Below are 56,824 nucleotides of genomic sequence, written 5' to 3' on the forward strand. Positions count from 1 at the left end.
GTGGTCACGGTCATCGCCTGCCGCAACATGTGGTTGCTGGCGCACGAGAAGCTCAAGGGCATGCTGGACGACGTGGGCGCGCGCCTGATCGACAACGTGGTGCTGACCGATCCCGGCCCCACGCTCGCCACCTTCTTCACCACGCCGGCCTGGCTGATCTGGGGCCGCAAGCGCGGCTTCTGGGGCATGCCCGACGCGGGGCTCAGCGCCGAACAGATCCGCGGCAGCGGTCGCTTCGGCCGCGCGCTTCGCGATGCGCTGCACGCCGGCCTCGAACGCGGCACACGGCCGCTGCTGGCCGGCCTGGGCGCGGTGCGCGCCGATGCCCGGCTGCTCGTCAGCGAGAAGGCCGGCACCCGCAGCTTCTACCTGTGGGGCAAGCTCATCATGGCGGCCGGCCGCCCCGGCGCATGGCAGCGCAAGCCGCTGCTGCTGCTGTACGTGCTGTTCCTGCTGGTACTGATCATCACGGTAGTGCCCGTGAGCCTCACGCTCCAGGCGCTGCTGCGGCCTTTGTTCCGGGGGTGGCTGACTAGAATGACCGCCGAGTTCGAGTGCCCGTCGGGCTCCGCCACGGACCGCTCCCATCTCTATGACGACTGATGTCTTCCTGACCCGTACCGCCGCCTTCCTGCCCTTTTCCCCGGTCGGCAACGACGACATCGAAGACGTGCTCGGCCGCATCGGCGGCAAGGCTTCGCGCGCGCGGCGGCTCATTCTTCGCAGCAACGGCATCCAGTCGCGCCACTACGCCATCGACCGCGCCACCGGCGAACTGGCCATGACCAACGCGCAGCTCACCGCCTCGGCCATCCGCGCGCTGGGCGACGACGTGGGGCCCGTCGACTGCCTTGCCACCGGCACCTCGCTGCCCGACCAGCTCATGCCCAACCATGCGGTGATGGTGCACGGCGAACTCGGCTGGCCGCGCCTCGAAGTGGTGGCCTGCGCGGGCATCTGCCTTGCCGGCGCAACGGCGCTGAAGCATGCGTGGCTGTCGGTGCGCGCGGGCGACGCGCGGCGTGCGGTGGCCACCGGTTCGGAGCTGGCCTCGGCCGTGATGCGGGGTTCGCGCTTCGAGGCCGAGCTGGAGCACAAGCTCGAAGCGCTCGAGGCCCGGCCCGAGCTGGCCTTCGAGAAAGACTTCCTGCGCTGGATGCTGTCCGACGGCGCCGGCGCGGTGCTGCTGGAGCGCGAGCCGCGCGGGCCGCTGTCGCTGCGCATCGACTGGATCGACCTGTCGTCGGCCGCGAACGAACTGCCGGTGTGCATGTACGCAGGCGCCGAGAAAAACGCCGAAGGCGGCCTCGACGGCTGGGCCCGAAAGTCGCCCGAAGACTGGCAGCGCGAGTCGACCTTCGCCGTCAAGCAGGACGTGCGCCTGCTCAACGACAACATCGTGCGCGCCACGCTGGGCGAGCCGCTCGCGGCCATCATCGAGCGGCGCGGGCTGAAGTCGGCGGACATCGACTGGTTCCTGCCGCATCTCTCATCGCACTATTTCGTCGAACCGGTGAGCCAGTGCCTCGAGTCGCTGGGCCTGCACATTCCGCGCGAGCGCTGGTTCAGCAACCTCGCGAGCAAGGGCAACACGGGCTCGGCGTCGCCTTACATCATGCTCGACGAACTGTTCCGCTCGGGCCGCATCAAGCGCGGGCAGAAGCTCTTGATGTTCGTGCCCGAAAGCGGTCGCTTCTCCAGCGGCTTCATCTACATGGAGGCGGTGTAGCCATGGACCTCGACGCGGTACCGCAGGAGGGCAATGCGACCCTCGACGGCCATTCCAAGCTGATGTACGCGCGCGACGCGCAGGGCCGCGTCGTCACCGCCACCTCGCGCGGCTGGGAGGCCGAAGAGATCGTCACCAGCCACGCCGTCGACGTGCTCGTCGAACAGGCGCAGGCCGCAAGGGAACGCGTGAAGGCGGGCCAGGCCTCGCCGCTCGAATACTGGATGTACGAGCGCCGCATGGACGTGGCGCTGCTCTCGCAGACCAGCGGCTTCTGGCAGTGGCGCGTGCGGCGCCACCTTCAGCCGCGCCATTTCGCCGCGCTGTCCGAAGCGCAACTCGCACGCTACAGCGAAGCGCTGGGGCTGCCCGTTTCCACTCTGCAAGGCCTGCCGTGAAGTTCCAACACCAACAGGCGGCGCACTGCGAGAGCGGCGTCATCTCCAGCCTGATGCGCCACCACGGCGCGCCGATGAGCGAGAGCATGGCGCTGGGGCTTTCATCGGCGCTGTCGTTCGCGTACCTGCCGTTCATCAAGCTGTCGGGCCTGCCGCTCATTTCGTACCGCATGCCGCCCAAGGCCATCATCAAAGGCCTGCTGGCGCCGATGGCCGCACGCTTTCGCTTCGAGACCTTCCGCAGCCCCGAGGCCGGCCAGCAGCGGCTCGACGCCTTGCTCGCCGACGGCCAGCTGGTGGGACTGCAGACTTCGGTGTATTGGCTGCCGTACTTCCCGCCGAACATGCGCTTTCACTTCAACGCGCACAACCTGCTGGTCTACGGCAAGGACGGCGACGACTACCTGATCAGCGACCCCGTTTTCGAGGAGCCCGTGCGCTGCGCCAGCAGCGACCTGGCTCGCGCGCGATTCGCCAAGGGCGTGCTCGCGCCCAAGGGGCTCATGTACTACCCGCAGGCCATCGACCGCAAGGCGGTCGACGCGGCCAGCGTCGTCAAGGCCATCCGCAAGACGGTGCGCAACATGCTCGCCCCGATTCCGATCGTCGGCGTGCGCGGCATGCGCACGCTGGCCAGGCGCATGCAGGCGCTGTCGCCGACCGACCCGCGCAGCGTCGACTTCATCGGCCACGTGGTGCGCATGCAGGAAGAAATCGGCACGGGCGGGGCGGGCTTCCGCTTCATCTACGCGGGCTTCCTGCAAGAGGCCGCGCACCTGCTCGACAAGCCGCAACTGCAGCAGATGTCGGAGCGGCTGATCGCCATCGGCGACGGTTGGCGCGCCTTCGCACTCAAGGCCGCGCGCATGGTGAAGGGGCGCGAGGCGGTGGACCCCGCAGCGCTTGCCGCGAAGCTGCGTGAGCAGGCGCAGCAGGAAGAAAGCTTCTTCCGCGATCTCAAGGCTGCCGTCGCCTGATGACTCCTTTGGTTTCGAGTCGTTCGGGGTGCGATCACGTCGACGGGGTACCTTGCTCCGCGAATGTCCCCCGCCCTTCGGGCTCCTCCTTTATTTCGCTGCGCAAGGCACCCCGCCGACGTGATCGTTCGACAAGGCGTCGGTATATCGGCCGTACACCAGCGGCGTGCCTTGTGCACAGGGCATCGGGTGCTCCCCGCAGCGAAATAAAGGAGGAGGCCGCAGGCCGGGGGACATTCGCGGAGGGGAGTACCCGATGGCCTGTGCACATGCCCCGAACAACACGCAGATGGCAAACCGATGCTAGAGCTGAAGAGCCTCAGCTACCGGTATCCGCATGCCGACGCGGCCGCACTGGCCGACGTATCGCTCGCAGTGCCGAGAGCTTGCGTGCTCGGTCTTCTGGGCCCGAACGGCGCAGGCAAGACCACGCTCATCTCGCACCTGTCGGGCGCGCTGGCCGTGCAGTCGGGCGAGATCCGGATCGACGGTCAACCGCTGCAGCAGCTGCGTGCAAGGACGCCAACAAGGATTGCCGTCGCGCCTCAGGAGCATGCCTTCTATCCCATGCTGACCGTGGCCGAGAACCTCGCATGCTTCGCAGCGGCGGGTGGCCTGTCGGGCGCGAAGAAGAAGGAGCGCATCGCCGCCTGCACGGAGTTTGCGCAACTCGAACAGTTCTCTGGCGTGCGCGCTGAAAGACTCTCCGGTGGCCTCAAGCGGCGCCTCAACCTCGCCATTGCGTTGCTGCCCGAACCCGAGCTGATGCTCTTCGACGAGCCCACCGTCGGTGTCGATCCGCAGTCGCGCGCCTTCATCCTCGACGCCATCAAGAGCCTCGCGCAGCAGGGCGCGGCGGTGATCTACGCCTCGCACTACATGGAAGAGATCGAGGCGATTGCCGATCGCGTCGTCATCCTCGACCGGGGCCATGTGCTGCGCGAAGGCGCGCTCGACGAGCTGCTCTCGAAGAGCGCGATGCTGCTCACGCTCGCGGCCGACGGGCTCGATGCGGGCATGCTCTCGCGCTTCGGCACGGTGGAAGAGGGCGGCGTGCACTGGCGCATCCACCTGGACAGAGGCATCGGCCCCGGCCCCGTGCTGGCATCGCTGGAAGCGCAGGGCATCGAGGTGCGCCACGCCGAGTTCGGCCGCCATGACCTGGAGCAGCTCTTCATGGCGCTCACCCATCGCTCGCTGCGCGACTGACCGGCGTTCCCATGCTCCTCGCGCTCATCAGGAAAGAACTGCTCGCCCTCGTGCGCGACATGCACGGGTTGGCCGCGCTGTTCGTGATGCCGATGGTCTTCATCGTGCTGATGTCGCTCACGCTGAAAGACATCTACCGCCCGCCGCTCGCCGAGCTGGCCTATGCCATCGACATGCGCGACACCGCCACGCCGGCGCAGTGGCTCAAGCAGCTCTGGCAGCGCAACCACGGCACGCCGCAGCCGCTGGGCGACGACTGGCAGGCGCGGCTGCGCAACGGCTCGCTCAAGTACGTGATCGTGATGGAGCCGGGGCTGTCGCAAGAGCTGGAGTCGGCCGCGCTCTCGACCCAGGCGCGCATCCACCTGCTGACCGAGCCCGGCATCGACGCCAACCTGTTCAACGCGCTGCGCGCCGAACTGGTCGGTGCGTCGGGCGAGCTCAAGGCGCGGCTCGCGCTGGCGGTGCCCGGCACGGCCAGCCCGGCGCCCGATGCGTCGATCCAGGCGATGGTGCGCGCCGAGCGCTTCTCCGCCGCTGGGCCCCGCCCGACCTCGGTGCAGCAGAACGTGCCTGCATGGCTGGTCTTCGGCATGTTCTTCGTGGTCGCGTCGCTGTCCAGCCTGTTCGTGCAGGAGCGCAGTTCGGGCGCGCTCGGCCGGCTGCAGAGCCTGGGCGTCTCGCGCTTCACGCTGCTGGCGTCCAAGGCCTTGCCCTACCTTGGCGTGAACGCGCTGCAGGCGGTCCTCATGCTGGCGGCCGGCATCTGGTTCATGCCGCTGATCGGCGGCGACGCGCTGTCGCTCGCGGGCATCCACTGGGGCGCGCTGCTGTTGTCGCTCGGGGCGGTGAGCCTGGCGGCGGTCAGCTTGTCTCTCGCGCTGGCCTGCCTGGTGCGCAGCCATGCACAGGCGGCCACCATCGGGCCGATGGTCAACGTGCTGATGGCGGCTGCCGGCGGCATCATGGTGCCCAAGTTCGTGATGCCGGGCTTCATGCAGCGGCTGGTCGAGATCTCGCCGATGAACTGGGGGCTCGAGGCCCTGCTCACCGTGCTGCTGCGCGGCGGCAGCGTGGCCGACGCGCTGCCGCAGATCGGCCGGCTGGCCGTGTTCGCGGCGATGATGTTCCTCATCGCCGTATTTCTGTTTCGCAGGCGCGCACCATGAGCACCATGAGCACCCTTGACACCGTCACCCCTGAATTCATTGACAGCCTCAAGGCCATGGTGCTCGAAGCCGTCGAGAAGACGACGCCCTCGGGCGGCCTCGGCGACGACGAGCCGCTGTTCGGCCCCGAGGCGCGGCTCGACCTCGACTCGCTCGATGCGCTACAGGTGTCGATGGCGATCCAGCAGCGCTTCGGCGTGCGCATGCCCGACAGCAAGGAGACGCGCCGGGCGCTCACGTCCATCGCGCATCTGGCGCAGCATCTCGCTCAAGCGGGCAAGGCATGAGCCAGGTCTTCCTGGCCGGCGTCGGGCTGGCCTGCGCGCTGGGGGAAGACATGCCGCGCGCACTGGCTTCCTTGGGGCGCGGCGATGTGCCGCCGGTGCCGGTGTCCATTGCCGATGACGTGTGCTGGCCCGTGCATGCGCTGCCGCAGGCGGAGGGCGACTGGACCGAGCGCCTGCGCCGCACCGTGTGCAACGTGGCCGCGAAGACCGGCGACTGGGGTGCGCGCACCGCGCCGCTGTTCGTGGCCTCGTCGTCGCTCGACATCGGGTTCATGGAACACATGGAAGCGTCCCGGCGGCTCGGCGGCGATCTGCAGGACTTCGCCGATATCGTGGCCGGTGCGCTGGACTGGCAAGGACCGGTGTTCACGGTGTCGACCGCCTGCACATCGTCGCTGAATGCTGTGCTGACGGCCTGCGACATGATCCGCGGCGGCGAGGCGCAAGAGGCGCTGGTGATCGGCGCCGAACTGGACAACCGCTTCACCGTCGCCGGCTTCGGCGCGATGCAACTGCTGGCGCCCGATCGCGCAAGGCCCTTCGGCGCCGGACGCAAGGGGCTGGTGCTCGGCGAGGCGGTGGCTGCGCTGCGGCTGCAGTCGCGCGCCGCGCGCTGGCAGCTCATGGGCGGTGCCAACGTGGTCGACGGGCGCAACCCCTCTGGCACCGAAGCCAGCGCGGTGCTTGCGATGTGCCACGGCGCGCTGGCGCAGAGCGGCCTGCGGCCGGCCGACATCGACCTCGTCAAGGTGCAGGCCGCCGGCAGCCCGGTCAACGACGCGATCGAGGTGGAGGCGCTCAAGCAGGTGTTCGATCCGCTGCCGCCGCTGGTGTCGCTCAAGTCGGTGATCGGCCACACGCTGGGCGCCGCGGGAGCGGCCGAACTGGCGCTGCTGGTGGGCTGCATCGAAGGCGGTGCGTGGCCGGTGGTGGACTATCCGCTCGACGAGACGCTCGGCATCTCGCTGTGCGCGCACGCGCCGCGGAGGCTGCGCCACATGCTGCTCAATCTGGTGGGCTTCGGCGGCGGTCATGCCTCGCTGGTGCTGAAGGACTGCTCGGCATGACGGCTTGGCGCACCGCTGCGCACTTCCTCGCGCATCCGCCGCCGCAGGAGTGGCGCGACGACCTCGCGCGGCGCATCGGCCGTCGTCCGCGCCGCGTCGGCTTGTGGACGGAGCTTGCGATGTACGGCGCGCGCTGCTGCCTGGACGCGGCCGGCGAGACCGCGCTGCCTGCCGATGCCCGCCTGCGCGTGGCCAGCCTGCGCGGCGCACGGGAGGCCACGCAGGCGGGGCTTTCGCAGCTCGACACGGGCATGCCGATGCCTTTCACCTTCATGCAGAGCCAGCCCGCGCTGATGCTGGCCGAGGTCGGGCGGTGCCTGGAATGGCAAGGCGATGCGAGCTTCATGCTGTGCCGCGATCCGCAGCGCCTGCTGGCGTTGTCGAAGCTGGGCGCGTCAAGCGGCGGCCTGCTGTTGGGCACCGTCGAAGAAGCGCACGGGGGCGAGCCGCCGCGTACCGAATGGTGGCGGCTGATGCCGGCCTGAGGCCGCGGGTCAGCCCGAGATCGAGCGCTGCAGGTTGATGCGTGCCTGCGCCTCGAGCTGCGCATGCATGCGCGGCGTGGCGTAGATGGCCTTGCGATCGAGAAAGCGCTGCAGGATGGCGCGCCGGCGCGGCAGGCGCACTTCCTCTGGCACGAAGCCGTATTCGGCGTGCACCTGGCGCTCGTATTCGTCGAAGCGCTCGCGCCCGGCACCCAGGATCGACAGGTCGATGTCGATCAGCAGTTCGGCGTCGCGGCCTTCGGGCACCGCGTCGTGGCGCGTGGCCATGACGAGCGCGTGCACGCGTTCGGCCGCTTGCGCGTCGACGCCAGCAGCCAGCAAGGCCTGCCGCGCCCAGTCGGCGCTGCGTGCTTCGTTGTCGTGTGCATGCACGTCGTAGATCGCGTCGTGGAACCACAGCGCGAGGGCGACTTCCGCGGGGTGTTCTGCCAGCGCCTGTTCGCGCTCGAACCACGCGAGGCATTCGCCCAGGTGCTGCATCGTGTGATAGTGGCGCTGGGGTTCGGCGTAGCGCCGCTGCAGCTCGGCGCACAGCGCCTCGTCGGGTGCCGCCACGCCCAGCGCATGCCAGGCCGCGTTCCAGTTCGCTCGCAGTGCCTCGGGCGACATGGTGCCTATTGCTCCATTGCGGCCTTGACCTCTTGCCCGAGGTCGAGCACGGACATGGCGTAGTAGCTGCTCCAGTTGTAGCGCGTGATCACATAGAAGTTGCGCGTGCCGGCCACGTAAGTGGGCGGTGCGTCGGCGCCGTTCTGCAGCTCGACCAGCGCGAGCAGGCCCTTGTGGCGGATGCCGTCGCCCTCGGGCACCGCGCCCGCGGCCACGAAGCTGTCGGCGCTGAAGGTCGGCAGGATGTCTGGCGCCAGCAGCAGCGCCTTCTGCAGCCGCGCTTCCTCGAAGTGCACCGGAAAGATGGCGGGCATGCCCGGCTGCCAGCCGAAGGCCTTGAAGTAGCTGGCCACGGAGCCGATCACGTCGGCCGGGTTGTTGACCAGGTCGATGCGGCCGTCGCCGTCGAAGTCGACCGCGTACTTGGCGATGCTGCTGGGCATGAACTGCGGCATGCCCATGGCGCCGGCGTAGCTGCCCAGCGGGGTCAGCGGATCGTCGGCGGTGCGGCTCTCGGTGCTCAGGAAGCTCTCAAGCTCGCCGCGGAAGAAGGCCTCGCGCTCGGCCGCTCGCGGGTGTCCCTGGGGAAAATCGAAGGACAGCGTGGCCAGCGCGTCGATCACGCGGAAGCTGCCCATGTTGCGGCCGTAGATGGTTTCCACGCCGATGATGCCGACGATGATTTCCGGCGGCACGCCGTACACCTGCTGGGCGCGCGCCAGCGTGTCGGCATTGGCGCGCCAGAAGCGCACGCCGGCCGCGATGCGCACCGGGTCGATGAAGCGGCTGCGATAGGTCTGCCAGTTCTTCACGGTGCCCACCGGGCCCGGCAGCATGAGCCGCGGCACGTTGGGCAGGAAGCGGGCGCTGCCGATGGTGGCGCGAACCCATTCGCGGTCCAGGCCCCGGCGGGCCGCCACTTCGTCGGCGAACTGCATGGCGTCGTCGCGCGTGGCGTAGGGCGTGCTGCCGCGCACCGGATTGACCGCGGCGGCGGCACGGCCGCTGGAGGACTTCTGTGCTGCAGCCCCCGTGGACCATGCGCAGCAGGCGGCGAGAAGAGCGGCTGCCGCGGCGGCGCGGGACGGCGTGGGGAGAAAGAATCGCATGGGTCGATTGTGCCGCCCGCCCGCACGGACCCCTTTCAGGGACACATGTGGTTTCAGCCGCGCGGGTTCGCGGCGGGCCAGGCGAGGCGCCGGAATTCGGCGCGCAGGGTGGAAAGGGAATCCGGCGTGGCCGGTGCGTAGCGTTGTGCCTCCAGCTTCAGCAGCCAGTCGCGCACCGCCTGCGCGGCGGGGCCGAAGCGCGCGTCGGCGGCCTGGGCCATCTGGCGCGGCGGCGCGGTGTCGGGCAGCTGCAGGCCGGCCCTGGCGAGCCGCGCGCGGGCCTGGCCCAGCAGGCGCAGCCACGGGTCGTGGCGGTTGCGCTCCCACAGCGTCCAGGCGGCGCCGGCAAGGCTCGCGCCCACCAGCAGATAGAGCAGCACATAGGCGAGGTCTTCCAGGCTCGGCGCCTCGAAGCCGATGTTCTTCAGCAGGTTCAGCTGGCGGCTCTGCGTGTAGTTGAGCACCCACTGGTTCCAGCCGTTGTTCACCGCCTCCCAGGCGGCGCGGATGTTCTGCGCGAGCGTGGGGCTCATCGCGCCGATGGCGCCCGCGAACAGCCCCGGCTGCGGCACCAGCCGCTGGAACTGGCCGATGCGGCCCGGCGCGACGGAACCCGTGGGATCGACGCGCACCCAGCCCGTGCCTTCCTGCCAGACCTCGGCCCAGGCATGCGCGTCGCTCTGGCGAATGATCCAGTAGTTGTCGACCGTGTTGAGGTCGCCGCCCTGGTAGCCGGTGACGATGCGCGACGGCACGCCCAGGTTGCGCATCAGCACCACGAAGGCCGAGGCGATGTGTTCGCAGAAGCCTTCCTTGCGGTCGAACCAGAACTCGTCGGCGGTGTTGTCGCCGTACACGCCGGGCTCCAGCGTGTAGCTGTAGCCGCCGGTGCGCAGCCGTGCGAGCGCGGCCTGCACGAAAGCCGGCGTATCGGCACCGGCCAGCGCGGGGTCGGCGCGCATCTCGGCGGCCAGTGCGGCGGTGCGCGGATTGGTGCCGGGCGGCAGCGCCAGGTAGGCCTGCAGCTGGCCGCCCGCGCGCTTGAGCGGGCCGCTGTGGAACTGCGTGTAGCTCTCGGCGCGGTAGCGCACCAGGTCGTTGAGCGGCCGGTTCGCCAGCCATTGCAGGTCGGGCGTGCCCGTCACCTCGAAGCCCGGAGCCTCGGGCGCGCGCGGCGCGGCATCGAGCGTCAGCAGCAGCGGGCGGTTGCTGGGCTCGAGCGTGACCTCGTAGCGCACCGGCTCGCCGCTCACGCGCAGGTTCGGCGTCCACTGGGTGCCGCGCGCCCATGACGGCAGCGCGGTCCATTCGCGGCCGTCGAACTGCGCGAGCACCGGGCCGCGGAAGTAGAGCTGGCTTTGCGGCGGCACCTTGCCGGTCTCGAAGCGCACCCGCGCGGCGATGCTGTCGTCCAGCGCCAGTTCGGCGATGGTGCCGACACGCATGACGTTCGACAGGCCGCTGCGTCCCACCATGGCGTCGCTGGGAGTGCCCCACAGCGGCGCGAAGCGCGGGAACAGCAAGAACAGCGCGAGCATGATCGGCGCGCCGGCCAGCGACATCCAGCCGGCGGTGCGCGCGGCCTGCCACAGCGGCGGCCGGCCTACCGGCATGTGCGCGTTGACCAGCGCGGTGAACAGGCCCAGCAGCGCGAGCAGCATGGTGAACGCGGTCAGCAGCGACTGCGAATAGAAGAAGTTCGTGAGCATCGCGAAGAAGCCCAGGAAGAAGATGACGAAGGCGTCGCGCCGGGCGCGCAGCTCCAGCGTCTTCAGCGCCAGCAGGATCACGATGAGCGTGACGCCCGCGTCGCGGCCCAGCAGCGTGCGGTGCGTGGCGAAGGTGGCGGCCAGCGTGAGCGCCAGCAGCGCGGCGCGCCACCATCTGCCTGGCAGCGGGCGTGCCTGCACCGCGAGCATCCCGCGCCACAGCAGCACCATGGCCGTGATGGCGGTGCACCACCAGGGAATGTTCTCGACCTGCGGCAGCACGATCAGCGCGATCACCGCGAGCAGGAACAGCGTGTCCCGGGCATCGCGGGGCAGGGTGGCCAGACGCGTCATGAGCTTGTTCATGGTCGTGGTCCCTCGTTCAGCACAGGGCCAGGGCTTCGAGGCAGGCGCGCCGGTGCGCCTCGCCCTGCGAGGGTTTCACCACCCGGCCCGCCACGCGCATGCCGTAGTCCACGCCCAGCCGGTCGGCCATCAGCACCCAGGCGCACAGTCGCGAGATGCGGGCTTCGGCGTCGGGGAGGCCGGCGGACTGGGCGTCGAGCCAGAGTTCCTCGCGCTGCGTCTGCTGGGTGTCGCGGCTCACCAGGTCTTCTGAGCCGGCGGCCTGGGCGCGCGCGGCCTTCTTCCAGACCACGAGCTTCAGCGGGTCGCCGCGCCGGTAGGCGCGCACGCCGTCGTATTCGCCGGAGCCGGCGGCGCGCAATGCGGCCGACGCGGCGGCCGGGCCGGACAGCGGCTCGCCCGGCGGCAGCGGCGGCGGATGGGCTTCGGGCGTGGGGTAGACCAGCATCCGCGCCGCCGGCCGCCACACCGTCCACACGCGGAAGGTGCCGAGCGGAAAGCGCGTCTCGGCGGTGAGCGGCGGCACCGGGTGCAGGCCGCGCCGCTCGGGCTGGAACGCGATCTCGACGGTGGCGGTGCCTTCGGCCGGCACGTCGGTCCAGGCCCACTGGCCGCTGCCGCGCACCGCCATGCCGATGCCGTAGCGAACGCTGCGCCGCGTGTTGTGCAGCACCACCTTGAAGACGGCCGCCGCGCCCGCGTAGTGCGCATCGGGCGCCACCATGTGCATCGACAGCCCGCGCAGCGTGCCGTGGCATACGTGCATGCCCACCGCCACGCTGCCGGCCAGCAGGAAGGTCAGCAGGTAGCCCAGGTTGAGCTGGTAGTTGATCGACGCGACCAGCAGCACCAGCAGCGTGGCGGCCAGCGTCCAGCCGGCCCGCGTGGGCACGATGTAGACGTTGCGCTGGGTCAGCTCCAGCGTGTCCGACGGCGGCCGGCGCGACAGGAACCAGCCGTCGATGCGCGAGCGCAGGCTCACGGCAAGGGCACAGCGGCGATCATGGCGCGCACCTGCTCGACGGCGCCCCGGCCCGCGTCGCCCACCGGCGTGAGGCGGTGCGCGATGGTCTGCGGCAGCACGGCCTGCACGTCGTCCGGCGCGACGTAGTTGCGGTTGGCCAGCAGCGCCTGCGCCTTGGCCGCGCGCAGCACGGCGATGCCGGCGCGCGGCGACAGGCCCTGCAGGAACCAGCGGCCCGAGCGGGTGGCGGCGATCAGGTCCTGCACGTAGTTCAGCAGCGGGTCGGCCGCATGCACCTGCTGCACGCGCTGCTGGATGGCGGTCAGCTCGCCGGCGGTCAGCAGGGCGGGCAGGCTGGCCAGCATTTCGCGGCGGTCGGTGCCCGCGAGCAGCTGGCGTTCGGCCGCGCGGTCGGGGTAGCCGAGCGAGATGCGCATCAGGAAGCGGTCGAGCTGCGACTCGGGCAGCGCGAAGGTGCCGAGCTGGTCCTGCGGGTTCTGTGTGGCGATCACGAAGAAGGGCGTGGGCAGCGGGCGGGTCTCGCCCTCGACCGTGACCTGCTTTTCTTCCATCGCCTCGAGCAGCGCGCTCTGCGTCTTGGGGCTGGCGCGGTTGATTTCGTCGGCCAGCAGCACCTGCGCGAAGATCGGCCCGGGGTGGAACACGAAAGCCTGCTGCCCCCGGTCGTAGATGGCCACGCCCGACAGGTCGCCCGGCATCAGGTCGGCGGTGAACTGCACGCGCGAGAACTGCAGGCCGAATGTGTGCGACAGCGCATGGGCGAGGGTGGTCTTGCCGACCCCCGGCACGTCTTCGATCAGCAGGTGGCCGCCCGCCAGCAGGCAGGCCACGCAGTCGCGCACCTGGGCCTCTTTGCCCACGATCACCGTGTTAAGCTGACTTAACAAAGTGGCTAGCTTTGCAGCAACGTCCATATTTGTATCCATATGCAAACGATACCGTAAGACCATGCGGCCCCATGCCGCGTGAGGTCTACACGCGAGAGACATGGGCAAGACAGGCTACTTCACACATCGCGACTTCTGGAAGCACGACATGGGCGGCGGCCATCCCGAATGCCCGGGCCGCCTGGATGCCATCGAAGACCGCCTGCTGCTGACCGGCGTGGGCGACGCGCTCGAGCACCGCGACGTGCCGCTGGCCACGCTGCAGCAGCTCACCCGGGCGCACAGCGCCGCGCACGTCGAGCATCTCGAGGAACTGCACCAGCGCCTGGTGGCCGACGAGCCCGCCGGCGGCCCCGACCATGCGCAGGTCGACCCCGACACCGTGCTCACCCGCTTCACCCTGCTGGCCGCGCGCCGTGCCGCCGGGGCCGCCATTGCCGCCACCGACGCGGTGGTGGCCGGCGAGCTGGAAAACGCCTTCTGCTCGGTGCGCCCGCCCGGCCACCATGCCTGCCGGGACCAGGCAATGGGCTTCTGCTTCTTCAACAACATCGCCATTGCCGCGCGGCACGCCATCGAGGTGCACGGCATCCAGCGCGTGGCCATCGTCGATTTCGACGTGCACCACGGCAACGGCACCGAGAACATCCTCTCGAACGATCCGCGCGTGCTGATGGTCGGCTTCTTCCAGCACCCGTTCTATCCGTACAGCGGCACCGACCATCCGGCGCCGAACATGCTGAACATGCCGATCCCGGCCTACACCAAGGGCATGGACGTGCGCGAGATGATCGAGGCCGTGTGGATGCCGCGGCTGGAGGAATTCAAGCCGCAGATGATCTTCATCAGCGCGGGCTTCGACGCCCATCGCGAAGACGACCTGGGGCAGCTCGGGCTCAACGAGAACGACTTCGCCTGGATCACCGGGCGCGTGCACGACGTGGCCCGGCGCCACGCCAAGGGCCGCATCGTCTCGATGCTCGAAGGCGGCTACAACCTCGACGCCCTGGCGCGCAGCGTGGAAGCCCACATCCGCGTGCTGGCCGACCTGTAGTGCAGGCGGCGCCAGCGGCGCCCATGTTTTTTTGAACCGATGAATTTCAACGACTTCACCCAACGCCTGAGCCAGGTCGATGCACGCGGCATCGGCATCGAACTGGCCGTGCTGGTGGCCTGCGTCGCGCTGGCCTGGGGCGTGTGCAAATGGTTCGGGCGCGACCAGCCCAAGGACTCGATCTGGTTCGGCGAACGCACCTTCGACGGCGTGCTGTTCCCGCTGCTCGCGCTGGTGCTCACCGACCTTGCCCGGCGCGTGGTGGGCGATTTCCAGACCGTGCTGGTGCTGCGCATCGCGGTGTCGATGTTCCTGTCGCTGGCGGTGATCCGGCTCTTCGCGCGCGTGCTGCGCGCGGTGTTCCCGGCCTCCAACATGGTGCGGCTGCTGGAGCGCACGGTGTCGTGGCTGGCCTGGATCGCGGCGGTGCTGTGGATCGTCGGCCTGCTGCCGCCGGTGCTGGCCGAGCTCGACGACATCACCCTGGCCTTCGGCAAGACGCGCGTGAGCCTGCAGACCATCATCCAGGGCGCGCTGTCGGCCGGGCTGGTGATGATGATCGCGCTGTGGATTTCGAGCACGGTCGAGAAGCGCATCCTGCGCGAGGCCGTCACCGACCTGTCGATGCGCAAGGTGGCGTCGAACGCAGTGCGCGCCTTCCTGCTGCTGATCGGCATGCTGTTCGCGCTGTCGGCGGTGGGGGTGGACCTGACGGCGCTGTCGGTGCTGGGCGGCGCGCTCGGCGTGGGGCTGGGTTTCGGGCTGCAGAAGCTGGCGTCCAACTACGTGAGCGGCTTCGTGATTCTGCTGGAGCGCTCGATCCGCATCGGCGACAACGTGAAGGTCGACACCTTCGAAGGCCGCATCACCGACATCAAGACGCGCTACACGCTCATTCGCGCGGGCAACGGGCGCGAGGCCATCGTGCCGAACGAATCGCTCATCACCAGCCGGGTGGAGAACCTCTCGCTGGCCGACCGCAAGTTCAACATCACGACCACCATCGTGGTGGGCTACGAGAGCGACGTGGCGCAGGTGCAGTCCATCCTGTGCGAGGCGGCCAAGGCCCAGTCGCGCGTGATGAGCGACCCCGCGCCGGTGGCCTTTCTCATGAACTTCGCGCCCGACGGGCTGGAGTTCACGCTCAACTTCTGGGTGGCCGATCCCGACAAGGGCAAGGACAACCTGCGCTCGGCCATCAACATCGCGATCCTCGACGGCCTGCGCGGCGCGGGCATCGACATTCCCTATCCGCAGCGCGTGGTGCGGGTGGAGTCGCTCCCGGCCGGCACGGTCCCCGCGGGCGAGCCCGCGGAAAAGTAGGCCCCGGCGCGCTATTCCAGCGTGGCCAGCACCTCGTCGAGCCGCTCGACCAGCAGGTCGGCGTGTTGGCGCTCGAATACCAGCGGCGGCCTGATCTTGAGCACGTTGGCCTGCGGCCCGGTCGCGCTCAGCAGCACCTGCCGCTGCCGCAGCCCGTTGACCACCTTGGCGGCCTGCGCCGTGGCGGGCGCGCGCGTCGCGCGGTCGGCCACGAGTTCCAGCCCGATGAAGAGCCCCGCGCCGCGCACCTCGCCGACCAGCGCATGGCGCTGGCCGAGCGCGGCCAGGCGCTCGCGCAGGTAGCCGCCGACATTCAGTGCGTTGTCCTGCAGGCCGTTCTGCTGGATCACGTCGAGCACGGCGGAGGCAGCCGCCATCGAGACCGGGTTGCCGCCGAAGGTGTTGAAGTAGCGGCTGGCCTGGCCGAAGGCCTTCATGACCTCCGGCCGCACCGCCAGGCCCGCGACCGGGTGGCCGTTGCCCATGGGCTTGCCCATGCTCACCATGTCGGGCACCACGCCGTGGCGCATGAAGCCCCAGAAGGCCTCGCCCGTGCGGCCGAAACCGGGCTGCACCTCGTCGGCGATGAACACGCCGCCGGCCGCATGGATCGCTTCCACCGCCTCGCGCAGGAAGCCGGCCGGCGCCGTGAACACGCCGTCGCTGGAGAACACCGTGTCCACGAGCAGCGCGGCGGGCGCGATGCCGTGCGCCTTCAGGTCGGCGATGGCCGCGCGCACGCCGTCGGCGAAGCGTTTGCCCGTCTCTGCATCTCCTCCCTCTGGCGCATCCACCAGCCGCACATGATCGCCCAGGCGCACGTACTGCCCCAGCGAGGGCGAGGCGCAGGCGATGGCCGAGGTCACGCCGTGGTACGCGAAGCGCGTGACGATGAGGCCGGTGCCGCCGGTGTGCGCCGTGGCGATGCGCATGGCCAGGTCGTTGGCCTCGCTGCCGGTGCAGGTGAAGGTCGCATGGCCCAGCTCGGGCGGCATCGTGGCCAGCAGCCGCTCCGCGTAGTCGAGGATGCCTTCGTGCAGATAGCGCGTGTGCGTGTTGAGCACGGACGCCTGGCGCGCGATGGCCTCGACCACCTCGGGCCGCGCATGGCCCAGCGGCACCACGTTGTTGTAGGCGTCCAGCCAGGGCGTGCCGGCGGCGTCGTAGAGCCAGACGCCTTCGCCGCGCACGGGGTGGAAAGGCTCGTCGTAGAAGAGCCGGTAGGCCGGCCCGAGCAGGCGGGCGCGGCGCTCGAGCAGCTCGGCGGTGTGTTTCTCAGTCATGGATCGGTTCCGTTGGTTCCGTGCGTTCCGTGGCTTGGCAGGCGGCCCGGATGGCTTCCTGCACCTGGTTGGGTGTCAGCGCGGCGCAGGCCTGCAGCCGCGCCCAGGAAACAGCGTTGTTGCGCATGAGATAGGCGGCGTTGCCGGGCTGGCGAGCCGCGCGCCAGCCGCTGATGGCGACCACCATCGCCAGCCGTGCGCGCACCAGGTCGAGCAGCGCGTGGGTTTCGCCGTCGGTCAGCGGCGAGACGGCGTGATATTCGGCCGCGAAGCGCGCGATCGTCGCCAGCGCGTCGCCCTGCTCGTCGATGTGGTACGAGGCCGCGACGGCGAGGTCGTCCACGAGCGGCGCATGCACCATGTCGCCGAAGTCGAGGATGCCGGCCACGCGCGCCGGTTCGTCAGGCTCCACCAGCAGGTTGTAGAGATTGAAGTCGTTGTGGATGGGCTGGCGGCGCAGCAGGGCCAGCCGCGGCTTGGTGCGCTGCACGAAGCCGTCGAGCGCGGCCTCGGCCAGTGCGCGGCGGGCAGGGTCGGCCACGTGTACCAGCAGGGCGCGCACGCGGTCGGCGCGCTGGATGTCCCAGGGCAGTTCGCGGGCCCCGGCGGGGTGTTCGAAGCCGGCCAGCGCGAGGTCCAGCCGCGCGAGCATGCGGGCGACGCAGGTGCGCTGCGCCGCCGAGCGCGGCGCCTGCGGCATGGGCGTGCCCTCGAGGTAGCTGAACAGGCGCGCCACGCGCGTGCGGCCCTCGGCGTCCTCGATCTGCACCGAGGCCGCGCCGTCGCGGTCCGGCAGCAGGCGCTGCACCGGCAGGCCGGGGTCGGTGCGTGCCAGGTGCAGCAGCGCCTGGGTCTGGAAGTCGGCGACCAGCGGATCTTCGTCCGGGTGCGAGAGCTTGAGCATGCAGCGCGCGCCGCCGTCGTCCGGCTCCAGCAGGAAGTTGGCGTCGCGTTCGCCCGTGAGCGGCTTGAGCCTGCCTTGCTTGCCGTACAGGCGCTGCAGCAGGTCGGCGGCCCAGCCGGTTTCGACGGGGGCGGGCGGCGCGGTCAGCACCGCGGCCTCGGGCAGGGCCGCGCGGATGGCATCGTCGAGTTCCTGCGTCATCACGCCGCCTTCTCGAAGCCGCCGAGCGCGCTGGCCAGGTTGAGGCCCAGGTCCTCCGACAGGTAGCCGCCTTCCTGCACCAGCACCGTGGGCAGCCCCAGGCGCGCGATTTCGCCGAGGATGCGGCCGAAGCCCGGCGTGCTCACGGCCAGCGCCTGGTAGGGGTCGTTCTCGTGCGCGTCCAAGCCAAGGGCCACGACCAGCGCGCCGGGCGCGAAGGCGCGGATGGTGGCGTTCGCCGTCGCCAGCGCGGCGAGGAAGCCCTCGTCCTGCGTGCCGCGCGCCAGCGGCAGGTTCAGGTTGTAGCCCAGGCCTTCGCCTTCGCCGGTCTCGTGCGCATGGCCCGTGAAGAAGGGCGTGCAGAAATGCGGGTCGCCGTGCAGCGAGATCGTCAGCACGTCCTTGCGGCGCCAGAAGATGCCCTGCGTGCCGTTGCCGTGGTGCACGTCGATGTCGAGGATCGCCACTCGGTCGTGCCGGCCGCGCAGGTGCTGGGCCGCGATTGCCGCATTGTTGAGGTAGGTGAAGCCGTTAGCGCGGTCGGCATAGGCGTGGTGGCCGGGCGGCCGGCACAGCGCATAGGCCGCGCGTTCCCCGTCGAGCACGAGCTGCGCGGCATGCGTGGCCACGTGGGCAGACCACGTCGCGGCATGCCAGGTGTGGCGCCCGATGGAGCAGGCCATGTCGCCCATGTGGTAGCCGGCCTGGCCCACGAGGCTGTCGGGGTAGGTGAAGGGCTGGCCCGGGAACGGATGCACGTTGGGCATGACTTCCTCGGAGGCGCCTTCGAGCTGCTGCCAGCGTTCCCAGGCGGTTTCCAGGAAGCGCAGGTACTGCGGCGTGTGGATGGCGGCGCGCGGGCCCGGGCCGTGGTCCTGGGGCGCGACGATGTCGTGGCCCTGCGCGCGCGCGGCGTTCAGCAGCAGCGTGCCCCGCTCGGGCTGCTCGTTGCTGCGCTTCATGCGTCCGCGCACGATGAACTGCTGCGGGTCGTGGCCTGTGTGCTGGTCGCTGTAGATGACTTTCATGTCGGGCTTTCAGTATTGGGGTTCGACGGTCCAGCTGATCGGGATCTCCGCGACGCTGGCCGAGGCCGGCAGCTCGAGCACGGTCCGCGCGATGCGGGCCACGTCCTCTGGCCGCGTGGCCTGCCGCTGCTGCTCGGGCGGCAGGGCGGCTGCCATGTCGGTGGCGACGAAGCCGGGGCACAGCGCGGTGCAGCGCACGCTCGATTCGGCGCCGCAGTGCCGGATGCCGTGCGCCAGCGACAGCACCGCCGCCTTGCTCAGCGCATAGAGCGAGGCATCGGCCGTGCGCACCCGCTTGGCGGCGAGCGAGGCCATCACCAGCACCTTGCCTTCGTCGGCCGCCAGCAGGTGCGTCCAGGCCTTGCGCGTGAGCCGCAACGGTGACTTGACGTTGACCTCGAGCAGGCGGTCGACCTCCGCGTCGTCCGCATAGACGACCGAGCGGGTGCTGAGGATGCCGGCGTTGTGCACCAGCGCATCGATGCCGCCGAAATCGCGCACGGTCGCGGCCACCCAGTCGGTCTCGCTGCGCGCGTCCTCGGCGTCGAAGCGGTAGGTGCGCACCTGCGCCGGGTCGTGGCCGTCGAAGGCATCGGTGGCTGCGCGCGTGCCCACGCTCACGCGCCAGCCATGCGCGAGCAGTTCGCGCACGATGGCCAGGCCGATGCCGCGGTTGCCCCCGCTGACCATGGCGACGCGGGGCGCGGCCTTCATCTCATGCCTTGGAGAAGAGGCCGCGGACGTGCGCCTTGGCGGTTTCGAGGTGGTAGCGCAGCGCGTGCTGCGCGGCGTCGACGTCGCGCGCTGCCATGGCCTTGGCGATGGGCCTGTGCGTCTCGGCCAGCGCCTTCAGGTCGCCATAGCTGTCTTCGCTGAGCGCGAGGAACATGCGCACCTCGGTCTGCATGTTGTCGAACAGGCGGTGGAGATAGTGGTTGCCCGACAGCGCGCTGATGGCGAAGTGGAAATCCAGGTCGAGCGCCACGCGTTCGGGCGATGACAGGATCTCCGCGCGTTCCACCATGTCGTCCACGCGCGCGTCGAGCTGGGCCAGCTCGGCATCGGTGGCGTGCGTGCAGGCCAGCGAGGCGCCCAGCAGTTCGAGCTGGATGCGCACCTCGTACAGGTCTGTGACCTGCTTGGGCGAAACCGTGCGCACCGCGAAGCCGTGGCGCGGGCGCGATATCAGCAGGCCCAGGCTTTCCAGCCGGCGCGCGGCTTCCCGCACGGGCGCGCGGCTCACGCCCATCTGCCGGGCCATCTCGGCCTCGACGATGCGCTCGCCGGGCGCGATGCGGCCCGACAGGATGGCTTGCTGCAACTGCGCCTCCACCACGCCGACCAGGTCTGGCACCTGGATCGACGAGAAAGCGGGAGGGGTGGCGGCTTCGGTGCGGCTGATGGTCATCTGAATTCCTTGTCTCGATCTCTTGTGCGTATCATGCCGGCCGCCTGGGCGCTGCCGCCGCCGGCGCGCGCCAGATACACGCCCGCCACGGCGATCAGCGCCATGCCCGCCAGGGCCGTCGCATCGGGCGGGCGCTGGAACCACAGCGTGCTGATCAGCACTGCCAGCAGCAGCTGCACGTAGTTCAGCGGTGCCAGCGTGGCCGCGCCGACGCGGCGGAACGCGGCCAGCAGCAACAGCTGGGCGCTCCCGCTGACCGCGCCGCCGGCCACCAGCAAGGCCATTTCCGGCCAGGGCGGCAGCGTGACGTGCGGCATGAACAGCACGGGCAGGTTCGTGATGACCAGGCAGGCCAGCGCCATGTGCGCGAACTGCACCGGCGCCGGCACCAGCCCCGAGAGCCGGCGCGTGAGCACCTGGAAGAGCGCATAGCAGACGGCGGACACGGCCATCAGCAGCGTGCCCGCCAGCGGCAGGCTGCCGCCCGGGCGCACGATGCACAGCATGCCCGCGAAGCCCAGCAGCACCGCCGTCCACTGCGCGCGGCCCACGCGCTCGCCGAGCAGCCAGGGCGACAGCGCGACCATGATCAGCGGGGCCGTGAAATAGATGGCCGTGGCCTCGGCCAGCGGCATGGTGACGAGTGCCGTCATGAAGCAGGTCGCCACGACGGCCAGCGCCACGCTGCGCGCGGCCAGCAGCTTCTGGTGCGGCTGGCGCCACAGGCGCAGGTCGCCGTGGCGCAGCAGCAGCACCAAGGCGATGGCGCCTATGGCGGTGTAGCGGCCCAGGTTGACGACCGCCGGCGCATGGCTTGCCACCATCTGCTTGGCGAAGGCGTCGTACGCCGCGAACAGCACCAGTGCGCAGAGGAACAACGCGATGCCCGAGCCCGCGCTGTCGCGTCGTGCCATGGGGGCCGAGGCTTGCACCGCGCTGCTCATGGGGCGCCGCCGCAGCGGTGGCCGTCGATAGGCAAGTTCATGCCTGCAAGCCCTCCAGGAACGCATCGAGCGCGGCGCCGATGGCCTCGACCATGTAGCCGCCTTCCTGCACCACCACCGTGGGCAGGCCCAGCGCGCGCACGCGCTCGCCCGCGAGGCGGAAGGCTTCCATGTCGAACTTGAGCACGCTGATCGGGTCGTCCTTGTAGGTGTCGAAGCCCAGCGGCAGCACCAGCGCCTGCGGCTGGAAGCGCTCGATGGCGGCGACGGCCGTGTCCAGGGCCTCGGCGAACTCGGCGTTGCCGCTGCCGTGCGCCAGCGGCAGGTTCAGGTTGCAGCCTTCTCCTTCGCCGGTGCCGCGCTCGTGCGCGTAGCCCGTGTACCAGGGGTAGTAGCCGGACGGGTCGGCGTGCGTGGAGACGGTCAGCACGTCGCCGCGCCTGTAGAAGATCTGCTGCGTGCCGTCGCCGTGGTGGGCGTCGATGTCGAGCACCGCCACGCGCGCATGGCGGCGGCGCAGCGTGGCGGCCGCGATGGCGCTGTTGTTCACGTAGCAGAAGCCTCCCGCGCGCGCATGCTGTGCGTGGTGGCCCGATGGCCTGCACAGCGCGTAGGCGATGCCGCCGCCGTCGAGCACCGTCTCGGCCGCGGCCTGCGCCGCGTGGGCCGACCGCAGCACCGAGCGCCAGGTGTGCGGCCCTATGGGACAGGCCAGGTCGCCGATGTACCAGCCGGCCTGCGCCACCACCGACGGCGAGGGGCAGGGCCCGGACCGCACGCCGTGCGGCGACAGGTTGGGCAGCACCTCGATGCCCGGCTCCAGGCCCGGGCCGCCGAGCTTCTGCCAGCGCGCGTAGGCGCTCTCCAGGAAGTCCAGGTAGTCGATGCTGTGCACGAGCTCCAGCGCGGCGCGGCCGGCCTCCGGCGGCGCACCGACCGCGATGCCGCGCGCGGCCAGCGTGCTCATCAGCGCCTCGGCGCGCGTGGGCAGGTCGGTGGGCTTGCAGATGCGGCCCAGCCGCATGAACTGCTGCGGGTCGTGCAGCAGCTGGTCGTCGCTGAAGAAGGCCTGCATGCTCGTCAGGCCTTCGTTTCCTGGTCGAAGCGGTCCATGGCGCGGGCCAGCCGCGCGAACAGGTCGTCGAGCTCGGCCCGCGTGATGATCAGCGGCGGACACAGGCCGATGCTGTCGCCCATGGCGCGCACGATCAGCCCTTCTTCCAGCGCCAGCGCCGCGAAGCGGTAGCCGGCCTTGCGCTCGGCGGCGAACGGCGTGCGCGCGGCCTTGTCTGCCATGAGTTCGATGGCGCCGATCAGGCCCACGCCGCGCACGTTGCCCACCCAGGGGCGCCCGGCGAAGGCGCGCAGCCCGGCCTGGAAGGCGGGTGCGATCTCGCGCACGTGCTCGAGGATGCGCTCGTCCTCGTAGACCTTGAGCGTCTCCAGCGCCACCGCGCAGGCGACGGGGTGGCCCGAGTAGGTGTAGCCGTGGCCGAAGCTGCCGAGCTTGCCGCTGTTGGCGGCGATGGCGCTGTGCACCTTGTCGTTGACCATGACCGCCGAGATCGGCACGTAGCCCGAGGACAGCGCCTTGGCGCAGCTCAGGATGTCGGGCTGGATGCCGAAGGTGGTCGAGCCGAACATGTTGCCCGTGCGGCCGAATCCGCAGATCACCTCGTCGGCGATCATCAGCACGCCGTACTTGCGCAGCACGGCCTGCACTTTCTCGAAGTAGCCGGCCGGCGGCACCAGCACGCCGCCCGCGCCCATCACCGGCTCGGCGATGAAGGCGGCCACGGTGTGCGGGCCTTCGGCCAGGATGGTCTGCTCCAGCTGTTGCGCGAGGCGGCTGGAGAAGTCCTGCTCGGTCTCGCGGGGTTCGGCGTAGCGGTAGTGGTGCGGGCAGTCCACGTGCAGGAAGCGCGCGGGCGCCGTCGCGATCGGCAGGTCGAAGTCGCGGTGGTTGCCGTCGAGCCCGCCCATGCTGGCGGCCGCCACGGTCACGCCGTGGTACGCGTTGCGCCGCGCGATGATCTTCTTGCGCTGCGGCTGGCCGATGGCGTTGTGGTAGTACCAGACCATTTTCACCGCGCTGTCGTTGGCCTCGGAACCCGAGTTTGCGAAGAACACGCGCGCCATGGGCGCGGGCGCCAGCGCCAGCAGCCGCTCTGCCAGGTCGGCCACCGCGACGTTGGTGCGCTGGTTGAAGGTGTGGTAGTAGGGCAGGGTGTCGAGTGCACGGGCACCGGCTGCGGCCAGGCGCTTGTTGGAGAAGCCCAGCGAGGCGCACCACAGGCCCGACATGGCTTCCAGGTAGCGCGTGCCGCGCTCGTCGACGACGTGGATGCCGTCGCCTTTCACGATGACCAGCGGCGGCGTCTGCGGCAGCGCGGCCAGGTTGGTGTACGAATGCAGGTGGGTGGCGACGTCCTTGTCGCCGGTGCCGAGGGGTTCTGCCATGGGGTTCCTCTTTGTATGTAGGGCGCTGGAAAAAGTGGCTACAGGAGCGCCAGGTTGTCGTGGGTCTGCCGCGCAATGGCCTCGGGCCGCGTGCGCGTCGCGATGTGCGGCGTGACGACGATGCGCGGATGGCTCCAGAAGGGGTGGCCGGCCGGCAGCGGTTCCTCGACGAAGGCGTCCAGCACGGCGCTGGCGAGCTGGCCGCTTTGCAGCGCCGCGAGCAGGTCTTCCTGCACGAGGTGGGCGCCGCGGCCGGCGTTGACGAGCCGCGCGCCGCGCGGCAGTTGGGCGAACAACGCGGCATCCAGGATGCCGCGCGTGTCGTCGGTCAGCGGCAGCAGGCAGACCAGGGTGTCGCAGCCGGACAGGAACTCGCCGCGCGCCGCGTCGCCGTGGAAGGCCTTGATGCCCGCGGGCAGTTCGTCCTTGGGGCTGCGGCTCCAGCCGCGCACGCGGTAGCCGATGGCAAGCAGCGCGCGCGCGACCGACTGGCCCAGCACGCCCAGGCCCGCGATGCCCACGCTGTGCCGGCCCGGGGGCTCGATGGGCGCTTCCTCCCAGGCCGCGCGGCGCTGGCTGTCGAGATAGGCGCCCATGTGGCGCTGGCCGTGCACCACGGCCCATGCCACGTACGCGTTCATGCCGTCGGCCATGTCGGGGTCGACGATACGGCGGACCGGCACGTCGGGAAGCGCGGGGTCGCGCGTGATGTGGTCGGTGCCCGCGCCCACGGACTGCACCAGGCGCAGGCGTGGCATGCGCGCGAGCAGCCCCGGCGGCGGCGACCAGCAGACCACGGTGTCGATCTCGCCGAGCGCGTCCAGCTCCTGGACCTCGGTGTCGATGCGGTGCAGCCGCGCGTGCGGAAAGCGTTCCCTGAAGGCGGGTTGCAGGTAGTCCATGGCGATCTGGTCGGAGACCAGTGCGATGTTGAGCGTCATGCGGCCACCGCCTGTTGCGCGGCCGCCGCCGACAGCCTCGGCTGCGCCTCGATCAGCGTGCGGGTGTAGTCGTGCTGCGGGTTCGCCAGCACCTTGGCGGTTTCGCCGTATTCGACGATCTGGCCGCGCTGCATCACGGCGATGTGGTCGCACATTTCGCCGGCCACGCGCAGGTCGTGCGTGATGAACACCATGGCCAGCTGGAAGCGTTCGCGCACCTCCGCGAACAGCTTGAGCACCTGTGCCTGCACCGACACGTCGAGCGCGGAAACCGGCTCGTCCGCCACCAGCAGCTGCGGCTCCATGGCCAGAGCGCGCGCGATGCCGATGCGCTGGCGCTGGCCGCCGGAGAACTCGTGCGGAAAGCGCTCCGCCGCGTCGGGCTTCAGGCCCACCAGCTCCAGCAGCTCCATCGCGCGGGCCATGGCCTGCGCCTTGGGCACGCCCTGCGCGATGGGGCCGGCCGCGATGGCCGGGCCGATGCGGTGGCGCGGGTTCAGCGAGGCATAGGGGTCCTGGAACACCATCTGGATCTTGCCCTGCGACTGCGCCCGGAACTGCGCGCCCGACTGCAGCGCACGGCCCTTGAACAGCACGCGGCCGCTGTCGAACGGCGACAGGCCCACGATGCAGCGGCCCACGGTGGACTTGCCCGAACCCGATTCGCCGACCAGCCCCAGCGTCTCGCCGCGGCGCAGGTCGAACGACAGGCCCTTGGCCGCTTCCACGCGCCGGCCCTTGCTGAACAGGCCGCCGCCGGTCACGTAGGTCTTGCGCAGTTCCTGCACCTGCAGCACGTGCTCGATGGGGCGCTCGTCGGCCGGCGCGCGCACCCGCCCGTCCGGTATGGCCGCGATGAGCTTGCGCGTGTAGGCATGCTGGGGCCGCGCCAGCACGGCGGCGGCTGGGCCGGCCTCGACCACATCGCCGGTCTGCATCACCACCACCTGGTCGGCGATCTCGGAGACCACGCCGAAATCGTGCGTGATGAACAGCACCGCCGTGCCCTTGCGCTGCTGCAGCTCGCGGATGAGCTTCAGGATCTGCGCCTGCGTGGTCACGTCCAGCGCGGTCGTGGGCTCGTCGCAGATCAGCAGGGCCGGCTCCAGCGCGAGCGCGCAGGCGATCATCACGCGCTGGCGCTGCCCTCCGGAGAGGCGAAACGGGTAGCTGTCGATCAGCACTTCGGGCTCGGGCAGGCCGACGTCGGCCAGTGCCGCGAGGATGCGCTGGCGCTTCTGCGCGGCCGACAGGTTCACATGGGCGTCGAACACTTCGGCGATCTGCTCGCCGATGCGCATGACCGGGTTCAGCGCCGTCATGGGTTCCTGGAACACCATGCCGATGCGCCGGCCGCGCAGCGTGCGAAGCTGCGCCTCGTCGAGCTTCAGCAGGTCCTGTCCGTCGAACAGGATGCGGCCTGCCACCGGTTCCACGTGCGGGCGCGGCAGCAGGCCCATGATGGCGTTGGCGATCATGGACTTGCCCGAGCCCGATTCGCCGACCACGCACAGCGTCTGGCCCGGCAGCAGTTGCAGCGACGCGCCCCGGACCGCCAGGTCGCGGTCCGCGCCCTGGGGCAGGCGGATGTCCAGGCCCCGGATGTCCAGCACGGGTGGAACGAGCGAAGCGATCTTTTCCATTTTCATCTGCCCCTCCCGTCGGCGCGCGCGTTGAGCCCGTCGTTCAGGCCTTCGCCCACCAGGTTCAGCGCGAGCACCGTGAGCAGGATGGCCACGCCCGGGAACACCGCCATCCACCACGCCTGCCGCAGCACGGTGCGCGCCGAGCCGACCATGTAGCCCCAGCTCATCTGGTTCGGGTCGCCCAGGCCCAGGAAGCTCAGGCTGGACTCCAGCAGGATGGCCGTGGCCACCATCAGCGAGGCCATCACCACGATGGGCGAGGCGGCGTTGGGCAGGATCTGCGTGAGGATGATGCGCGGCGTGGACTGGCCAGCCAGCTGGGCTGCCGCCACGAAGTCGCGCTGGCGCAGCGTCAGGAATTCGCTGCGCACCAGCCGCGCCACGGGCGGCCACGACACGATCGCGATGGCCGTGACGATGGACTGCACCGAGGGCTGGAAGATGGCCACCAGCACGATGGCCAGCGCGAAGCTGGGAATGGCCTGGAACAGCTCGGTGAAGCGCATCAGCGTGGCGTCGATCCAGCCGCCGAAGTAACCCGAGACGGCACCGATGGACACGCCGATCAGCAGCGAGACCACGGTGGAGACCACGCCGATCAGCAGCGACACGCGCGCGCCGGTGACGATGCCCGACAGGATGTCGCGGCCCATGGTGTCGGTGCCCAGCAGCAGGCCCTGTTCCGCCATGGGTGCCGCGAAGGGCGTGCCGACCATGTCCCAGGGGTTGTTCTGCGCGATGAAGGGGCCCAGTGCCGTGACCAGCGCCACCAGCATCAGCACGATCAGGCCGAAGACCGCGCCCTTGTTGCGGCTGAAGCGCCGCCAGAATTTGCTTTTCATGAACGGCTCCTCAGCTCAGCTCGATGCGGGGATCGACGAGCGTGTAGACGAAATCGGTGATGAGGTTGAACAGCACGGCCATGGCCGCGGTGAACAGGAAGCAGCCGAGCAGCAGGTTGTAGTCGCGCTGCAGCAGGGCGTCGAACATGAGCCGGCCGATGCCGGGCCAGGCGAACACCGTCTCTGTCAGCACGGCGCCGCCGATCATGCCGCCGGCCTGGATGCCGGCCAGCGTGACCACCGGCAGCAGCGCGTTGCGCAGGATGTGCTTGCGCTGGATGCGCCCGGGCGACACGCCCTTGGCGCGCGCGGTCTTCACGAAGTCCATCTGCGCGACCTCGAGCATGGAGGCGCGCGTCATGCGCGCATAGACCGCCATGTAGAACAGCGCCAGCGTGAGCGAAGGCAGGATCAGGTGTTTGGCGATGTCCACCGCCTTGTCGATGTCCGTGAGGTCCGCGCCCACGGTGAAGAAGCCGAAGGCGGGCAGCAGGTCGAGCTGCACCGTGAACAGCAGCACCGCCATCATCGCCAGCCAGTACAGCGGCGTGGCGTAGAACACCAGCGCGACCACGGTGATGAGGCTGTCCTGCCATTTGCCCGCGTTGCGGCTGGCCAGCGCGCCGAGCACGATGCCGAACAGCAGCGAAAGCCCGAAAGCCGTGCCCGTCAGCAGCAGCGTGGCCGGCATGCGCTGCAGGATCAGGTCGACCACCGGCTGCTGCTGGCGATACGAGAAGCCCAGGTCGAGCTTGAGCACGTGGCCCAGGTAGTTGCCGAGCTGCACGGGCAGCGGCTGGTCGAGGCCGAACTGCTCGCGCAACTGGGCCACGAACTGCGCGTCGGATGCGCCGGCCTCGCCGGCCATGACGGAGACCGGATCACCCGGTGCCGCGCGAACCAGCAGGAAGTTGACAGTGGCGATCACCAGCAGGGCCAGCAGGCCCTGCAGCAGGCGCACGGACATGAACTGCAGTCGTTTCATAGCAAGCTCGATTCGGGCACGCGGGGGATGAAGCTCAGGCCAGCTTGACGCGGCCCAGGCTGTCGTTCAGGCCGATGCCGGAAGACACCACGTTCTGGATCCTGGTGCGGTACAGCGTCGGGAAGTTGATCTCGTGCAGCCAGGCCACGGGCACTTCGTCGACCAGCAGCTTCTGCACTTCCAGGTAGATCGCGCGGCGCTTGGCCGGATCGCTCTCGCGCGCGCCGGCGGCGAACAGCTCGTCGACCTTCGGGTTCACGTAGCCCGCCACGTTGTTGAACGGCGAGCCCTTGGCGATGTTGTCGCTGGTGTAGTTGCGCGCCACGCCGAGCGCCGGGTCGCCGTACTGGTAGACGTAGGTGAAGGCCAGGTCGTAGTCCCACTCGCTGTTGCGCTGGTTCCAGCCGGCCACGTCGGTGGCGACCATCTCGACCTTGATGCCAACCTGCGTGAGGTTCTGGCGCACGATCTCGGCCTGGCGCTGCCACGATTCGCCGTAGGGCAGCGGCAGCAGGCGCAGCGTCTCGCCCTTGTAGCCCGATTCTGACACCAGCTTCTTGGCCTTGGCGATGTCGCGCGGGTACTTGGTCACGTCGTCGCTGGCGTAGGCGATGTGGCTGTTGAAGGGGCCCGTGGCCGGCTTGGCGTAGCCGTACCAGGCGACCTTGGCCATGGCCTCGCGGTCGATGGCGGTCCACACGGCCTGGCGGAACTTCACGTTGTTCATGGGGGCCGTGCGGTTGTTCATCCACAGCCAGCTGTGCGGCGCGAAGAATTCCCAGCCCTTGGTGGTCACCGCCGCGCCCGGCAGCTTGGACAGGCGGGACACGTCGAAGTACTCCACCGTGCCGCCCGGTGCGATGTCGACCTTGCCCGACTCGAACGCGGCGGCGCGCGCGGCGGCGTCGGGGATCACGTGGAAATACACGCTCTCCACGCTCACGACGCCCGGCTGGTGGTAGTTCTCGTTGGCCACGAGGTTGATGTAGGAGCCCTTGACCCATTCCTTGAACTTGAGCGGGCCCGTGCCGATGGGCGTGGCGTTGGCGGGGTTGGTCGCGAAGTCGGTGCCTTCGTAGATGTGCTTGGGCACCATGGGCATGGTGCCGTTCTCGAAGATGCCCATGAAGGGGCCGAACGGTTGCTTGAGCTTGAACTCCACGGTGAGCGGATCGAGCGCCTTGATCGATTCCACCTGCGCCAGGCTGGCGCGGAAGCGCGCGTGCGTCTTGCGCAGGAACACGTCGCAGGAGAACACCACGTCGTCGGCGGTGAAGGGCTTGCCGTCGTGCCACTTGACGTTGGGCTTGAGCTTGAAGACGTAGGTCTTGCTGTCCGCGCTCACGGTCCAGGAGGTGGCGAGCTGCGGCTGCGGCTCGAGCTTCTCGTTGTAGCGCAGCAGGCCTTCGTAGATGTTGCCGGCGATCAGCTGGGTGGGGCCGTTCTGCACGATGCCCATCATGAGCCCGGGCGGTTCGGGCTGGACCAGCACGTTGACTACCCCTTTCTTCGCTTGCGCCAAGCTGTGCAGGGGCACCCCGGCAATGGACAGGCCGAGGGCGGCGGAGCCGGCTTGGATCAGGTTGCGGCGTTTCATCGGAGCGGACCTTTCAGAGTGGGGAGGGCGGTGAAGAACGGGTGAATCTCAGTCGCGGAAGGAAGCCGCGGTGGGCGGCGCGAGCCGCTGCAGCAGCGCGCGCCATTCGCGGGCATACGGGTCGTCGGGCATGGAGGCGAGGCGGTTGGTGTCGCCGCTTTCGTACTGCCGCGCGGTCAGCTCGCGGACCTCCTCGGGCACCGGGTGCACCGGCTGCCCGGTGCCCTGGATGGCGACCTGCACGCGGCAGGCCCGCTCCAGGTTGTGCATGAGGATGAAGGCCTCGGCCACGCTGCGGCCGAGCGTGACCAGGCCGTGGTTGCGCAGGATCAGCGCGCGGGAGGCCGGCCCCAGGTCGGCCACCAGGCGCTCGCGTTCCTCGTGGTTGAGCGCGATCCCCTCGAACTCGTGATACGTCACGCGGTTGTGGAACTGCAGCGCCCACTGGTTGCAGGGCTGCAGCCCGCCCGCCAGCGAGGACACCGCCACGCCGGCGACGGTGTGGGTGTGCAGCACGCAGACGGCGTCATGGCGCGCGGCGTGCACCGCGCTGTGGATCGTGAAGCCGGCCGGGTTCACGTCGTGGTCGGTGGGCTCGACGACGTTGCCTTCCAGGTCGATCTTCACGAGCGAGGACGCCGTGATGTCGCGAAATAGCATCCCGAACGGGTTGATCAGGAACTGGTCTGTAGTGCCGGGCACGCGGGCGGAGATATGGGTGTAGATGCTGTCGTCCATGCCGTACAGGGCGACGAGCCGGTAGGCGGCGGCAAGGTCCTGCCGCATCTGCCGCTCCGCGGGCGTCATGGGTGGGCGGGCGTTGCCGCGAACTTCCGGGAGGCTGCGTTCTGCTGTTTCCATTTGAATCTCCGAAGATCGACAGTCAGCTGTCGACAGTATTCATCTTGCAGGTTGCGTGCCAGCCCAGATATCGGCGAAAACCCGGGAAATGGCGGCAGATGGCGCTGTCTGCAGGCCGTGAATGCACCGCGAGCGGGCACGGATATCGATTTCCGTGCGGGCCGCGCGCTCGGGGGGCGGTTCAAATACTTGTCGGTCGAGAGGCCGGGTGCTGAAGCGCTGCCTTATAATCTGTAAAAAGCACGATCGTTCTTTTTCTGGTGCCAGCGCCGGCAGGAAGAATGGAGAGGCGGCAAAGGTCGCGCCCTAGAATGACCGGTTTGCCCTCGAAGCCCCCTTTTTGCAATCCAATGGAGTCAAGTCAATGAAGGTTCTGGTACCTGTCAAACGGGTCGTCGATTACAACGTGAAGGTGCGCGTGAAGAGCGACGGCACCGGGGTGGACATTGCCAACGTCAAGATGAGCATGAACCCCTTCGACGAGATCGCTGTCGAAGAGGCCGTGCGGCTGAAGGAAAAGGGCGTGGTCACCGAAGTGATCGCCGTCTCCTGCGGCGACGCCAAGTGCCAGGAAACCCTGCGCACCGCGATGGCCATCGGCGCCGACCGCGGCATCCTGGTCGAGACCACCGAAGAGCTGCAGCCGCTGGCCGTTGCCAAGCTGCTGAAGGCGCTGGTCGACAAGGAACAGCCCCAGCTGATCATCCTGGGCAAGCAGGCCATCGACGACGACGCCAACCAGACCGGCCAGATGCTGGCTGCGCTGGCCGACCTGCCGCAGGCCACCTTCGCCTCCAAGGTCGAAGTCGCAGGCGACAAGGCCACCGTGACGCGCGAAGTCGACGGCGGCCTGGAGACCATCTCCCTGAGCCTGCCCGCAGTCATCACCACCGACCTGCGCCTGAATGAGCCGCGCTATGTGACGCTGCCCAACATCATGAAGGCCAAGAAGAAGCAACTGGACACGGTCAAGCCCGAGGACCTGGGCGTCGATGTGAAGCCGCGCCTGAAGACGCTGAAGGTCGCGGAGCCGCCGAAGCGCGGTGCCGGCATCAAGGTGCCCGACGTCGCCACCCTGGTGGACAAGCTGAAGAACGAAGCCAAAGTGATCTGAGGAAGAAAACGAACATGACCGCACTCGTCATTGCAGAACACGACCACGCCAGCATCAAGCCGGCGACCCTCAACACCGTAACCGCAGCCCTGGCTTGCGGCGGTGAAGTGCACGTGCTGGTGGCCGGCGCCAATGCCGCCGAAGCGGCCAAGGCCGCCGCCCAGATCGCAGGCGTGACCAAGGTCATCGCCGCAGACAGCCCCAGCCTGGCCGAGAACCTCGCCGAGAACGTCGCAGCCCAGGTGCTGGCGATCGCCGGCAACTACAGCCACATCCTGTTCCCCTCGACCGCCAACGGCAAGAACGTCGCGCCGCGCGTGGCCGCCAAGCTGGACGTGGCCCAGATCAGCGACATCACCAAGGTCGACAGCCCCGACACCTTCGAGCGCCCGATCTACGCAGGCAATGCGATTGCCACGGTGCAGAGCAGCGACGCCACCAAGGTGATCACCGTGCGCACGACCGGCTTCGACGCCGCAGCCGCCACCGGTGGCAGCGCAACCGTCGAAACCGCTGAAGGCGTCGCAGACAGCGGCAAGAGCAGCTTCGTGGGCCGTGAAGTGACCAAGAGCGACCGCCCCGAGCTGACGGCCGCCAAGATCATCGTCTCCGGTGGCCGTGCGCTGGGCAGCGCAGAGAAGTTCACCGAAGTGATGACGCCGCTGGCCGACAAGCTGAACGCGGGCCTGGGCGCCAGCCGCGCGGCCGTCGACGCAGGCTACGCACCGAACGACTGGCAAGTGGGCCAGACGGGCAAGATCGTCGCGCCGCAGCTGTACATCGCGGCGGGCATCTCGGGCGCGATCCAGCACTTGGCCGGCATGAAGGACTCGAAGGTCATCGTCGCGATCAACAAGGACGAAGAGGCACCGATCTTCTCGGTGGCCGACTACGGCCTGGTGGCCGACCTGTTCACGGCCGTGCCGGAACTGGTGAAAGCGCTCTGATCGCATTGCCGCACTGAGCCAGAGGGCATCGTTCGCGATGCCCTTTTCGTATCCGCTGTATCTGGAGACAAGACATGAGCTACACCGCCCCCATCAAGGACATGCTGTTCGACATCGAGCATCTGGCCAACATCGGCGAGATCGCCAAGCTGCCCGGCTTCGAGGACGCCGGCCTCGAAACCGCGCAGGCCGTGCTCGAGGAGTGCGCCCGTTTCAACCAGGACGTGGTGGCGCCGCTGAACATCGCGGGCGACCGCAACCCCTCGTCGTTCAAGGATGGTGCCGTCACCACCACGCCGGGCTTCAAGGAAGCCTTTGCGCAGTACGTGTCGGGCGGCTGGCAGGGCCTGCAGCATCCTTCGGACTTCGGCGGCCAGGGCCTGCCCAAGACCATCGGCGCGGCCTGCGGCGAGATGCTGAACTCGGCCAACATGAGCTTCGCGCTGTGTCCGCTGCTGAGCGACGGCGCCATCGAGGCGCTGCTCACGGCCGGCTCCGACGAGCTGAAGGCGGTGTATCTCGAAAAGCTCGTGAGCGGCCAGTGGACCGGCACGATGAACCTCACCGAGCCGCAGGCCGGCAGCGACCTGGCCATGGTGCGCAGCCGCGCGGAGCCGCAGCCCGACGGCACCTACAAGGTGTTCGGCACCAAGATCTTCATCACCTACGGTGAGCACGACATGGCCGAGAACATCGTGCACCTGGTGCTCGCGCGCGTGACCGGCGCGCCCGAAGGCGTGAAGGGCATCAGCCTGTTCGTGGTGCCCAAGTTCCTCGTGGACAAGGACGGCTCCCTGGGCGAGCGCAACGACGTGCACTGCGTGAGCATCGAGCACAAGATGGGCATCAAGGCATCGCCCACCGCCGTGCTGCAGTACGGCGACAACGGCGGTGCCGTCGGCTACCTCGTGGGCCAGGAGAACCGCGGCCTCGAGTACATGTTCATCATGATGAACTCCGCGCGCTACGCCGTGGGCATGCAGGGCATCGCGATTGCCGAGCGCGCCTACCAGCACGCCGTGGCCTACGCGAAAGACCGCGTGCAGAGCCGCCCGGTCGACGGCTCCATCAACGCCAGCGCACCGATCATTCACCACCCTGACGTCAAGCGCATGCTGATGACGATGCGCGCCTACACCGAAGGCTGCCGCGCGATGGCCAGCGTGGCCGCCGCCGCCTACGACGCCGCGCACCACCATCCCGACGCCGAGGCGCGCAAGCAGAACCAGGCCTTCTATGAGTTCATGGTGCCGCTGGTCAAGGGCTACAGCACCGAGATGAGCCTGGAAGTGACATCGCTCGGCGTGCAGGTGCACGGCGGCATGGGCTTCATCGAGGAGACCGGCGCCGCGCAGTACTACCGCGACGCGAAGATCCTCACCATCTACGAAGGCACCACCGCCATCCAGGCCAACGACCTCGTGGGCCGCAAGACCGCGCGCGACGGCGGCCAGACCGCCAAGGCGATTGCCGCGCAGATCGAGAAGACCGAAGCCGAGCTGGCCAAGAGCGACAACCCCGCCGCGGTTGCCGTGCTCAAGCGCCTGAAGGCCGCGCGCCTGGCGTTCGTCGAAGTGGTCGACTTCGTGGCCGGGCAGACCAAGGCATCGCCGAACGCCGTGTTCGCCGGCAGCGTGCCCTACCTGATGCTCGCGGGCAACCTGGTGGCCGGCTGGCAGCTTGCGCGCTCGCTGATCATTGCGCAGGACCTGGCCTCGCGCAGCTTCGACACCGACTTCATGCTGGCCAAGGTAGCCACCGCGCGCTTCTACGCCGAGCACATCCTGAACAAGGTGCCGGGCATGCGCGACAGCATCGTCGACGGCGCCGAGAGCGTCACGGCACTCGCGCTCGACGCGTTCTGACGCGCGCGGCCGCTGTCGCCCATCTGACGGGCTGCAGCGGCCTCTCTCTCTTATAAAACCGAACCCATTCCCGGAGACGACATGTCCAAGCTGCCCCCCGTACTCGCGAACCTGCCGCTGCCGATCATCGGCTCGCCGCTGTTCATCATCAGCAACCCCAAGCTCGTGATTGCGCAATGCAAGGCGGGCGTGGTCGGCTCGATGCCCGCGCTCAACGCGCGCCCCGCGGCGCAGCTCGAAGAGTGGCTGATCGAGATCACCGAAGAACTGGCTGCCTACAACAAGGCCAACCCCGACAAGCCCGCGGCGCCCTTCGCCATCAACCAGATCGTGCACAAGAGCAACGACCGGCTCGAGCACGACATGGAGATGGTCGTGAAGTACAAGGTGCCGATCGTCATCACCTCGCTGGGCGCGCGCACCGACGTGAACGACGCGGTGCACAGCTACGGCGGCGTCACCCTGCACGACATCATCAACAACAAGTTCGCGCAGAAGGCGGTGGAGAAGGGCGCCGACGGCATCATCGCCGTGGCTGCCGGTGCCGGCGGCCACGCGGGCGTGAAGAGCCCGTTCGCGCTGGTGCAGGAGATTCGCCAGTGGTTCGACGGCCCGATCGCGCTGTCGGGTTCCATCGCCACCGGCGGCGCGGTGCTCGCGGCGCAGGCCATGGGTGCCGACTTCGCCTACATCGGCACGGCCTTCATCGCGACCGAGGAAGCCCGCGCGAGCGACGAATACAAGCAGGCCATCGTCGACGGCAATTCCGACGACATCGTCTATTCGAACCTGTTCACCGGCGTGCACGGCAACTACCTCGCCCCGAGCATCGTCAAGGCGGGCATGGACCCGGCCAACCTGCCCGAAGGCGACCTCAAGACGATGAATTTCGCGACCGAAGACGGCAGCAAGGCCAAGGCCTGGAAAGACATCTGGGGCTCGGGCCAGGGCATCGGCGCCGTGACCGAAGTGGCCAGCGCCGCGGCCTTCATCGAGAAGCTCAAGCGCGAGTACCAGGAAGCAAGGCAGCGGTTGGCGCTTTGACCGCCGTCGCGAACGGCGCGGCGCCCGTCGCCCCGGCGCCGTCGCCATCGGCGGGACGCATGCCGCTGCTCGATGCGGCAAAGGGCATTGCGTGCGCCGTGATCGTCGGGCACCACCTGTCGCGCTACGGCCCCATGCCGGCCGGCGCGTATGCGCTCGCGCCCGATTTCTTCGCCTGGCTGTCCAACGAGGGGCGGCTGGCGGTGCAGGTGTTCCTGGTGATCGCCGGCTTCCTGGCCGCGGCGAGCCTCGCGCCCGACGGCATGCTGCGCGTCGACCGGCCGGTAGCGCGGATCCTGCAGCGCTACGGGCGGCTGGTGATGCCGTACCTGGCCGCGCTCACCGTGTGCGTGCTCGTTGCGGCGGTCGTGCGGCCGTGGCTCGATGAGGAAGTGGTACCCGCCGCGCCCACCTTCGGGCAACTGGTGGCGCACGGGCTGCTGCTGCAGGACTTGCTGGGCTATGAGTCGCTGTCGACCGGTGTCTGGTACGTGGCCATCGACTTCCAGCTGTTCGCGCTCGCGCTTGCGCTGGTCGGGCTGCCCACGCTGCTGCAGCGTCCCGCCGGCGCGGTGCATGCGAGCCTGTCGGCGCGCTGGTTGCCCGTGGCGCTGGTGCTGGGGCTGGCCGTGGCATCGCTCGCGCTGTTCAACCGCAACGCGGGGCTGGACGACACCGCTTTCTATTTCTTCGGCACCTACGGCCTGGGCATGCTGGTGTTCTGGATCGGCCGCGCCACGCGCTTCAGCACCTGGCAGGGCGCGGTCGCGCTGCTGGCCCTGGTGGGGGCGGGCGCGCTCGCCATCGACTGGCGCAGCCGCATCGCCACCGCCCTGGTGACGGCGCTGCTGATCGCGGTCGCGCAGCGCCGGCACTGGTTGTCGCCGGCGCATTGGCCGGCGCTGGCCGTGCCGCTGCAGCGGCTGGGGCGCATGTCTTATTCGCTGTTCCTGATCCACTTTCCGGTGCTGCTCGCCATGAACGCGGCGGTGGCGAATGCCGGGCCGCACGGCGCATGGTTCGATGCGGCCGGCCTGGTCGCGACCTTTGCCCTGTCGATCGCAGCGGCGGCGCTCCTGTACCGCTGGGTCGAGTCGCGCCCGGCCTCGTGGCGCGGCGTGTTCATGCTTTTTGCCGCGTTGCTGGTCAGCGGAATAGCTGTTTCTTACTAGCCCCGGGGCGCTCCGCGCGGGCGCCCGGGCTGAATCTTCCCGAACGTGTTGCGTTCGAGCGCCGGACCGTGCAGTCTGCGGGCTCGTCAGTGGCTCCCGTCTCCGGTATGATTGTGGAAATTTCAGTAAATACTGAAAATCCAAGAAAACAAGGAATGGCCCAGCACTCGCACCCCCGATCGCCGTTGAAGGCTTTCGCGTCGCCCGACGTCGGCGGGGTGGTGCAAGGCGCTGCCGCGCTGCTTTGGCTGCCGCAGGCGGCCCTGCTGGCGATGGCGGTGCAGGGGCTGGCGTCGGGGCAGGGCCTTCGCGCGGTGTGGCTGCCGGCCGGCGCGATCCTGCTGCTGGGCTTGTTGCGCGCCGCCTGCGAGGCCTGGGGCGCACGCCGGACCTTCGGCCGCGCACGGGCCCGGCTCAGCGCACTGCGCGCGCAGACGGCCGAGGCATTGGCCGACGGATCTCCGCTGGACCGAGGCCGCGCGCCTTCGGGCCAGGCCGCCAGCGTGCTTGCGGAACAGGCGGAGGCGCTGGTGCCTTACCTCGTGCGCTACCAGCCGGCGCGTTGGCGCGCGACGGTCGTGCCGGCCTTCATTCTTGGCGCGGTGGCCTGCTTCTCGTGGGTGGCTGCGCTGGTGCTGCTGGTCGCGGCGCCGCTGATCCCGATCTTCATGGCCATCGTCGGCTGGCGCGCCAAGGCCGCGAGCGAAGCGCAGATGGTCGAGATGGGCAGCATGAACGCCTTCCTGCTCGACCGCCTGCGCGGCCTGGCGACCCTGCGCGCGCTCGATGCCGTCGACGCCACGGCGCAACGGCTCGGCGATGCCGCGCAGTCGCTGCGCGTGCGGACGATGTCGGTGCTGCGCATCGCATTTCTCTCGTCGGCCGTGCTGGAGCTTTTCTCGGCCCTGGGCGTGGCGATGGTGGCGGCATATGTCGGCTTCCACCTGCTGGGCTCGCTCGGCTTCGGGACCTGGGGGCGAACGCTGAGCCTCGGCGAGGGGCTGTTCGTCCTGCTGCTGGCGCCGGCGTTCTTCGAGCCGCTGCGCGAGTTGTCCGCGGTGTGGCACGACCGGGCGGCGGGCGAGGCGGCACTCCAGGCGCTCGATGGGCTGCAGCAAAAGACGCTGCCATTGCCCGGCGCGAGCGCGTCGCTGAAGCGTGCGGCCACGGGCGCCGCCGGCGCCGCACCCGCCGTCGCCGTCCACGGCCTGCATTTCTCCTGGCCGGGGGAACCGACTTCGGTCTTCGACGGCCTGGAGCTTCGCGTTGCGGCCGGTGAACACATCGCGCTGGCCGGGCCCAGCGGCTCGGGCAAGACGGCTTTGCTGTCGCTGCTCGCGGGCCTCGTGCCGGCGGCGCGCGGCGAGATCTCGATCGGCGGCATCGCGCTCACCGATCACACGGTTGCCGCGCTGCGCCAGCGCATGGCGTGGATGGGACAGGCGCCGCACGTCTTCGCCGGATCGGTAGAGGCTAACGTGGCCTTGGGCCGCGAGGACGTCGGCACGCCCCGCGTGGCCGAGGCCATGCGCTTCGCCTCGCTCGACGCCGTGGCGCAGGCGCATCCCGGCACGGCGCTGGGTGAAGGCGGGCGCGGCCTTTCCGGCGGCGAGGCCGTGCGGCTCGCGCTGGCCCGCATCGCTGTGCATCCGCACGCCGACCTTCTGCTGGTCGACGAGCCGACCGCGCACCTCGATTCCGATACCGCCGTCCGGGTGGCAGACGCCCTGGTCGAACTGGCACGCGGCAAGACGCTGATCGTCGCCACGCACGACCCCGCGCTCGCGTCGCGCATGGACCGCGTGGTGAGCCTCGGCGCCGAAGCCATGGAGAAGGCCGCATGAGCGCCCGCAGAACCAACACTGCGCAATGGCGCGAACTGCGGCTGGTGATGCGCCCCTTCTTCGCCGAACAGCCGCGCGCGCTGCTGCTGGGTGGCCTGCTTGCCGCCGTCACGGTGCTTGCGGGGACGGCGCTGCTCGGCCTTTCCGGCTGGTTCATCACGGCCACCGCGCTGGCCGGCCTGCATGCGGCCACGGCTTTCACCTTCGATGTGTTCATGCCCTCGGCCGGCATCCGGCTGCTCGCACTGGGCCGCACGGCTTCGCGCTACGGCGAGCGGCTCGTCACGCACGACGCGACCTTCGGCGCGCTTGCGGCGCTGCGCGTGCGCCTGTTCCGCGGCTGGGCCAGGCCGGAGGCTGCGCGCGCATTGCTGATGCGTCCGGCGCGGCTGCTGTTCCGCCTGACGTCCGACATCGATGCGCTCGAATCGCTTTACCTGCGCCTGCTGGTGCCTGCTGCCGCGGCGCTGGGCGCTGCGTTGCTCGCGGGCGTGGTGCTCGGCTTCATGCATGCGGCGCTGGGCGCCGCGCTGGCGCTGTGGCTGGTGATCAGCGGCTGGGGCATTGCCTTGCTCGTGGCGCGGCGCGCTCGTCGGCCTGCCGTTCGGCGCGCGCGCGCCATCGAAGCCTTGCGCGCTCGAGCGGTCGATCTCGTCGCGGGCCAGACCGACCTGGTGATGGCAGGCCGCATCGACGCGCAGCGCGAGGCGCTGATGCGCGCCGATGCGCAACTCGCCAAGGCCGATCTCGCATTGAACCGGCTGGAGGCCGCTTCCGGCTTCGCCTACGGCAGCGCGGGCACGCTGACCCTCGTTGGGGTGCTGCTCATCGTCGGAGCGCTCGTCGGCGAGGGCCTGATCGGCGCACCGGCCGCAGCGCTGGCATTGCTGGTGGCGCTCACGGCGACCGAGCCTTTCGCGGCGCTGCGCCGTGGCGCGCTCGATGCCGGGCGCACCTGGCTTGCGGTGCGGCGCCTCGCACCGCGCATGGCGTCTTCAGAAGACGATGCGGCGACGACGAAGCCCGAAGGCGATGCGCCCTTCGCGCTGCAACTGAAGAACGTCAGCGTCGCGCACCCCGGCAGCCGCACGGAGGTCTTGAGCGACGTGTCGCTGACCTTGCGCGCCGGCGAGCGCGTCGCTGTTGTCGGCGCGAGCGGCGCTGGCAAGTCGACCTTGCTGGCCGCCGTCGCCGCCGAACTCACGCCGCAAGCCGGCCATGTGAGCGCGCAGCCGGCCTGTCTGCTGACCCAGCGCACCGAACTCTTCCAGGACAGCCTGCGCGACAACCTCCGCCTGGCCGACCCCGCCGCAAGCGACGCGCGCCTGTGGGCCGTGCTGCAAGCCGCCGGCCTCGACGCCGATGTGCGCGCCCTCTCGACCGGCCTCGACACCCGTCTGGGCGAAGGCGGCCTGGGCCTTTCCGGCGGCCAGTCGCGCCGGCTCGCGCTGGCGCGCCTGCTGCTGCGCCCCGTGCCGCTGTGGCTGCTCGACGAACCGACCGAGGCGCTCGACGCAGCCGTCGCGCACGACGTGCTGCAGCGCCTTGCGCAACACGCCGGAGCGCGCACCCTGCTGATCGCCACGCACCTGCGCCGCGAGGCCGCGCTGGCCGACCGGCTCGTGTGCATGCGGCACGGCCGCATCGTTGCCGACCTGCGCCGCGGAAGCGATGCCTTCGATGCGGTGCTGCGCGGCCTGCGCCCGGATTGAACCGAAGAAAAACAGAAAACAGGGAACACAAAGGAAGATCTCATGGACCTCGACATCGTTGCGCTATCGCGCCTGCAGTTCGCCGTCACGGCGCTGTATCACTTCCTGTTCGTGCCGCTGACGCTCGGGCTTTCGATCATCATCGCCATCATGGAGACGGTCTACGTGATGACCGGACGCGTGATCTGGCGCGACATGACCAAATTCTGGGGCGTGCTGTTCGGCATCAACTTCGCGATGGGCGTGGCCACCGGCATCGTGATGGAGTTCCAGTTCGGCATGAACTGGAGCTACTACAGCCACTACGTCGGCGACATCTTCGGCGCGCCGCTGGCCATCGAGGGGCTCATGGCCTTCTTCATGGAGGCGACCTTCGTCGGGCTGTTCTTCTTCGGCTGGGACAAGCTCTCGAAGGTGGGCCACCTGATCGCCACCTGGGCCGTGGCCATCGGCTCCAACTTCTCGGCGCTGTGGATTCTCATCGCCAACGGCTGGATGCAGAACCCGGTGGGCGCTGCCTTCAACCCGCAGACCATGCGCATGGAAGTGACCGACTTCGCCGCCGTGCTGACCAACCCCGTGGCGCAGGCCAAGTTCGTGCACACCGTGTCGGCGGGGTATGTGTGCGCGGCCGTGTTCGTGCTGGGCGTGTCGGCTTGGTACGTGCTCAAGGGCCGTCACCTCGAACTGGCCAAGCGCTCGATGACGGTCGCGGCTTCGTTCGGCCTGGCCGCCGCGCTGTCGGTGGCGGTGCTCGGAGACGAGAGCGGCTACCTCTCGGGCGAACACCAGAAGATGAAGCTCGCCGCCATCGAGGCCATGTGGGAAACGCAACCCGCGCCAGCCGCCTTCACGGTCATCGGCTTCCCCGACCAGGAGGCGCGCGAGACGCACTACGCCATCCACATCCCCGGGGTGATGGGGCTGATCGGCACACGCTCTCTCGACACGGTGATGCCAGGCATCGACGAACTCGTGAAGCGCGCCGAGGTCCGCATCCGGCAGGGCCTGAAGGCCTACGACGCGCTGCAGAAGATCCGCGAGGCGGGCGGCACCGGCAAGGTGACGCAGGGCGTGCGCGGGGACTTCGAGGACAACGGCATCAACATGGGCTATGCGCTGCTGCTCAAGCGCTACGTGGACGACCCGCGCCAGGCCACCGACGAGCAGATCGCCAAGGCGGCGTGGGACACCGTGCCGCAGGTGGCGCCGCTGTTCTGGCTGTTCCGTGTGATGGTGGGCATCGGCATGCTGCTGATCCTGCTGACGGGCACCTTCTTCGTGCTCTCGGCGTGCCGCAAGCTCGACAGCCACCGCTGGCTGCTGAAGCTCGCGGTGTTCGCGATTCCGCTGCCGTGGATCGCCATCGAGTCGGGCTGGCTGGTGGCGGAGTTCGGGCGCCAGCCGTGGGTGATCGAAGGCGTGCTGCCGACCGCGGTGGCCGTGTCGAACCTCGGCGTGAAGACGCTGCTGCTCACGCTCGCGGGCTTCATCGCGATCTACACCACGCTGCTCGTCATCGAGATGAAGCTGATGCTCAAGGCCATCCGCAAGGGGCCCGAGGCCGAGCATGCGCCCGATGAGGGCGACACGCTCTCGCACATTCCGCCGGCCCACGCGGGCGCGGCCATTCCTTCTCCTTCCGCAGGGAGCGCAGCATGACTCTCCACACACTCCTCGACTACGACACCCTGCGCTTCATCTGGTGGCTGCTGATCGGCGTGCTGCTGGTGGGCTTCGCCGTGACCGACGGCTTCGACCTGGGCAGCGGCATGCTGCTGCCTTTTGCGGCGCGCAACGACATCGAGCGGCGCGTCGTCATCAACAGCGTGGGTCCGGTATGGGAAGGCAACCAGGTGTGGCTGATCCTGGGCGGCGGCGCGGTCTTCGCGGCGTGGCCTCAGCTGTACGCCGTGTCGTTCTCGGGCTTCTACCTGGCGATGTTCGTGATTCTCACGGCGCTGATCCTGCGGCCGGTGGCCTTCAAGTTCCGCAGCAAGCGCGAGTCGCCGCAGTGGCGCGCGCGCTGGGACTGGGTGCTGTTCTTCAGCGGCTTCGTGCCCGCGCTGATCTGCGGCGTGGCCGTGGGCAACGTGCTGCAGGGCGTGCCGTTCCGCTTCAACGCCGACATGCACATCTTCTACGACGGCGGCTTCTTCGGCCTGCTGAATCCGTTCGCCATCTTGTGCGGGCTCGTGTCGGTGGCCATGCTGGTGATGCACGGCGCGGCGTGGCTGCTGCTGAAGACGGCGGGGCCGGTGGCCGAGCGTGCGCGCAGCTACGGCATGGTTGCTTCTGTGCTCACCGTCGCGCTGTATGCGCTGGGCGGCGTGCTGCTGGCCACGAGCATCGGCGGCTATCGCATCAGCAGCGTGGTCGATGCGGTGGGGCCGTCCAACCCGATGCTCAAGACGGTCGAACTGCATGCCGGCGCATGGACCGCCAACTACGCGGCGTATCCGTGGACGCTGGCGGCTCCGGCGGCCGGCTTCGTCGGCGCGCTGGGCGCTTTGCTCGGCCTCGCGCTGCGCCGCCCGGTGTTCGCGCTGCTGACGGCGGCGCTTGGCATCGCCGGCATCATCCTGAGCGTGGGCGCGTCGATGTTCCCGTTCATCCTGCCGTCGTCGATCGACCCGCGCGCCAGCCTCACGGTGTGGGACTCGTCGTCGAGCCACCTCACGCTGTTCATCATGCTGGTGGTCACGGCCTTCTTCATTCCCATCATCGTGGCCTACACCAGCTGGGTCTATCACGTGCTCTGGGGCAAGGTCGACGAACAAGCCATCCGCGACGAGAGCGGACACGCCTACTGAACGAACGGAGGAAAAAAGATGTGGTACTTCGCCTGGATCCTCGGCCTGCCGCTGGCAGCCGCTTTCGCCGTGCTCAATGCCATGTGGTACGAACTCATGGACGACGATGCCGTTCGCAAGGCCAAGCTCGAGACGCCTGAATCGTCGCAAGGACAGGAGCGGCTCTAACGCCCGGGGCGGCAGGGCCGCCCTTACACAGCAGATCCCGCGGTCCCGACGGCTTCAGTCGGCCGCGGGATTTTTCTTTTTCGACGCGCCGCCGCCCGTGATGCGGTCCTTGAGCGTCAGCACCTTCGTCACCGTCGCGCCCATGCCCATGAGTTTCATGGCGGTCTCGGGCGCGAGCCGCTGAACGTCGTCGAACCACTTCATCAGCCTGTCGATCAGGTCGTGCATCTCGCGCATGCGCTCCTGCGCGTGGCGCTCGGCATCGCTCGTGGGCGATTCGAGCAGGGCGTTGCGCAGCATCGACAGCGTGGGCTCGATCTCGCGGCGGCGCCGTTCCTCGGCCAGCACGCGGAAGATTTCCCACACGTCCGAAGGCGCCTCGAAGTATTCGCGCCGGTCGCCCGCGTGGTGGCGCAGGTGCACCAGCCGCCAGGCCTGCAGTTCCTTCAGGCCCATGCTGACGTTCGAGCGCGAGAACTCGAGCAGCTCGGCAATTTCGTCGGCGTTGAGCGCGCGCTCGGACAGAAAGATCAGCGCGTAGATCTGCCCGACGGTGCGGTTGATGCCCCATTTGCTGCCCATTTCGCCGAAGTGGGCGACGAACTGGCGGTTGAGGGGCGGGAGGTCTGAAGAGGTGGCCATGGGCCGGATTGTCGCGCCGGGCCGTGCTGTATTTCCGGAAGTTTCCGAAAACTTCGGAAGCACGAAAGGTTAACAAATAACCAATATTGGTTATATCCAGGAAGCAGTTAGTTAACAAAAATAAACAATCACTGACCACTTGCACTTCGTTGGTGCATCAGCAACCCCTTTCAAAGGTTAAAGAACAATGAACAAGGCTCATCGCAGCATCTGGAACTCGGCGCTCGGCGCCTGGGTGGCTGTTTCGGAGAACACCCATGCCCGCGGCAAGAAGAGCCAACGCGCGGTGGCGCTGGCGGCGGGTGCGGCATCTCTGCTGATGCTGGCGGGGCCTTCGTTCGCAGGGGGTGACGGCGGTGGCGGTGGCTTCCTCGTCAACGGCAGCTCCGGCGCGGGACAAACGGCGGGCAGCAGCACGACCGGGGTGGGCGGTCACGGAGGGCAGGGCGATCAGTCGGCCGCAGGCGCCGTCGGCGGCGCCCTCGGCACCAACGGAGCCAACGGCACTTCGGCGGCGAGCGGCTTCACCCCGGACAGGCTGGACGGCAGCGGCGGCGGCGGCGGCGGTTCCGCCCGGACCGGCTTCGTTCCTGTCACCGCCACGATCACGGCCGGCAACGGCGGTAACGGCGGCACCGGCGGCTACAACCGCTCGAACCCGGGCGGCGGCGGCGGTGGTGGCGGCGGCGGCAGCGTGCTCGCCACCCAGTCGTTCGAGGTCAAGGCGACGGGGTCGCTCGTTGGCGGCAATGGCGGCAACGGCGGCGGCGTGGTCGCGAACACATCGTCGCTGACCGGTGCCGGCGGCGGGGGCGGCGCGGGCGTGCTGGTGGTGCCCGTGGGCGGCGTGACGATCACCAACGCCGGCACCATCACGGGCGGAAACGGCGGCACGGGCCTGGCGACCCGGGGAACCCACCCCGTCACCAGGGCGACGGTCTACGGCGGCGCGGGCGGCAATGGCGAAGGCGGCGCGCTGGGCGGCACGCAACTGGGCGCGTATGCGCAGGGCGGGGCCGGCATCGTCGGCAGCAATCTCACCATCGTCAACAGCGGCACCATTTCCGGCGGCCTGGCTGGCGACAAGTCCACCCGCGCCAATTCGATCCAGCTGGGCGGCGGCAACAACTCGCTCACTCTCAAGGCCGGCTCGGTGCTCAACGGCGGCGTGGTCGCCCAAGGCACCGGCAACAAGCTGTTCCTGGAAGGCACGAATACAGAGGACGCCGCGTTCCAGGGCTTCTCGAGCATCAATGCCGCCAGCGGCAGCAAGTGGACGCTGACGGGCAAGTTCCAGCCCACGGGCAACCTCGCGGTCAACGTGGACGGCACGCCTGCGCAGCTCACCATGAACGGCGTCATCTCCGGCGCCGGCAGCCTCACGGCGGACGGCGGCGGCACGCTGGCGCTGGGCGCCACCAACACCTACGCCGGCGGCACCACCATCAGGAACGGCACCACGGTGCAGATCGGCACGGCCGGCGCGCTCGGCTCCGGCACGGTCACGCTCGACGGCGGCAAGCTCGCCGCCACGTCGAGCCTCAGCCTGACCAACAACCTGGCTTTCGCGGCCGGCCAGCGCAGCACCGTGGCCGCCGCTACCGGCCGGACGCTCGACATCGATGGCAACCTGGCCTTGAACGGCAGTGCGACCGCCGTCTTCGGCAGCACGACCGAAACCGGCACCGTCCGCCTGGACGATGGCACCACCATCGTCTCCAGCACCGCGGCGGTCGTCGTGGCCGGCGGCACGCTGCAGGTGGCGGACGCCACCCGCGCCGCGACGATCTTCCCCAACGTCGCCTCCACCACGGTCAACACCGGAGCCACGCTGGACCTGAACGGCTACAACGTCACCATCGGCAACCTGCAGGGCGCCGGAACGCTGAAGACCCGGACCGGCAACTTCCCCGCGCAGACCACCACGGTGCAGTCGGGCAACTTCTCGGGCTCCATCACCGGCACCGGCCAGCTCGTGAAGACGACGGCGGGCACGCTGGTGCTGAGCGGCGCCAACAGCTACACCGGCAACACCACCATCAGCGGCGGCACGCTGCAACTGGGCGACGGCGGCACCACCGGCAGCATCGACAACAGCAACATCACCAACAACGCGGCGCTCGTGTTCAACCGCTCCAATGCGACGAACTTCACGCGCACCATCAGCGGCAGCGGCAGCGTGACCCAGAGCGGCACGGGCACGCTCACGCTCTCGGGCGCCAACACGTATGGCGGCGGCACCAGGGTCAACAGCGGCACGCTGCAGGTTGCGGCGGCCAATGCGCTCGGAAGCGGCGGCCTGACGATGGCCGGCGGCAAGCTGGCCGCGACGTCGACCATGACCCTCTCGAACGGCGTGAGCTTCGCGGCCGGAACGGCCAGCACCGTCGCCGCCGCCACCAACCGCACGCTGACGCTGGGCGGCGCGCTGAACCTGGGGGCGAACGCCACCGCCACCTTCGGCAGCGCCACCGAGACCGGCGTCGTCAACGTTGCCAGCAACAGCGCCACGGTGGACAGCAGCGCCGCCGTGGTCGTTGCCGGAGGCACGTTGCGCGTGGGCAACGGGCCGCTGATGAGCACAGTCCTCGGCAACATCGCCTCGACCACCGTGAACGGCGGCGCCACGCTCGACCTGAACGGCCAGAACGTCTCCATCCGCAACATCCAGGGCGCCGGCACGCTGCAGACCGGCTTCAAGAGCGCGCAGGCCACCACGATCGCAAGCGGCCTGTTCGGCGGCGCCATCGCGGGCGCGGGCAACCTGGTGAAGAGCGGCGCCGGCACGCTGACGCTGACCGGCACCAACACCTACGGCGGCGGCACCACCATCGACGCGGGCACGCTGCAGGTCGGCAACGGCGGCACCACCGGCAGCATCAGCGGCGACATCGTCGACAACGGCGTGCTGCAGTTCAACCGCTTCGACGACATCGCATATGCCGGCGGCATCACCGGCACCGGCAGCCTGACGAAGTCGGGCGCCGGCAAGCTCACGCTCACCGGCACCAGCACTTACGGCGGCGGCACCACCATCGACGCGGGCACGCTGCAGGTCGGCAACGGCGGCACCAAGGGCAGCATCGCCGGCAACATCACCAACAACGCCGCGCTGGTGTTCAACCGCTCCGACAGCTACACCGTGGCCGGCGACATCGGCGGCACCGGCAGCCTGAGCGACAACGGCACCGGCACGCTGATCCTGGCCGGCACCAACAGCTACAGCGGCGGCACCACCATCGGCAAGGGCGCGACGCTGCAGGTCGGCAACGGCGGCAAGAGCGGCACGCTCTCGGGCGCGGTCACGGCCAACGGCAACCTGGTCTTCGACCGCTCCGACGACTCGAGCTTCACCGGCACCGTCGGCGGCGCGGGCAGCCTGACCAAGAACGGCGCGGGCGAACTCGAGATCACCGGCGCCAACACCTACACCGGCAACACATCGGTGAACGGCGGCACGCTGCGGGTGAACAACACCAGCGGCAGCGCGACCGGCAGCGGCAGCGTGCAGGTCGGCGCCGGCGCCACGCTGGCCGGCGGCGGCACCATCAGCGGCGCGGTCAACGTGGCCAGCGGCGGTTCGCTCGCGCCGGGCAACAGCCCCGGCACCCTGACGATCGGCGACCTGAGCATGGACAAGGGCTCGTTCCTGAACTACCACCTCGGCGCCGTCGGCGAAGACCCGCTCAACGACCTGGTCCAGGTCAACGGCAACCTGGTGCTCGGCGGCACGCTGAACGTCACCGAGACGGCCGGCGGCAGCTTCGGCCCGGGGCTGTACCGCCTCGTCAAGTACACCGGTTCGCTGACCGACAACGGCCTGAACATCGGCAACACCCCGGTCACGGCCGGCGACCTGTACGTGCAGACCAGCGTGGCCAAGGAAGTCAACCTGATCAACAGCACCGGCGTGCAGCTCGGCTTCTGGGACGGCGGCGACACGGTCAACAACGGCAACGTGGGCGGCGGCTCGGGCACCTGGCGCATCGGCAGCCCCGGCAGCCCCAACGACACCTGGACCAACAGCGAAGGCGGCTACAACGCCACCTGGAAGCCCAACCAGTTCGCCATGTTCGGCGGCACCGCCGGCACCGTCACGGTGGACAACAGCGGCGGCGACATCAGCATCGGCGGCGCGCAGTTCTTCTCCGACGGCTACGTGGTGCAGGGCGATGCGCTGACGCTGGGCAACGCGCACACCGTCATCAAGGTGGGCGACGGCACGCGCTCGGGCGCTTCCATGACGGCGACCATCGCCTCGCAGCTCACCGGCGCGGGCGGCCTGACCAAGGACGACTACGGCACGCTGGTGCTGACCGGCGCCAACAACTACACCGGCGGCACCGTCGTGGCAGCCGGCGTGCTGCAGGGCAACACCACCAGCCTGCAGGGCGAGATCGTCAACAACGCCAACGTCACCTTCGACCAGTCGACCGACGGCACCTTCGGCGGCACGATGAGCGGCTCGGGCAGCCTGCGCAAGATCGGCACCGGCGACCTGGTGCTGGCAACCGCCAACACCTACTCCGGCGGCACCAGCATCGACGCCGGCAGCGTGAGCGCGAGCGTCAGCGGCGCGCTGGGCACCGGCCCGGTGAACGTCAATGCCAGCGGCTACCTGGCCTTCACCGGCAATGCCGGCGCGGGCGACCTGCGCTTCACCACCGCCGCCGCCAGCCCCGGCATCAACGGCGGCACCATCGAGTTCAGGGACGACACCTCGGCCGAGCGCGCGAGCTTCCTGAACTACAAGGGCGGCAGCGTCACCTTCGCCGGCAATTCGACGGCTGGCGATGCCGTGTTCGACAACCGCGGCGGCAGCGTCACGGTGTGGAACAACGCCACCGCGGGCAATGCACGCATCGTCAACTCGGCGGGCGGCTCGACCAACATCTGGGACGACGGCTCGGCCGGCCGCGCGACCATCGTCAACGAGGCGACCGCTTCGCTCGACATCCGCGACCGTGCCACGGCCGCGCAGGCCACGGTGGTCAACAAGACGGGCGCGGTGGTCAACATCCGCGGCCTCACCACGGCCGGCACTTCGATCGGCTCGCTGGAAGGCGGCGGCCGCGTGCTGCTGGGCAACAAGACGCTGACCACGGGCGGCCTGAACACCAGCACCGAAATCTCGGGCGTGATCTCGGGCGTCGGCGGCTCGCTGGTGAAGGAAGGCACGGGCACGCTCACGCTGTCCGGCGCCAACACCTACACCGGCGGCACCGCGCTGCTCAAGGGGCGCCTGAACCTCGGCAACGCGCAGGCGCTGGGCACCGGCGAACTGGCGATGGACGACGGCACCGCGATCGGCTTCACCGCGCCCGGCATGACGATTGCCAACGCGATCCGCTTCACCGGCAACAGCGACCCGATCATCGACACGGGCGCCTTCGACGCCGGCCTGAGCGGCGCCATCAGCGGCGCGGGCTTCATCACCAAGATCGGCACCGGCACGCTGACGCTGTCGGGCGCCAACAGCTACACCGGCGCGACCGACGTGGCGCAGGGCACGCTGCGTGCAGGCGCGGCCAACACCTTCAGCGCCGCTTCGGCGCACAACGTGGCCGCGGGCGCGACGCTGGACCTGGCGGGCTACAGCCAGACCGTGGCTTCGCTGAGCAACAGCGGCACCGTGTCGCTGGTGGGCACCGTGCCCGGCACCACGCTGACGGTGAACGGCGCGTACGTGGGCAACGGCGGCGTGCTCAAGCTCGGCACCACGCTGTACTTCAACGGCCCGCCCTCGGACCGGCTGATCCTCAACGGCCCCGCCGCTTCGGCCAGCGGCAACACCACGGTGCAGATCACCAACATCGGCGGCCTGGGCGCGCTGACCAACGGCAACGGCATCGAGGTGATCACCGCGCAGAACGGCGCGAAGACCACCGCGCAAACCACCAAGGACGCGTTCTCGCTCGCGGGCGGCCATGTGGATGCCGGCGCGTTCGAGTACCGCCTGTATGCCGCCGACGCGCTCGGCCAGGGCGAGAACTGGTATCTGCGCTCGGCGCAGAAGGGCGTGACCTACTACCGCCCCGAGACCTCGCTCTACGCCGCGCTGCCCAACCAGCTGCGCCAGGGCAGCCTCGCGATGCTGGGCGACGTGCGCAAGCGCGTGGGCGACGACGACGTGAAGGGCACCGCGCCCAGCGCGACCGGCTCCGAGCGCCGTGCCTGGGCCCGCGTGCTGTCGACCGACATCGACATCCAGCAGGGCGGCACCGTCTCGCCCACCAGCAAGGGCCGCCTCACCGGCTTCCAGGCCGGCACCGACCTGCTCGCCACGCCCAACTGGCGCGCCGGCATCTACGTCGGCCAGCTCGACGGCGATGCGCGTGTCAGCGGCTATGCCAGCGGCGTGAGCAACCTGAGCGTGGGCCGCAATGACCTGCGCAGCCAGTACGTGGGCGTGTACGGCACCTACACCAGCGACAGCGGCTTCTATGTCGACGCCGTGGTGCAGTCGGGCCGCCATCGCTACACGGTCGAGCCGCTGATGGGCATCGGCGCGGCCGGCAAGGGCAACAGCCTGCTGGGCTCTATCGAAGTGGGCCAGGCTTTCCCGATCGGCGCCAGCGGCTGGACCGTCGAGCCGCAATTGCAATTGATCCACCAGCACATGGACCTGAGCAACTCGGCCATCCTGGGCGCTGTGGTCCAGCCCCAGGTCGACAGCGGCTGGCTCGCCCGTGCGGGCGTGCGGGTCAAGGGCGAGATCGATACCGGCATGGGCATGCTGCAGCCGTACGGCCGCGTGAACGTCTACAAGACTTCCCGTGGCACGGACGTGGCGCGCTTCGTCAACGGCGCGACCTCTACCGACATCGCGGCGCCGATCGGCGGCACCAGCACCGAACTGGCGGGCGGCTTCACGCTGACGCTGAACCAGTCCACCAGCCTCTATGGCGAAATCGGCAAGCTGTGGTCTTCGGGTGGCGACACCAAGGTCAGGAGCGGCATCAACGGTTCGCTGGGCGTGCGGGTGAAGTGGTAAAGGCCCGGGGCTGAATCGCGCGATGAAGCGGGCTACTCGTCGGAGCCCGCTTAGCGGCGCCGCCGGTACGAGCCCGGCGCGCCGCCCGTCCAGGCCTTGAAGGCCCGCTGGAACGCGGCGCTGTCCGCGAAGCCCAGCTCTTCCGCCAGCGCCGCGAGCGGCACCGTGCTGGTGTTGAGCCGCACGATGGCGAGGTCGCGCCGCAGCTGGTCCTTCAGCGACTGGAACGAGGTGCCTTCGGTCGCCAGGTGCCGCTGCAGCGTGCTGACCGACATGTGCAGGCTGCTCGCGGCCGTCGCGAGGTCGGCCCATGCCGGCCGGTTCTGCTGCAGCACGGAGCGCACCCGCGCGCTCACCGCCTGTTCCGCCAGCCGGGGCAGTATCACGTTGGCCGGCGCCGCCGCGAGGAACACGTTCATGGCCTGGGTGTCGCGATGCACCGGCGTCTGCAGCGCGCCGGCGTCGAACCACACGGCGGTGCAGGACTGGCCGAACTGCAGCAGCCCCGGGAACACCTTGGCGTAGCCGTCCGCATAGGGCGGCAGCTCGAAGCCGAAATCGAAGCGCCGCGCCGCCAGCCGGCCGCCATGCAACCAGGCGAGCAGCCGCCAGTACACGCGCAGCATCAGCTCGTGCAGGAAGTTCTGCTGCACCGCAGCGCGATCGTTCAGCCGCAGCCCGAAGCCCGCCAGCGGCCCTTCGCGCAGCAGCACCAGCGTCAGGTCGTCCTGCAGCAGGCCGAAGGTATGGGCCACGCGGCGCAGCGCCACTTCGAAGTTGGGCGCGCCCAGGGTGGCGCGCGTCATCAGCGCGAAGCTGCCGCGCTTCAGGCGGCGCGAGAGGAAGCCCAGCGCCTCGTCGTCGAGCCGCTCCATCAGCAGCGCGAACAGCGCCACGTATTGCTCGGCAGTGACGCGCGCGCCCGGCGCGTCGAGCAGCGCGGGCGCGATGCCCGCGTCTTCCAGCGCCGCGTTCGCATCGACGGGCGCGGCCTGGCCCCGGGCACGGATGCCCGAGAGCATGCCCTGGACGAAGGCGATCGGAATGGTGACTGGCGGTTGCAGCATGGGCGCAGCGATCAGGCCCCAAGCATGCCACCGTGTCGATTGACGTTTTCTGCAATGCGATCGAAGCGAAAGGCAATCGCCGCGGCGCGGCCGGCTTCCTACGATGCGGCCACACAAGAAAGAGACGGAGACACTCGCCATGTACCTGACCCAGTCCCTGCACCGCAGCGTGCAGCAGCATCCCGACAAGGTGGCCGTGCGCTTTGCCGGCCGCACCCGCAGCTTCCGCGAGTACGCAGACCGGGTGGCACGCCTGGCGGGCGCCCTGCAGCGGCTGGGCATGCAGCCTGGCGACCGCGTGGCCATGCTGGCGCTCAACTCCGGGCGCTACCTCGAATACCAGATGGCCGTGCCGTGGGGCGGCGGCGTGCTCAACCCCTGCAACATCCGCTGGTCGGCCGCGGAGATCCTGTATTCGCTGGAAGACTCCGGCTCCACCATCCTGCTGGTCGACGAGACCTTCCGCGCCCTGGTCGAGCAGATGCGCGGCCAGGCCACCAGCCTGCGCGAGGTGATCTATTGCGGCGACGGCGCGCAACCCGCCGGCATGCACGGCTACGAGGCGCTGATCGACGCCGCCGCGCCGGTGCCCGATGCTGCGCGCCGCGACGAAGACCTGGCCGGCATCTTCTACACCGGCGGCACCACCGGCTTTCCCAAGGGCGTGATGCTGAGCCACGCCAACATCTGCGCCTCCGGCTTCGCTGCGCTCGGCGAAGGACTGGCGCCGCCGGGCTCGTGCTACCTGCACGCCGCGCCGATGTTCCACCTGGCGGACATGGGCCTGGCCACGCCGCACTGGTTCCAGGGCAGCACCCATGCCATCGTGCCGGCGTTCAGCCCGGAAGCCGTGCTCAACGCCATTGCCGCCGACCGCGTCACCCATGCGCTGCTGGTGCCGACGATGATCCAGATGCTGGTCGACCACCCCTCAATGCGCGAGCCGCGCGACCTGGGCAGCCTGCGCTGCATCACCTACGGTGCCTCGCCGATCTCCGAGGCGGTGCTGAACCGCGCGATGGAGGCTTTTCCGGGCGTGGAGTTCGCGCAGGCCTACGGCATGACCGAGCTGTCGCCCATCGCCACCATCAACCCGCCTTGCAACCACACGGCCGAAGGGCGCAAGCGCGGCAAGCTGCGCTCGGCCGGGCGCGCGAGCTATTGCATGGAAGTGCGCATCGTCGATGCGGACGGCGCCGAAGTGCCGCGCGGCACCGTCGGCGAAGTGGCCGTGCGCGGCCCCAACGTGATGCAGGGCTACTGGAACAAGCCGGAGCAGACGGCCGCCGCCGTGCGCGACGGCTGGATGCACACCGGCGACGGCGCCTACATGGACGACGACGGCTACATCTTCGTGGTCGACCGGCTCAAGGACATGATCATCAGCGGCGGGGAGAACGTGTACTCGGCCGAAGTGGAGAACGCCATCAACCAGCATCCGGCCGTGGCGGCCTGCGCGGTCATCGGCATACCGAGCGAGGAGTGGGGCGAGGCCGTGCATGCGGCGCTGGTGCTCAAGCCGGGCCAGGGCATACGGCCGGAAGAACTGATCGCCCACTGCAAGACGCTGATCGCCAGCTACAAGTGCCCGCGCAGCGTGGCCGTGCTCGACGCGCTGCCGCTGTCGGGCGCCGGCAAGGTGCTCAAGACCAAGCTGCGCGAACCCTTCTGGCAGGGGCGCCAGCGCGGCGTGGCCTGAACCCGGCCTTCTTCCATTCAATCCATCAATTTCCAGGAGCCTCCCATGAGTCAGGACGTCCATGTAGCCGGGGTCGGCATGATCCCCTTCACCAAGCCCGGCGCGAACCAGCCGTACCCGCAGATGGCCAGCCACGCCGCCAATGCCGCCCTGAAAGACGCTGGCATCGGCTACGAGCTGGTGCAGCAGGCCTACGTGGGCTACGTCTACGGCGACTCCACCGCCGGCCAGCGCGCGCTCTACGAGGTGGGCATGACCGGCATTCCCGTCGTCAACGTCAACAACAACTGCTCCACGGGGTCGACCGCGCTGTTCCTGGCGCGCCAGGCAGTGGCCAGCGGCGCCGCCGACTGCGTGCTGGCTTTGGGCTTCGAGCACATGAGCCCCGGTGCGCTCGGTGCGGTGTTCAACGACCGGCCCAGCCCATTCGACCACTTCGAGAACATCACCGACGAACTGGTCGGCAACGAGCAGGTGCCGCTCGCGCTGCGCTACTTCGGCGGCGCGGGCCTGGCGCACATGCAGCAGTACGGCACGCAGATGTCCACCTTCGCGAAGATCCGCGCCAAGGCCAGCCGCCATGCGTCGAACAATCCGGTGGCGCTGTTCCGAACGGTGGTCACCGAAGACGAGGTGATGGCCGCGCCCGTCATGTGGCCCGGCGTGATGACGCGGCTGATGGCCTGCCCGCCCACCTGCGGCGCGGCGGCGGCCATCGTGTGCTCGGCGTGCTTCGCCGAGCGCCACGGGCTGGACCGCAGCGTGCGCATCAAGGCGCAGGCCATGACCACCGACCGGCCCATCACCTTCGAGAGCCGCGACATGCGCGAGGTGGTCGGCTTCAGCATGGCGCAGGAAGCCGCACAGAAGGTGTACGACTCGGCCGGCGTCGGCCCGCAGGATGTCGACGTGGTCGAGCTGCACGACTGCTTCGCGCACAACGAACTCATCAGCTACGAGGCGCTGGGCCTGTGCCCGGTGGGCGGCGCGGAGAAATTCGTGCTCGACGGCGACAACACCTACGGCGGCAAGGTCGTCACCAACCCCTCGGGCGGACTGCTGTCGAAAGGGCATCCGCTCGGCGCGACCGGGCTCGCGCAATGCACGGAGCTGGTCCAGCAGTTGCGCGGCACGGCGGACAAGCGGCAGGTGGAAGGCGCACGGCTGGCGCTGCAGCACAACCTCGGCCTGGGCGGCGCCTGCGTGGTGACGCTCTACGAGCGCGTTTGAAAGGCCTGGCGATGATCGACAAGAAATGGATCGGCCACCAGCTGCCCGCATCGGTGCTGCCGATCGAGCGCACCCGCCTGCAGTTCTTCGCCAAGGCCATCGGCGAGACCAACCCCGTCTACACCGATGCCGCCGCCGCGCGCGATGCTGGCTACCCCGACCTGCCCGCGCCGCCGACCTTCCTTTTCGCGGCCGAACTGGACTCCGGCGCATCCGACCGGTTGCTGGCCGACCTGGGGATTCCGCTGTCGAAGCTGCTGCACGGCGAGCAGGGCTTCAGCTACCACCGGCCGGCCTGCGTGGGCGACACGGTGACGGTGCGCTCCACCATCACCGACATCTACGACAAGAAGAACGGCGCGCTCGAATTCGTCATCAAGACCTCGCGCGCCACCAACCAGCGCGACGAGCTGGTGGCCGAGCTGCGCACCGTGATCGTCTGCCGCCATTGATGAGGGAGCCCGCGCCCATGACCGCACCCACCTACGACGCCGTGAACATCGGCGACGAGCTGCCCGCGCTGCAACTGCCGCCGGTGACCCGCACCACGCTCGCGCTGTTCGCGGGCGCCTCGGGCGATCACAACCCGATTCACATCGACACCGACTTCGCGCGCAAGTCCGGCATGCCCGACGTGTTCGCCCAAGGCATGCTGGGCATGGCCTGGCTCGGCCGCTTGATCACGCAGTGGGCGCCGCAATCGCAGCTGCGCCGCTTCGATGTGCGCTTCCAGGGCATCACGCACCTGGGGCACGCGGTGCGGTGCAGCGGGCGCGTGGTCGAGAAGCTGGAGCATGACGGCGAGCGCTGCGTGCGCGTCGAGGTGCTCAGCGCCAACCAGTACGGCCAGACGCGCATCGCGGGCGAGGCGCTCGTCGCGCTGCGCTGAGATCAACCGAAGAAGGACCAGAGACATGACACCCAAGCTCGGCGGCAAGGTCGCCCTCATCACGGGTTCGGGCCGCGGCATCGGCCGGGCCATCGCGCTCAAGCTGGCATCGGAAGGCGCGCGCATCGTCGTCAACGATCTTGACGAGGCCCCGGCGGAAGAGACCGTGCAGGCCATCCGCGCGGCGGGTGGCGAGGCCGTGGCCTGCGTCGGCAGCGTGGCCGCGCCGGATTTTGCCGAGCGCTTCATCGGCATGGCGGTGAACGTATACAAGGGACTGGACGTCGTCGTCAACAACGCCGGCTACACCTGGGACAGCGTGGTGCAGAAGATGACCGACGAGCAGTGGTACGCCATGATCGACGTGCACCTGACGGCGCCGTTCCGCATCCTGCGCGCGGCGCAGCCGGTGATCCGCGCGCTGTCGAAGTCCGAGACGGAAGCGGGCCGGCGCGTGGTGCGCAAGGTGGTCAACATCTCGTCGGTGGCGGGGCTCTTCGGCAATGCGGGGCAGGCCAACTATTCGACGGCCAAGGCTGGCATCGTGGGCATGACGCAGACGCTGGCCAAGGAGTGGGGGCGCATGAACGTGACCGTCAATTGCGTGGCCTTCGGTTTCATTCAGACGCGGCTGACCGCGAGCACGGCCGAAGCGACGACTGCGAACATCGAGGGGCGCGAGATCAAGGTGGGCATCAACCCGGGGTTGCTGTCGATGATGGAGCAGTCGATTCCTCTGGGGCGCGGCGGTACGCCTGAAGAGGCTGCGGGGGCTGTGTATCTTCTTTGCGCGCCTGAGTCGGACTATGTGAGTGGGCAGACTCTGATGTGTACGGGGGGGCTTACGGGGATTTGATCTTTGCTGGTTTTTTTCGGGGTGCGCTCACGCCGACGGGGTACCTTGCTCCGCGAATGTCCCCCGGCCTTCGGCCTCCTCCTTTATTTCGCTGCGCAAGGTACCCCGCCAGCGTGAGCGTCCAGAGCACTTGTTGACCAGCCAGCACAAGAGCAGAGCGCCCGTCGTGCACAGGGCGCCGGGTGCTCCCCGCAGCGAAATAAAGGAGGAGGGCGAAGCCCGGGGGACATTCGCGGAGGGGAGTACCCGGTGGCCTGTGCACTCACCCCGAACACAAGCAAACC

Annotated in this window: 48 protein-coding genes (1 of these 48 only partly in view); 27 read left to right on the plus strand and 21 right to left on the minus strand. The window is 69.3% G+C overall.

What is annotated here, in order from left to right; translation table 11 throughout:
- From QRN67_RS00490 to QRN67_RS00530, 9 genes are all read left to right on the plus strand, one after another.
- Window positions 1-603 carry the 3' portion of a dialkylrecorsinol condensing enzyme gene (locus QRN67_RS00490; RefSeq protein WP_285409766.1) on the plus strand. Its footprint begins 402 nt before the window's first position, so 603 of the gene's 1,005 nt are visible here — the last part of the coding sequence; its start codon lies off the left edge, out of view; it ends in the stop codon at window positions 601-603.
- Window positions 593-1,729 (plus strand): beta-ketoacyl-ACP synthase III, encoded by a 1,137-nt coding sequence (locus QRN67_RS00495; protein WP_285409768.1) that lies wholly within the window; start codon window positions 593-595, stop codon window positions 1,727-1,729. The genes QRN67_RS00490 and QRN67_RS00495 overlap by 11 nt, the downstream gene beginning before the upstream one ends.
- Before the next feature lie 2 nt (window positions 1,730-1,731).
- Window positions 1,732-2,127 (plus strand): DarG family dialkylresorcinol biosynthesis protein, encoded by a 396-nt coding sequence (locus tag QRN67_RS00500; protein ID WP_106933974.1) that lies wholly within the window; start codon window positions 1,732-1,734, stop codon window positions 2,125-2,127.
- Complete coding sequence (gene darH / locus QRN67_RS00505) at window positions 2,124-3,104, plus strand: BtrH-related acyltransferase DarH (RefSeq protein WP_106933975.1); 981 nt, start codon at window positions 2,124-2,126, stop codon at window positions 3,102-3,104. Before QRN67_RS00500 ends, darH begins: the two co-directional genes overlap by 4 nt.
- 300 nt (window positions 3,105-3,404) lie before the next feature.
- Entirely contained in the window at window positions 3,405-4,313 is a 909-nt protein-coding gene (locus QRN67_RS00510; protein ID WP_285409769.1) for an ABC transporter ATP-binding protein, read from the plus strand.
- An 11-nt stretch (window positions 4,314-4,324) separates the two neighbouring features.
- Window positions 4,325-5,482 carry an ABC transporter permease gene (locus QRN67_RS00515; RefSeq protein ID WP_285409771.1) on the plus strand — a complete coding sequence of 386 codons (1,158 nt, stop codon included), beginning with the start codon at window positions 4,325-4,327 and terminating at the stop codon, window positions 5,480-5,482.
- 5 nt (window positions 5,483-5,487) lie between these two features.
- Window positions 5,488-5,769: an acyl carrier protein gene (locus QRN67_RS00520; RefSeq protein WP_285409772.1), complete on the plus strand. Its 282-nt coding sequence runs from the start codon at window positions 5,488-5,490 to the stop codon at window positions 5,767-5,769.
- Window positions 5,766-6,836, plus strand: coding sequence for a beta-ketoacyl synthase N-terminal-like domain-containing protein (locus tag QRN67_RS00525; protein ID WP_285409774.1), 1,071 nt, complete (start codon window positions 5,766-5,768; stop codon window positions 6,834-6,836). The genes QRN67_RS00520 and QRN67_RS00525 overlap by 4 nt, the downstream gene beginning before the upstream one ends.
- Window positions 6,833-7,321, plus strand: coding sequence for a hypothetical protein (locus tag QRN67_RS00530; RefSeq protein WP_285409775.1), 489 nt, complete (start codon window positions 6,833-6,835; stop codon window positions 7,319-7,321). The genes QRN67_RS00525 and QRN67_RS00530 overlap by 4 nt, the downstream gene beginning before the upstream one ends.
- A gap of 9 nt (window positions 7,322-7,330) precedes the next feature.
- Here the strand turns inward: QRN67_RS00530 and QRN67_RS00535 are convergent, their stop codons facing one another.
- From QRN67_RS00535 to QRN67_RS00555, 5 genes are read right to left on the minus strand one after another with little or no spacing between them, the layout of a single operon-like run.
- A complete protein-coding gene (locus tag QRN67_RS00535; protein ID WP_285409776.1) occupies window positions 7,331-7,951 on the minus strand; it encodes an HD domain-containing protein in 621 nt (206 codons plus the stop codon).
- A gap of 5 nt (window positions 7,952-7,956) precedes the next feature.
- The gene (gene mltB / locus QRN67_RS00540; protein WP_285409777.1) at window positions 7,957-9,060 is read right to left on the minus strand and encodes a lytic murein transglycosylase B; all 1,104 of its coding nucleotides are present in this window, start codon (window positions 9,058-9,060) and stop codon (window positions 7,957-7,959) included.
- 53 nt (window positions 9,061-9,113) lie between these two features.
- On the minus strand, window positions 9,114-11,135 hold the full coding sequence (locus tag QRN67_RS00545) for a transglutaminase TgpA family protein (RefSeq protein ID WP_285409778.1): 2,022 nt from the start codon (window positions 11,133-11,135) through the stop codon (window positions 9,114-9,116).
- A 16-nt stretch (window positions 11,136-11,151) separates the two neighbouring features.
- Complete coding sequence (locus QRN67_RS00550; RefSeq protein WP_285409779.1) at window positions 11,152-12,117, minus strand: DUF58 domain-containing protein; 966 nt, start codon at window positions 12,115-12,117, stop codon at window positions 11,152-11,154.
- Entirely contained in the window at window positions 12,114-13,034 is a 921-nt protein-coding gene (locus QRN67_RS00555; protein ID WP_106933985.1) for an AAA family ATPase, read from the minus strand. Before QRN67_RS00555 ends, QRN67_RS00550 begins: the two co-directional genes overlap by 4 nt.
- A gap of 73 nt (window positions 13,035-13,107) precedes the next feature.
- On the opposite strand from QRN67_RS00555, the gene QRN67_RS00560 reads away from it, so the two are divergent.
- Entirely contained in the window at window positions 13,108-14,061 is a 954-nt protein-coding gene (locus QRN67_RS00560) for a histone deacetylase family protein (protein ID WP_285409781.1), read from the plus strand.
- A 39-nt stretch (window positions 14,062-14,100) separates the two neighbouring features.
- A complete protein-coding gene (locus QRN67_RS00565) occupies window positions 14,101-15,384 on the plus strand; it encodes a mechanosensitive ion channel family protein (RefSeq protein ID WP_285409783.1) in 1,284 nt (427 codons plus the stop codon).
- A gap of 11 nt (window positions 15,385-15,395) precedes the next feature.
- On the opposite strand, the gene QRN67_RS00570 is transcribed toward QRN67_RS00565, so the two are convergent.
- From QRN67_RS00570 to QRN67_RS00635, 14 genes are read right to left on the minus strand one after another with little or no spacing between them, the layout of a single operon-like run.
- Window positions 15,396-16,667 carry an aspartate aminotransferase family protein gene (locus QRN67_RS00570; protein ID WP_285409785.1) on the minus strand — a complete coding sequence of 424 codons (1,272 nt, stop codon included), beginning with the start codon at window positions 16,665-16,667 and terminating at the stop codon, window positions 15,396-15,398.
- Entirely contained in the window at window positions 16,660-17,772 is a 1,113-nt protein-coding gene (locus QRN67_RS00575) for a phosphotransferase (protein WP_285409786.1), read from the minus strand. Before QRN67_RS00575 ends, QRN67_RS00570 begins: the two co-directional genes overlap by 8 nt.
- Window positions 17,772-18,800, minus strand: coding sequence for a histone deacetylase family protein (locus QRN67_RS00580; protein ID WP_081267142.1), 1,029 nt, complete (start codon window positions 18,798-18,800; stop codon window positions 17,772-17,774). Before QRN67_RS00580 ends, QRN67_RS00575 begins: the two co-directional genes overlap by 1 nt.
- Before the next feature lie 9 nt (window positions 18,801-18,809).
- Window positions 18,810-19,514 (minus strand): SDR family NAD(P)-dependent oxidoreductase, encoded by a 705-nt coding sequence (locus QRN67_RS00585; RefSeq protein ID WP_285409787.1) that lies wholly within the window; start codon window positions 19,512-19,514, stop codon window positions 18,810-18,812.
- Between the two features lies 1 nt (window position 19,515).
- Entirely contained in the window at window positions 19,516-20,208 is a 693-nt protein-coding gene (locus QRN67_RS00590; RefSeq protein WP_106933990.1) for a GntR family transcriptional regulator, read from the minus strand.
- On the minus strand, window positions 20,205-21,152 hold the full coding sequence (locus tag QRN67_RS00595; protein ID WP_285409790.1) for a DMT family transporter: 948 nt from the start codon (window positions 21,150-21,152) through the stop codon (window positions 20,205-20,207). The genes QRN67_RS00590 and QRN67_RS00595 overlap by 4 nt, the downstream gene beginning before the upstream one ends.
- Window positions 21,153-21,189: 37 nt before the next feature.
- Window positions 21,190-22,227, minus strand: coding sequence for a histone deacetylase family protein (locus tag QRN67_RS00600; protein ID WP_285409792.1), 1,038 nt, complete (start codon window positions 22,225-22,227; stop codon window positions 21,190-21,192).
- Window positions 22,228-22,232: 5 nt separating this feature from the next.
- Window positions 22,233-23,612 (minus strand): aminotransferase, encoded by a 1,380-nt coding sequence (locus QRN67_RS00605; RefSeq protein WP_285409793.1) that lies wholly within the window; start codon window positions 23,610-23,612, stop codon window positions 22,233-22,235.
- 38 nt (window positions 23,613-23,650) lie between these two features.
- A complete protein-coding gene (locus tag QRN67_RS00610) occupies window positions 23,651-24,553 on the minus strand; it encodes a 2-hydroxyacid dehydrogenase (RefSeq protein ID WP_285409794.1) in 903 nt (300 codons plus the stop codon).
- Window positions 24,550-26,202, minus strand: a complete 1,653-nt coding sequence (locus QRN67_RS00615) for an ABC transporter ATP-binding protein (RefSeq protein ID WP_503010792.1) — start codon at window positions 26,200-26,202, stop codon at window positions 24,550-24,552. Before QRN67_RS00615 ends, QRN67_RS00610 begins: the two co-directional genes overlap by 4 nt.
- Window positions 26,199-27,041, minus strand: a complete 843-nt coding sequence (locus tag QRN67_RS00620) for an ABC transporter permease (RefSeq protein ID WP_285409795.1) — start codon at window positions 27,039-27,041, stop codon at window positions 26,199-26,201. The genes QRN67_RS00615 and QRN67_RS00620 overlap by 4 nt, the downstream gene beginning before the upstream one ends.
- A gap of 10 nt (window positions 27,042-27,051) precedes the next feature.
- Window positions 27,052-28,026 (minus strand): ABC transporter permease, encoded by a 975-nt coding sequence (locus QRN67_RS00625; RefSeq protein WP_285409796.1) that lies wholly within the window; start codon window positions 28,024-28,026, stop codon window positions 27,052-27,054.
- Between the two features lie 34 nt (window positions 28,027-28,060).
- A complete protein-coding gene (locus QRN67_RS00630) occupies window positions 28,061-29,623 on the minus strand; it encodes an ABC transporter substrate-binding protein (RefSeq protein WP_106933997.1) in 1,563 nt (520 codons plus the stop codon).
- A gap of 48 nt (window positions 29,624-29,671) precedes the next feature.
- Window positions 29,672-30,430: a class II aldolase/adducin family protein gene (locus QRN67_RS00635; RefSeq protein ID WP_285409799.1), complete on the minus strand. Its 759-nt coding sequence runs from the start codon at window positions 30,428-30,430 to the stop codon at window positions 29,672-29,674.
- A gap of 418 nt (window positions 30,431-30,848) precedes the next feature.
- On the opposite strand from QRN67_RS00635, the gene QRN67_RS00640 reads away from it, so the two are divergent.
- The 10 genes from QRN67_RS00640 to cydX all read left to right on the plus strand — a co-directional run bounded on the left by QRN67_RS00640 (window position 30,849) and on the right by cydX (window position 43,163).
- The gene (locus tag QRN67_RS00640; protein WP_106935764.1) at window positions 30,849-31,598 is read left to right on the plus strand and encodes an electron transfer flavoprotein subunit beta/FixA family protein; all 750 of its coding nucleotides are present in this window, start codon (window positions 30,849-30,851) and stop codon (window positions 31,596-31,598) included.
- Window positions 31,599-31,612: 14 nt separating this feature from the next.
- Window positions 31,613-32,545 carry an electron transfer flavoprotein subunit alpha/FixB family protein gene (locus tag QRN67_RS00645; protein ID WP_285409803.1) on the plus strand — a complete coding sequence of 311 codons (933 nt, stop codon included), beginning with the start codon at window positions 31,613-31,615 and terminating at the stop codon, window positions 32,543-32,545.
- 74 nt (window positions 32,546-32,619) lie between these two features.
- Window positions 32,620-34,410, plus strand: a complete 1,791-nt coding sequence (locus QRN67_RS00650) for an acyl-CoA dehydrogenase (RefSeq protein ID WP_285409804.1) — start codon at window positions 32,620-32,622, stop codon at window positions 34,408-34,410.
- A gap of 81 nt (window positions 34,411-34,491) precedes the next feature.
- Window positions 34,492-35,454 carry an NAD(P)H-dependent flavin oxidoreductase gene (locus QRN67_RS00655; RefSeq protein ID WP_285409805.1) on the plus strand — a complete coding sequence of 321 codons (963 nt, stop codon included), beginning with the start codon at window positions 34,492-34,494 and terminating at the stop codon, window positions 35,452-35,454.
- A gap of 59 nt (window positions 35,455-35,513) precedes the next feature.
- Window positions 35,514-36,626 carry an acyltransferase family protein gene (locus QRN67_RS00660; RefSeq protein ID WP_081267005.1) on the plus strand — a complete coding sequence of 371 codons (1,113 nt, stop codon included), beginning with the start codon at window positions 35,514-35,516 and terminating at the stop codon, window positions 36,624-36,626.
- A 155-nt stretch (window positions 36,627-36,781) separates the two neighbouring features.
- A complete protein-coding gene (gene cydD / locus QRN67_RS00665; protein ID WP_285409807.1) occupies window positions 36,782-38,470 on the plus strand; it encodes a thiol reductant ABC exporter subunit CydD in 1,689 nt (562 codons plus the stop codon).
- Complete coding sequence (gene cydC, locus QRN67_RS00670) at window positions 38,467-40,182, plus strand: thiol reductant ABC exporter subunit CydC (protein ID WP_503010796.1); 1,716 nt, start codon at window positions 38,467-38,469, stop codon at window positions 40,180-40,182. The genes cydD and cydC overlap by 4 nt, the downstream gene beginning before the upstream one ends.
- 42 nt (window positions 40,183-40,224) lie before the next feature.
- On the plus strand, window positions 40,225-41,844 hold the full coding sequence (locus tag QRN67_RS00675; RefSeq protein WP_285409808.1) for a cytochrome ubiquinol oxidase subunit I: 1,620 nt from the start codon (window positions 40,225-40,227) through the stop codon (window positions 41,842-41,844).
- On the plus strand, window positions 41,841-42,995 hold the full coding sequence (gene cydB, locus QRN67_RS00680; protein ID WP_285409810.1) for a cytochrome d ubiquinol oxidase subunit II: 1,155 nt from the start codon (window positions 41,841-41,843) through the stop codon (window positions 42,993-42,995). Before QRN67_RS00675 ends, cydB begins: the two co-directional genes overlap by 4 nt.
- 18 nt (window positions 42,996-43,013) lie before the next feature.
- Window positions 43,014-43,163, plus strand: a complete 150-nt coding sequence (gene cydX / locus QRN67_RS00685; protein WP_081267010.1) for a cytochrome bd-I oxidase subunit CydX — start codon at window positions 43,014-43,016, stop codon at window positions 43,161-43,163.
- 54 nt (window positions 43,164-43,217) lie between these two features.
- Here the strand turns inward: cydX and QRN67_RS00690 are convergent, their stop codons facing one another.
- A complete protein-coding gene (locus tag QRN67_RS00690; RefSeq protein ID WP_081267011.1) occupies window positions 43,218-43,805 on the minus strand; it encodes a GbsR/MarR family transcriptional regulator in 588 nt (195 codons plus the stop codon).
- 187 nt (window positions 43,806-43,992) lie between these two features.
- Here QRN67_RS00690 and QRN67_RS00695 point away from each other — a divergent pair, with 187 nt between their 5' ends.
- Entirely contained in the window at window positions 43,993-50,799 is a 6,807-nt protein-coding gene (locus tag QRN67_RS00695; RefSeq protein WP_285409812.1) for an autotransporter-associated beta strand repeat-containing protein, read from the plus strand.
- A gap of 50 nt (window positions 50,800-50,849) precedes the next feature.
- Here the strand turns inward: QRN67_RS00695 and QRN67_RS00700 are convergent, their stop codons facing one another.
- The gene (locus QRN67_RS00700; RefSeq protein ID WP_285409814.1) at window positions 50,850-51,866 is read right to left on the minus strand and encodes an AraC family transcriptional regulator; all 1,017 of its coding nucleotides are present in this window, start codon (window positions 51,864-51,866) and stop codon (window positions 50,850-50,852) included.
- 139 nt (window positions 51,867-52,005) lie between these two features.
- Between QRN67_RS00700 and QRN67_RS00705 the strand changes: the two genes are divergently transcribed.
- Genes QRN67_RS00705 through QRN67_RS00725 form a run of 5 tightly spaced genes read left to right on the plus strand, consistent with a single transcriptional unit; the run spans window position 52,006 to window position 56,540 of the window.
- On the plus strand, window positions 52,006-53,565 hold the full coding sequence (locus tag QRN67_RS00705; protein ID WP_285409816.1) for an acyl-CoA synthetase: 1,560 nt from the start codon (window positions 52,006-52,008) through the stop codon (window positions 53,563-53,565).
- Window positions 53,566-53,610: 45 nt separating this feature from the next.
- Window positions 53,611-54,795, plus strand: a complete 1,185-nt coding sequence (locus tag QRN67_RS00710) for a lipid-transfer protein (RefSeq protein WP_285409817.1) — start codon at window positions 53,611-53,613, stop codon at window positions 54,793-54,795.
- 11 nt (window positions 54,796-54,806) lie between these two features.
- Complete coding sequence (locus QRN67_RS00715) at window positions 54,807-55,247, plus strand: MaoC family dehydratase N-terminal domain-containing protein (RefSeq protein ID WP_285409818.1); 441 nt, start codon at window positions 54,807-54,809, stop codon at window positions 55,245-55,247.
- A 17-nt stretch (window positions 55,248-55,264) separates the two neighbouring features.
- Entirely contained in the window at window positions 55,265-55,684 is a 420-nt protein-coding gene (locus QRN67_RS00720; RefSeq protein WP_081267114.1) for a MaoC family dehydratase, read from the plus strand.
- Between the two features lie 25 nt (window positions 55,685-55,709).
- On the plus strand, window positions 55,710-56,540 hold the full coding sequence (locus tag QRN67_RS00725) for an SDR family NAD(P)-dependent oxidoreductase (protein ID WP_285409820.1): 831 nt from the start codon (window positions 55,710-55,712) through the stop codon (window positions 56,538-56,540).
- Window positions 56,541-56,824 lie beyond the last annotated feature (284 nt).

Origin of the sequence: Variovorax sp. efr-133-TYG-130, assembly GCF_030208835.1 — a bacterium.
In the GTDB taxonomy this organism is placed as follows: Bacteria; Pseudomonadota; Gammaproteobacteria; order Burkholderiales; family Burkholderiaceae_C; genus Variovorax.

Excerpts from the sequence above, each read along its gene's own strand:
- QRN67_RS00495 (WP_285409768.1), top strand. The coding sequence starts at position 593 with ATGACGACTGATGTCTTCCTGACCCGTACCGCCGCCTTCCTGCCCTTT.
- QRN67_RS00500 (WP_106933974.1), top strand. The coding sequence starts at position 1,732 with ATGGACCTCGACGCGGTACCGCAGGAGGGCAATGCGACCCTCGACGGC.
- QRN67_RS00510 (WP_285409769.1), top strand. The coding sequence starts at position 3,405 with ATGCTAGAGCTGAAGAGCCTCAGCTACCGGTATCCGCATGCCGACGCG.
- QRN67_RS00515 (WP_285409771.1), top strand. The coding sequence starts at position 4,325 with ATGCTCCTCGCGCTCATCAGGAAAGAACTGCTCGCCCTCGTGCGCGAC.
- QRN67_RS00520 (WP_285409772.1), top strand. The coding sequence starts at position 5,488 with ATGAGCACCCTTGACACCGTCACCCCTGAATTCATTGACAGCCTCAAG.
- QRN67_RS00525 (WP_285409774.1), top strand. The coding sequence starts at position 5,766 with ATGAGCCAGGTCTTCCTGGCCGGCGTCGGGCTGGCCTGCGCGCTGGGG.
- QRN67_RS00530 (WP_285409775.1), top strand. The coding sequence starts at position 6,833 with ATGACGGCTTGGCGCACCGCTGCGCACTTCCTCGCGCATCCGCCGCCG.
- QRN67_RS00535 (WP_285409776.1), bottom strand. The coding sequence starts at position 7,951 with ATGTCGCCCGAGGCACTGCGAGCGAACTGGAACGCGGCCTGGCATGCG.
- mltB (WP_285409777.1), bottom strand. The coding sequence starts at position 9,060 with ATGCGATTCTTTCTCCCCACGCCGTCCCGCGCCGCCGCGGCAGCCGCT.
- QRN67_RS00545 (WP_285409778.1), bottom strand. The coding sequence starts at position 11,135 with ATGAACAAGCTCATGACGCGTCTGGCCACCCTGCCCCGCGATGCCCGG.
- QRN67_RS00555 (WP_106933985.1), bottom strand. The coding sequence starts at position 13,034 with ATGGACGTTGCTGCAAAGCTAGCCACTTTGTTAAGTCAGCTTAACACG.
- QRN67_RS00560 (WP_285409781.1), top strand. The coding sequence starts at position 13,108 with ATGGGCAAGACAGGCTACTTCACACATCGCGACTTCTGGAAGCACGAC.
- QRN67_RS00565 (WP_285409783.1), top strand. The coding sequence starts at position 14,101 with ATGAATTTCAACGACTTCACCCAACGCCTGAGCCAGGTCGATGCACGC.
- QRN67_RS00570 (WP_285409785.1), bottom strand. The coding sequence starts at position 16,667 with ATGACTGAGAAACACACCGCCGAGCTGCTCGAGCGCCGCGCCCGCCTG.
- QRN67_RS00575 (WP_285409786.1), bottom strand. The coding sequence starts at position 17,772 with ATGACGCAGGAACTCGACGATGCCATCCGCGCGGCCCTGCCCGAGGCC.
- QRN67_RS00580 (WP_081267142.1), bottom strand. The coding sequence starts at position 18,800 with ATGAAAGTCATCTACAGCGACCAGCACACAGGCCACGACCCGCAGCAG.
- QRN67_RS00585 (WP_285409787.1), bottom strand. The coding sequence starts at position 19,514 with ATGAAGGCCGCGCCCCGCGTCGCCATGGTCAGCGGGGGCAACCGCGGC.
- QRN67_RS00590 (WP_106933990.1), bottom strand. The coding sequence starts at position 20,208 with ATGACCATCAGCCGCACCGAAGCCGCCACCCCTCCCGCTTTCTCGTCG.
- QRN67_RS00595 (WP_285409790.1), bottom strand. The coding sequence starts at position 21,152 with ATGAGCAGCGCGGTGCAAGCCTCGGCCCCCATGGCACGACGCGACAGC.
- QRN67_RS00600 (WP_285409792.1), bottom strand. The coding sequence starts at position 22,227 with ATGCAGGCCTTCTTCAGCGACGACCAGCTGCTGCACGACCCGCAGCAG.
- QRN67_RS00605 (WP_285409793.1), bottom strand. The coding sequence starts at position 23,612 with ATGGCAGAACCCCTCGGCACCGGCGACAAGGACGTCGCCACCCACCTG.
- QRN67_RS00610 (WP_285409794.1), bottom strand. The coding sequence starts at position 24,553 with ATGACGCTCAACATCGCACTGGTCTCCGACCAGATCGCCATGGACTAC.
- QRN67_RS00615 (WP_503010792.1), bottom strand. The coding sequence starts at position 26,202 with ATGAAAATGGAAAAGATCGCTTCGCTCGTTCCACCCGTGCTGGACATC.
- QRN67_RS00620 (WP_285409795.1), bottom strand. The coding sequence starts at position 27,041 with ATGAAAAGCAAATTCTGGCGGCGCTTCAGCCGCAACAAGGGCGCGGTC.
- QRN67_RS00625 (WP_285409796.1), bottom strand. The coding sequence starts at position 28,026 with ATGAAACGACTGCAGTTCATGTCCGTGCGCCTGCTGCAGGGCCTGCTG.
- QRN67_RS00630 (WP_106933997.1), bottom strand. The coding sequence starts at position 29,623 with ATGAAACGCCGCAACCTGATCCAAGCCGGCTCCGCCGCCCTCGGCCTG.
- QRN67_RS00635 (WP_285409799.1), bottom strand. The coding sequence starts at position 30,430 with ATGACGCCCGCGGAGCGGCAGATGCGGCAGGACCTTGCCGCCGCCTAC.
- QRN67_RS00640 (WP_106935764.1), top strand. The coding sequence starts at position 30,849 with ATGAAGGTTCTGGTACCTGTCAAACGGGTCGTCGATTACAACGTGAAG.
- QRN67_RS00645 (WP_285409803.1), top strand. The coding sequence starts at position 31,613 with ATGACCGCACTCGTCATTGCAGAACACGACCACGCCAGCATCAAGCCG.
- QRN67_RS00650 (WP_285409804.1), top strand. The coding sequence starts at position 32,620 with ATGAGCTACACCGCCCCCATCAAGGACATGCTGTTCGACATCGAGCAT.
- QRN67_RS00655 (WP_285409805.1), top strand. The coding sequence starts at position 34,492 with ATGTCCAAGCTGCCCCCCGTACTCGCGAACCTGCCGCTGCCGATCATC.
- QRN67_RS00660 (WP_081267005.1), top strand. The coding sequence starts at position 35,514 with ATGCCGCTGCTCGATGCGGCAAAGGGCATTGCGTGCGCCGTGATCGTC.
- cydD (WP_285409807.1), top strand. The coding sequence starts at position 36,782 with ATGGCCCAGCACTCGCACCCCCGATCGCCGTTGAAGGCTTTCGCGTCG.
- cydC (WP_503010796.1), top strand. The coding sequence starts at position 38,467 with ATGAGCGCCCGCAGAACCAACACTGCGCAATGGCGCGAACTGCGGCTG.
- QRN67_RS00675 (WP_285409808.1), top strand. The coding sequence starts at position 40,225 with ATGGACCTCGACATCGTTGCGCTATCGCGCCTGCAGTTCGCCGTCACG.
- cydB (WP_285409810.1), top strand. The coding sequence starts at position 41,841 with ATGACTCTCCACACACTCCTCGACTACGACACCCTGCGCTTCATCTGG.
- cydX (WP_081267010.1), top strand. The coding sequence starts at position 43,014 with ATGTGGTACTTCGCCTGGATCCTCGGCCTGCCGCTGGCAGCCGCTTTC.
- QRN67_RS00690 (WP_081267011.1), bottom strand. The coding sequence starts at position 43,805 with ATGGCCACCTCTTCAGACCTCCCGCCCCTCAACCGCCAGTTCGTCGCC.
- QRN67_RS00695 (WP_285409812.1), top strand. The coding sequence starts at position 43,993 with ATGAACAAGGCTCATCGCAGCATCTGGAACTCGGCGCTCGGCGCCTGG.
- QRN67_RS00700 (WP_285409814.1), bottom strand. The coding sequence starts at position 51,866 with ATGCTGCAACCGCCAGTCACCATTCCGATCGCCTTCGTCCAGGGCATG.
- QRN67_RS00705 (WP_285409816.1), top strand. The coding sequence starts at position 52,006 with ATGTACCTGACCCAGTCCCTGCACCGCAGCGTGCAGCAGCATCCCGAC.
- QRN67_RS00710 (WP_285409817.1), top strand. The coding sequence starts at position 53,611 with ATGAGTCAGGACGTCCATGTAGCCGGGGTCGGCATGATCCCCTTCACC.
- QRN67_RS00715 (WP_285409818.1), top strand. The coding sequence starts at position 54,807 with ATGATCGACAAGAAATGGATCGGCCACCAGCTGCCCGCATCGGTGCTG.
- QRN67_RS00720 (WP_081267114.1), top strand. The coding sequence starts at position 55,265 with ATGACCGCACCCACCTACGACGCCGTGAACATCGGCGACGAGCTGCCC.
- QRN67_RS00725 (WP_285409820.1), top strand. The coding sequence starts at position 55,710 with ATGACACCCAAGCTCGGCGGCAAGGTCGCCCTCATCACGGGTTCGGGC.